This is a genomic window from Lentibacillus juripiscarius, from assembly GCF_042685205.1.
Taxonomy (GTDB): domain Bacteria; phylum Bacillota; class Bacilli; order Bacillales; family Amphibacillaceae; genus Lentibacillus; species Lentibacillus juripiscarius.
Genome location: NZ_JBHUNA010000009.1, coordinates 236,985 through 294,655, shown reverse-complemented (window position 1 = coordinate 294,655; position 57,671 = coordinate 236,985). Strand labels below are relative to the sequence as shown.

The following is a 57,671-nucleotide window of genomic DNA, read 5'->3' as shown; positions in this document are numbered from 1 at the left end:
TGATTGATCACATGATCTTTTTTCGTAAATCTGGCATAAAAAGCAAAGAAGCCAGCACCGAAGTCAATCGATGCTACAATCAGATATCCATAAAGAAAAATCCATAAAACAGTAATGCCGACCAGTTCATAGCTCATTCGTCATCACCCTTTTTTAAGCTCGGATAGTGTTTCTCCAGTTCCTCTTCGGCAGGGTTGTTCCGGAAAAGTTTCCGCAGTGTAATGACACATAACGTGCCAAGCACAATGTATAGCGCCAGGAAAAGGAAAAACATGTGTGTAACGTAAGGCGAAGATGTGGCAGCCTCTTCTACAGTCATATATCCCCGGATAATCCACGGCTGCCGTCCCTCTTCAGCATAAATCCAGCCGAATTCGATAGCCATCAATGCCAAAGGCCCACTTAGTGCGATAAGATACAACATTCCTTTATTGTGTTCATTCCATTTTTTTACCTTGGCTAAAACGAGATACAATAGTGCAATTACCGGAAGGAAAAAGCCGATAGTCACCATCAGATCGAACATGTAATGCACCCATAATGGCGGCTGTTCGTCCTCCGGAAATGCTTCTAGGCCCGTCACCTCAGCGTTAAAATCACCATGAGCCAGAAAGCTTAAAAACCCTGGAAGACGAATTTCGCCGGTTGGTTCATTATCCTCATTCAGCCATCCAAACAGGATCAGATCGGCATTTTGTTCCGTTTCGAAATGCCATTCTGCTGCGGCTAATTTCTCGGCCTGATGATCAGCAAGGAATTTAGCTGAGAAATCCCCGGCTAATGCCGTCAGGAGGGCGAACAGGAATGTCAGTGTCATTGTAAGCCGCAGCGCTTTTTTATGATAATCTGTCATTTTCCCTTTTAGAATCATAACAGCTGTTATCGCAGCCAAAATAGCCGCACACGTCACATACGCCGATGTCAGAACGTGGAACACTTTCGTTGGTGTTGCCGGGTTCAGCATTGCTGCCAGCGGATTGACTGCAGAAAAGGTCCCATCCTGTGTTTCAAACCCTTGCGGCGTGTTCATAAAAGCATTTACCGTGGTGATAAACACTGCAGAAAACCCGCCGCCGATAATAATTGGAAGCGAGAAGGACCAATGGATATACGGATTGTTGAATCGGTCCCACGTATATAAGTAGATTCCTAAAAAGATTGCCTCAAAGAAAAAGGCAAAGACTTCCATAAACAGCGGTAAACTGATAACGTTGCCGGCAACTTGCATAAAATTCGGCCATACCAGGGACAGCTGAAGTCCAATTGCGGTACCTGTCACAACACCAACGGCAACCGTAATAACGAATCCGCGCGTCCAACGTCTGGCTAGAAGCTGGTAGTGCGGATCATTTTTTTTGATGCCGATAAATTCAGCAATAGAAATCATCAGCGGTATCCCTACCCCAAGTGTAGCAAAAATAATATGAAACCCGAGCGTCATCGCGGTCAGCAATCTGCTCATTAGGACTGTATCCAGTTCCATTGTTGTACCTCCTTATGAAGCCATTTCTCCAGCTGCAGCCAAGAGAACGGGCATGGAATTTCCGGTTATCATAGCTGGTCCTCACGATTGACCAGTGTTTCAAAATGGGCATGAATAAGTTTTCCCTATACTCATAGTATAAACGATTGTGTCATACAGCGTGGGCTGTTGCTGTGACAGGAAAATGAAAACTTTGTAGCGAATTGATTACAAAGGCTGTTTTTAAAAGATTGTTGCTTTTGTGTCATTCCCTGTTAAATATTTTCTATAAACTACGACGTAAGTGCTACGTTGGGGTAGCCAAAAGTCGCGCGAAAATCAGGAAAGTCGCGCGAGCCGGGTCGAAAGTCGCGCGAAAATCAGGAAACTCTTCACCGAAAGACTTGCAACACGACGAGCAACCAAGTGTATTTCCGGAGCGGGGCGGGGGTCATAGCAAACTGCAACTAGCTGTCACCATGTCGCAGTTTAGATCAACTACGCTGGAAAAACAGCATAGTTTACGAAAAGGGCCGTTACAAAAGACGTTTCGTTCTTCGACATAAACCATATGTCATTTACACAACAGTGTGATAGACTATAGACCATGGGAAGTACATTGGATAATGGGGGGGCAGTGGAATGAAACGAGATTATGCCGTAATCGGTCTGGGGCGCTTTGGAGGCAGCATTTGCCAGGAACTAAATCAGGAAGGTATGCAGGTACTGGCCATTGATAAAGATGAGGACAAGGTAAACGAATTTAAGAATATTGCATCCCATGCAGTCATCGCCGATTCAACGGATGAGGCGACGTTAAGGGAACTGGGGATTAAAAATATTGATCATGTGATTGTGGCAATTGGCGACAATATTCAGGCAAGTATACTGACAACTGTTGTTCTGACTGATCTTGATATTAAGAAAATTACAGTGAAAGCACAAAATGACTATCACGAGAAAATTTTGAACCGGATTGGTGCCCACCAGGTTGTTCATCCTGAACGGGATATGGGAAAGCGAATTGCTCATAATATTATTTCCAATAACATTCTGGATTATCTGGAGCTTTCCGACGACCATAGCATTGTAGAAGTGAAAGCCGGTGAACGAATGCGCGGCAAGACGCTGGTGGATCTCGATATTCGTGCAAATTACGGCTGTAACGTTGTCGCCATTAAGCGTGATAAAGAAATCAATGTATCACCGGCAGCAGATGATGTCCTGAAAGAAGGGGATATTCTCATTATTATTGGAGCGGATAAGGATATTTCCAGATTTGAGAAACATCTTGTCATTGATCAAGGCTAGGTGACCAGGGGCGGAAAATAACCCTGTTATTAGAAAAACTTGGCTTTCACCAAGTCTTTATAGTGAAAGCCTTAGTTTTACTTATAAGGTCGTCCATAATTTATATTTTCTGACGTTACAAAAAAGTGCCGTGAACGTTATGTTCACGGCACTTTTGAAATTGCATCAGGATTCTGGAAAGGAGGGACACGAACCGTTCCTTTTTGTTCTTAAGAAATGCTGTGGATAACTGAAAAACAGAATTAACCACGTCCAGCTCCAGCGCCCAGCGACTAGCACGACTTCCTTCACTTCCGTGTGATAAGTCAGCATCGATTCGCTTACGCTCACCGTGCTTCCTTTATCTCCTTCGGCTCAGTCCAGTCTGTACGTCGCTAACCGGGCGCTTGCGCTTTTGTTAAACTTCCATAATGATCGGCAGTACCATCGGCCTGCGTTTTGTTTTTTCAAAGAGGAAAGGTGCGATGGTATCGGTTATTTCATTTTTGATTTCGGACCATTGACTTGTCCGGCGCTCCATCACTTTATCCAAGTGTTTTGCTACAAGTTTTTGCGCCTCATTGATTAAGTCTTCCGATTCACGCATGTAAACGAAACCGCGTGAAATGATATCAGGTCCGGATGCAATCTTGAATTCCTTCATATTGATGCTTACAACAACCATCACAAGGCCTTCCTCGGACAGAATACGGCGGTCACGCAATACAATATTGCCAATGTCACCAATGCCGCTTCCATCAACATAAATGGAGCCGGATGGGATTTTGCCTGCAATCATGGCGTTGTCTTTCCCAAGTGCCAGAACGTCACCGTTGTCCATAACAAAGGAATTGTTCGGATCGGTTCCGCAAGCTTCACCCAGCTTAAGATGCTCTTTCAGCATGCGGTATTCACCATGGATTGGCATGAAATATTTCGGCTGTATAAGCCTTAGCATTAGCTTCTGCTCATCCTGGCTTCCATGACCGGAAGTATGAATGTTGCTAAGTTTGCCGTGAATGACATCCGCACCTGCACGGTAAAGCTTGTTGATTGTCCTGCTCACACTGACCGTATTGCCCGGGATTGGGGAAGATGAGAACACGACTGTATCACCAGGGATAATTTGGATTTGCCGGTGAGTCCCATTTGCAATACGGGACAATGCGGCCATTGGTTCACCCTGGGACCCTGTGCATAGAATTGTCACCTTATGGGCGGGAAGACGGTTAATCTGATTTGGCTCAATAAAGGTATCTTTTGGAGCCTGAATATAGCCCAATTCCTGCCCGATACGAATAGATGATTCCATGCTTCGGCCGAACACGGCAATTTTCCGGTCGTGTTTGACTGCTGCTTCGACTACCTGCTGCAGGCGATAGATATTTGAAGCAAAGGTTGCAAATATTAATCGCCCGTCAACCCTATTGAAAATATCATTAATGTTTTCACCTACAACGCGTTCGGACATGGTAAAACCTGGCACTTCACTGTTGGTACTATCTGACAGAAGACACAGCACACCTTCTTTACCAATTTCAGCCATTTTTGCAATGTTTGCTGGCTCTCCAACAGGTGTGAAGTCAAATTTAAAGTCACCGGTATGGACGATATTTCCGGGTGGTGTTTTGACAACGATACCGAATGAATCAGGTATGCTATGGGTTGTTCGGAAAAAGGAAACAGACGTTTTACGGAATTTAATGACGTTATCTTCTTCAATGTTATGCAATTTTGTACTTCGCAACAGACCATGTTCTTCCAGTTTGTTGCGGATTAATCCGATCGCAAGTTTGCCGGCATAGATAGGCACATTTACTTCGCGCAAGAGGTATGGGATGCCCCCTATATGATCCTCATGCCCGTGTGTTATGAATAATCCTTTTATTTTATCTTTGTTTTGCACGAGATAGGTGTAGTCCGGAATCACATAATCAATACCAAGCAGTTCGTCTTCGGGGAATTTGATCCCGGCGTCAACTAAGATTATCTCATCCTGGAATTGGATGCCATATGTGTTCTTTCCGATTTCACCAAGTCCGCCTAATGCAAATACCGCTGTCTGGTCATTTTTGACAAATTTCATCGGCTAGACGGTCTCCAATTCAAATTGGTCAGATTGCTTTTCATAATTTAAATGTGCTTCCGTCAGCGGCTGGATATATTCAATATTGATTTCATAGTTGCGATCGTATAGTTTATCACGGACTTCCCTTTCGGATTCGGCCTCGACGTATAGACTTTCCGTTCGTTCACGTACGGGTATCTCATCGGGCAAATCCTGATAAAATACTTTATAAATCATGGTTATCTCTCCTCACTTCTGTTTCGTCTGTTTTTAATAATCAAATTCCGTCTCCTGTTCCTATGGCTGGTATAAAATATTATCCACGGCAGATGCAAGCCGCAATTCGCGCATTTCTTTAAGGCTGTCATCTGCGGAATGTTTTTCCAGTTGTCCATTATAACCCTATTAGTTTTTTTTACACTAAACCTGATTCGTCCGACTGTGACTTCAGCCTTTAGAGTGCCTGTGTCCGCATGAGAGTGCAAATCCATACATGCAGGGTAGGTTTCCATCGGCTGTTCTATTCAGGGTAGTCTTTGTTAAAAGTAGTTGGTACACGTCTTCTTCCCAGAAAATCTTTCCACCGTTTTTTCAGCTTTTCCCTTAGGCGTTTAAGCATGCGCGCTGCATCTCCTTTCCACAGTTAAGAAAAGCAATAAAAACGTTCTGCCGATCCAATCCCTCTTACTATATAGTATAATACGGTTACAGCAATTTTGAAATGAAAATAATGTATTTGTTTTAAAAAAGTTGTTTTTGCCGCAATTTGTATCTTTATTATTCGTTTCCAATTGGAATATTATGCAAAAGAAAAACAGGAACCCGGGAGATGTCGGATTCCTGTCAGTATCAGCCGATTGCTTTTGCATTATCAGGTACTGCGAATGGATTTTCCTGATTGATATGGTCGTAAAACATGACACCATCAAGGTGATCGATTTCATGCTGTACGACAATCGCAGCGAAGTCGCGCAGACGCAATTTCAGATCGTTTCCTTCCATATCTTTCGCTTTAACCGTGATGCGTGCATAGCGCGGGACATAGCCTTCTACGTCCCTGTCGACGGAAAGGCAGCCTTCTCCTGATGGTAAATAGGCCTTTTCAACGGAATGACTTACAATTTTAGGATTGATGAGCCCATAACTGTATAGTTTGCCTTTGGAATCCTCGAAATGAACTGCGCACATCCGCTTAGTGATGCCAAGCTGTGGCGCTGCGAGCCCGACACCTGGTCTTAATTGGTATCTGTCGGCCATTTCGTCGTCCTGACTGTTTTTAATAAACGTCAGTATGTCTTCCAGCAATTGTTTATCTTCTTCAGAAGGAGGAACAGGCACTTCCTGTGTTTTTTCGCGTAAAGCTGGATGGCCTTCACGTACGATATCGTCCATTGTTATCATATATGACACTCCCTAAACGTCAAAAATAGGTGGGTTATAAACGCACTTTTCCACCCCTGGATAAAGAAAGGGGCAGTTATCGAGATACGTATGGATAGTCATATTCTAACATAATTTCAATTCCCGTATCATAAAATTAACTTAGGACAAGCAATTTTTTATGGCACCAGGCAAGTACTGCTGACGGAATGAAATGAATTTGGTATGGTTCATAATATGTTATACTTGAAAAAAATGCTGCACCAGGAACGAAGGGGGCCTCATTAACGTGGTATCGAAAAAATCATTACTGATCAGTGCTGTTATCTTGTTTGTATTTCTGCCGGCGTGCAGCGGCACATCTGCTTCTGAACAGATTTACAATCACCTGGAAAAAGCGGTCGAACTGGAGGAAACGTTTGAGAAACAGCAGAATCCGATTGTGGAATTGGAACAGAAAGAGCAGGAAATATATAAGAAAATTATCGAATTGAGCATGGACGACTACGACAAGATTAAAGAACTGTCCGAGAAGGCACTGTCCAACATCGAAAAAAGAGAGAAAAAAATAGAACTGGAAAACGAAAGCATGCAGGCCTCGAAAGAAGAATTCATGAAAATGGAGGACAAGCTTGCTGACCTTGAGAAAGAGTCAGTACAGAAGAAGGCAGACGAGATGTTTGCTGCTATGACTGACCGCTACGATGCTTATGAGAAACTGCATGAAGCCTATTCTAAGTCATTGTCAATGGAAAAGGAATTATACACCATGCTTCAGGATAAGGAACTGGAACAGAAAAAATTGTCTGATCATATTTCCGGTTTAAATGACAGCTACCAGAAGGTGATCGACGCTAATAAGGAATTTAACGATCTTACGAATGAGTACAACGAACTGAAAAAGGAATTTTATAAAGCGGCCGATATTGATGTTTCGTACGAAAATACAGAAGAAAAGAAAGAAAAAAGCCCGGAGTCAGAGAAAAATGAATAAACTGCTGAATAAAGAATCGGGGAACCAGAAATGGTCCGGTTCTTTTTTATTCCTGGCAGGCCGGCTGCCCCAACGGGAGTCCAGTTTGACCTGGAAGCTTTCGGCAAAACAATTAAGTGATACAGTTATCGTGGAAATAGTATAACAGTTTGTCAGCCAACGGACGGCAAATCAATGAAAGCGGTGCCAACCTTGTAAAAAATGATTAATATAAAACAAAGTGATTGACCAAATGATTCGAAATGAGCTAAACTTTAACATGGATCAGTTATTGTACCAATTATTTTTGCTTTTATAATGTAACAGTTTCGGGGCATCAAAAAATGATTAACACTAAGCAATGCAGGGAACAAGAATAAAGGCAAATGGGTACAGATTTTTTCATATTTAGGGAAGGCTAGAAAAGACTATAAAACAGGTGATTAGAAAGGAAGAGGTGAACGATTTTGAAACAAGTTTTAGAAAGTATTGAAAATCAGTTCGAAATGTTCCAGGTTCTCGATGAAGATGGAGAAATCGTGAACAAAGAACATGCGCCTGATTTGTCAGATGATGACTTAAAGGAACTTATGCGCCGAATGGTTTATACAAGAGTTCTTGATCAGCGGTCCATTGCACTGAACCGTCAAGGACGTTTAGGGTTTTATGCACCAACTGCTGGGCAGGAAGCATCCCAGCTTGGAAGCCACTATGCCCTGGAGCAAGAAGACTTTTTGCTTCCGGCATACCGCGATGTGCCACAACTTATTTGGCAAGGACTTCCACTGTACCAGGCTTTCTTGTTCTCAAGAGGCCATTTCCACGGCAACCAATTCCCTGAAGGTGTACATGGACTGAGTCCGCAGATTATTATCGGTGCACAATATACCCAGACTGCCGGTGTTGCACTGGGAATAAAGAAGCGTGGTAAACAAGGCGTTGCAGTTACTTATACCGGTGATGGCGGAACCTCCCAGGGTGACTTTTATGAAGGTGTGAACTTTGCAGGTGCTTATAATGCTCCGGCTATTTTCTTTGTCCAGAATAACCAGTTTGCTATTTCAGTCCCGGTTGAAAAGCAGACCAATGCCAAAACATTGGCTCAAAAAGCTGTTGCTGCAGGTGTGGAAGGCTTTCAGGTTGACGGTATGGATGTACTTGCTGTTTATGCGGTTACGAAAAAAGCCCGTGAACGTGCACTGAACGGAGAAGGCCCGACGCTGATTGAAACACTGACCTATCGTTATGGTCCGCATACAATGGCCGGCGACGATCCGACACGGTACCGCACGGAAGACCTTAATGATGAATGGGAGAAACGCGACCCACTTATCCGCTTCCGCAAGTACTTGGAAGCAAAAAATCTCTGGTCTGAAGAGGATGAAAATAAAGTCATCGAGGAAGCGAAAGAAGAAATTAAAGCTGCCATCAAAAAAGCCGATGACCATCCAAAACAGAAAGTAACCGATCTGATTGATATCATGCATGAAGAACTTCCATCCAACCTGCAGGAGCAAATGGAAGAATATAGGGAAAAGGAGTCGAAGTAAAATGGCGCAGAAAACGATGATTCAGGCGATTACTGATGCAATGCATCATGAACTGAAAAATGATGAAGATGTCCTCGTATTTGGTGAGGACGTTGGTCAGAACGGCGGTGTCTTCCGTGCAACAGAAGGATTGCAGGATGAATTTGGGGAAGAACGTGTATTTGACACGCCACTGGCTGAATCTGGAATTGGCGGTCTTGCGCTTGGTCTGGCATTGCAGGGATTCCGCCCTGTTCCGGAAATCCAGTTTATCGGTTTTATTTATGAGGCCATGGACGCGCTGAATGGCCAGATTGCACGCATGCGTTATCGTTCTGGTGATAGTAAATCGGCACCGATCACTGTGCGCACACCGTTCGGCGGAGGTGTACATACACCGGAACTGCATGCTGACTCACTGGAAGGACTTATTGCGCAGCAGCCGGGCTTCAGGGTGGTAGTGCCATCCACACCATATGATGCGAAAGGACTCTTAATTTCCTCCATCCGTAATAACGACCCGGTATTCTACATGGAGCATATGAAATTGTACCGTTCTTTCCGCGGTGAAGTGCCAGATGAGGCCTACACGGTTGAACTCGATAAAGCAGACATCAAGCGTGATGGAAAGGATGTCACCCTTATCGCGTATGGCGCAATGGTCCATACGGCGCTGAAGGCTGCCGATGAACTCGAACAGGAAAATATCGACGCTGAAGTTGTTGACCTGCGCACGATATCGCCCATCGATACGGAAACAATCGTTGAATCCGTGAAGAAAACAAATCGTGTTGTCATGATTCAGGAAGCACAGCGTCAGGCAGGGATTGCCGCACACGTTATCTCTGAAATCCAGGAGCGCGCAATTCTGCATCTGGAAGCACCGATTATGCGCGTGACAGCACCTGACACTGTTTATCCATTCTCACAGGCTGAAGAAGTATGGCTTCCGAACCATAAGGATGTTATTAACAAAGTGCAAGAGGTCATGAACTTTTAATAAATGATTGGAGGCTGTCATAATGGCTTATAATTTTAAACTCCCAGACATTGGGGAAGGCATACATGAAGGTGAAATAGCCAAATGGTTCGTTAAAGAAGGCGACGAAGTAAAAGAAGATGACGTGCTGTGTGAGGTGCAGAACGATAAAGCCGTTGTCGAAATCCCTTCGCCAGTGGAAGGAACAGTAACCAAAGTCCACGTCGATGAAGGGGAAGTGGCGGTTGTCGGCAACACACTCATTACTTTTGACGCAGAAGGATATGAATCCGATGATGACGGTGAAGAAGAAGAGGCCGATCAGGACAAGAAAGAAGAAAAGGAAACAGCGGCTCCAGAAAAAACAGCCGATTCTTCCGATAAACAACCAGAACCTGAAAAAACCGATGATGACCGTCGTGTTATTGCCATGCCGTCTGTCCGTAAATATGCACGTGAAAATGATGTGAACATCCAGGACGTGCAAGGCTCCGGAAAGAATGGACGGATTCTGAAAGAGGATATTGATCAGTACTTAAGCGGTGATCAGAAAGCGGATGAGCCTGCTGAAACAAAAGACGATTCAGAACAGCCGGCAGCAGCGGCCAAGGCTCCTGAGGGTGAATACCCTGAGACACGCGAAAAAATGTCCGGCATCCGTAAATCCATCGCTAAAGCAATGGTCAATTCCAAAACAAAAGCACCACACGTCACACTGATGGATGAAGTGGATGTTACTGAGCTTGTAGCCCACCGTAAGAAATTCAAGTCAGTTGCAGCTGAGCAAGATATTAAACTAACCTATCTGCCGTACGTCGTTAAAGCATTGATTTCCGCATCGAAAAATCATCCAATTCTCAATGCTTCCGTCGATGACGAGACAGATGAGATTATTCACAAACATTATTACAATATCGGCATTGCAGCCGATACGGATAAAGGCCTGCTAGTGCCAGTAGTCAAAGATGCAGACCGCAAGTCGATTTTTACCATCTCACAGGAAATAAATGAATTGGCAGATAAAGCCCGCAGTGGTAAACTGTCATCAGAAGAGATGAAAGGTGCATCGAATACGATCACTAACATCGGTTCTGCCGGCGGACAGTGGTTCACTCCGGTTATCAATTATCCGGAAGCAGTTATTCTCGGCATTGGCCGCATCCAGGAAAAACCGATTGTCCGTGACGGCGAAATTGTAGCAGCTCCTGTACTGGCGGTGTCGTTGAGCTTTGACCACCGTATCGTTGACGGAGCAACTGCACAGCTGGCTCTGAACCAGATTAAGCGTTTATTGAACGATCCACAATTAATTATGATGGAGGCGTAAAGTATGGTAGTAGGGGATTTTCCAATTGAAACAGACACACTTGTTATCGGGGCAGGACCTGGCGGCTATGTAGCTGCCATTCGTGCTGCTCAAACTGGCCAAAATGTGACCATCGTGGAAAAAGGTGACCTTGGCGGTGTATGCCTGAATGTTGGCTGTATTCCATCCAAAGCACTGATTGAAGCAGGTCATAAGACGCAGAGTGCGCACGGAAATGAAGAAATGGGAATTACTGCAGAGAATGTTTCTGTAGACTTTTCAAAAGTACAGGAGTGGAAAGGACAAGTTGTTAATAAGCTGACTTCCGGTGTTGAAAGTCTGCTGAAAGGCAATAAAGTGGATATTGTTAAAGGGGAAGTTTATTTCGTCGATCAAAACACGGTAAAAGTAATGGACGAAAAAAATTCCCAGACATATACATTTAACAACTGCATTATCGCAACAGGCTCAACACCGATTGAAATCCCGAACTTCAAATTCTCTGATCGTGTACTGGATTCGACAGGCGCACTGAACCTCGATGAAATTCCAGAGAAAATGGTTGTCGTCGGCGGCGGCTATATCGGAATTGAACTTGGCACTGCATACGCCAATTTCGGAACCGAGGTAACCATCCTTGAGGGAACGAAAGAAATTTTGGGTGCATTTGAAAAACAAATGACGCAGCCGGTTAAGAAAAGCCTGAAGAAGAAAAACGTTAATATTGTCACGGAAGCAATGGCCAAAGGTGTCGAGGAATCCAATGACGGTGTGAGTGTGACATATGAAGTAAACGGCAAAGAAGAGACAGTTGAGGCAGACTATGTGCTGGTCACTGTCGGCCGCCGTCCAAACACACAAGAAATGGGACTTGAGCAAGTAGGCATTGATGTGGATGATAAAGGACTTATAAACATTGATAACCAATGCCGTACGAACAAGGAAAACATTTATGCAATCGGTGATATTGTCGAAGGACCGCCCCTTGCTCATAAAGCATCCTATGAAGGAAAAGTAGCTGCAGAGGCAATCAGCGGTGAGAAATCAGTGATTGATTATCTGGCTATTCCATCTGTTGTCTTCGCTGATCCGGAACTCGCCAGTGTCGGTTATACGGAGCAAGAAGCAAAAGATGCAGGCTACGAGGTGAAAGCCTCCAAATTCCCGTTTGCAGCTAATGGCCGTGCACTGTCCCTGAATAACACGGACGGGTTCATGAAAATGATTACAAGAAAAGATGATGGTCTGGTCATTGGTGCACAGGTAGCCGGCCCGAACGCCAGTGATGTCATCGCAGAACTGGGACTGGCAATCGAAGCAGGAATGACTGCTGAAGATATTGCACTTACCATTCATGCCCATCCAACGCTGGGTGAGGTAACAATGGAAGCTGCTGACGTGGCATTAGGCACGCCTATCCATACAATGTAAAGAACAATCGCAAAATGAATACGCTGGTTGAACGAAGAACTGAAAAATGAGCCACGTCCACATAAGCTGGACGTGGCTCATTTTTTGGTTTGATTAAGCGCTATAATCCTTATTTGGAATAAGAACTCCAGCCACATACACCCCAGATAGGACTAAAAAGGTCGTGACTTTCAGCCTTTTGAATAGGTGCTGGCATTCATGAAAAAGCTGTCCAGAATGGGGGATCCCATTTTGGACAGCTTTGTACATTAAGATTCTCTTTCATCTTCAGCATCAGGAAGTGTTTTCTTAAATCCTTCGCGCATTCTTCTGAGTTTTTTCCGCTGTTTTTCCCGGAATTTCGGATCATGTTCGCGCTGTTTGAGTTCCATCTGCAAGATATCATGTTCACTGTTCAGTGCTTTGAGGAGCGAAATACACATAAAAATCATCAAAATCGCAAACGGGAATGCAGCAATCAGCATGGCCATTTGGAGTGCTGACAGCCCGCCGGACCACAATAGAACCGCAGCAGTTGCAGCAAGGATAACTCCCCAGATAGCTTTAACACCTGTACTCGGATTTAACTTTCCTCCTGTTGTCAGCATGCCAAGCACAAATGTACCGGAATCGGCTGAGGTAACGAAGAAGGATGTAATCAAGAGCACTGCGATACCGATGACAACAGTTGCCGCGGGCGTTGACTCAAGAAATGCAAATAAGGCTACTTCATTTCCCATTTCATTCATCAACTGATGGATAATTCCTCCTTCAGCTGAATTCATTTCAAATCCGGCAGTACCGAAAACAGAGAACCAAAAGGCGCTGAATATGACTGGTACGGCGGTTACTCCGAGGACAAATTCACGAATAGTCCTTCCTCTGGAGACTCGGGCAATAAAGGTTCCAACAAATGGTGACCAGCCGATCCACCAAGCCCAGTAAAAGAGTGTCCATGCATTAAGAAAATCTCTGTCACCTGTAAATGCATTCATGCCGAATGTCATTGTTGGAAGGTTTTGCAAATAATTTCCCAATGTTGTTGTAAAGGACTCGATCATTTTTACAGAGGATCCGAGAATAAACACAAAGAGCATCAATGCGACGGCAAGAACAATATTTGTCCAGCTCAGATAGCGGATACCCCGGTTAATGCCTGTCGTAGCAGAAAGCATAAATAATATGGTGATTACTAAAATGACAATTAGATTGGTTATCAGTGTATTTGGAATTCCTTCAAAGGTGAAGCTTAAACCGGCTGTAATCTGTGTTGCGCCAAGCCCAAGAGATGTTGCAATACCAAATACGGTGGCAAAAACGGCCAGTGTATCAATAGCGATTCCCAAACCGCCTTTAGACCGGTCGCCAATCAGTGGCGAAAAAGCGGAACTGATTAATGCAGGAGCCCCGTGACGGAATTTAAAATAAGCCAGTGTCAATGCAAGCACCGCGTACGTAGCCCATGGATGGAATCCCCAATGGAATAAGGTGTACTGCATTGACTCTTCTGCAGCAGCTGTCGTTTCTGGTTCAGCAGAAGGTGGTGAATAAAAATGTGTTATAGGTTCCGTCACGCCGTAGAATACGAGGCCGACCCCCATACCAGCAGTAAACAAAAATGCAAACCAGGTAAAATAACTATACTCTGGCTCATCATCAGGCTTTCCAAGCTTAATTTTTCCATATGGCCCGAAGATCAAATACAATGCAAGGACAACAAATCCTGTTGTGACCACTAAATAAAACCAGCCAAATGTATCTGAAATAAAACTGTCAACTATGCCTAATACATATTCAACATTTGATGGAAAAAAAGCCCCCCATATGATAAATACAGATACTAATGCAATAGATACCCAAAAAACAGATGTCAATGTTTTGGATTTAATAGTAAGACCTCCCTATATCTTTTTTCGAAAATTTCGTCGTATAACAAACCGGCTTCTCGTCTTGTTTTCAACGTTTGATATACCGTGTTTTGAAAACATAAGACCGGATATAACCCCCATATAAATGAAAATAATGATGATCACGGAGGATTTTATAATTTTTCTATTTAATAAAAGATGCGTGTGATTTTTTCAAATTCTCCGCCCCTTTCTATGTAATTGTTCGAGTTATGTCGAATTGGCACCGTTAAGTATTTAAACATACTCACAGCAACAATTCAACCAAAAATGTAGTTCTATTCTCCCCCTTTATATCCAATTCATACTGTATACGTAAACCCATATCCGAAGTTAGTAAACAAAGGATGTAGTCAAGTTTCTATTTTATACTGTATAATAAGATCAGAGGAAAAGACAAGGAGGCACAGTTTGAAAAACATTATATGGCTTGTCCTTGCAATTATATTACTAATAACCGGATGTGCAGACATTACCTCAGATGCAGAAAGGGAAAGCAAACAGGGAGAAGACCAGGAAAAGACACAGGAATCGACAAAGAATGATGCTGAAACCAGCAAGAATGAGCCGGAAGAGGACGCAAATGAGGAAGAACAGACACAGGAAAACCGGATGGACAAGGACAAGGAAAAAACTACAGAACCCATTTATCAAATAGATGAGGAAACTTCTTCTGTGGTGCCTGTCAACGAAGAAGGAAATGAAAAAGTAGTATTGCTGACAATTGATGATGCACCTGATGGACATGCTTTGAAAATGGCAAATACGTTAAAAGACTTGGAGGCTAGCGCCATTTTTTTTGTAAATGGTCATTCTCTGGACTCTGAGGATAAGAAAACACTGCAGCAAGTTCATGATATGGGATTTGCAATAGGCAACCATACATATAATCACAAACTTCTGTCTGATTTGTCGACCGAGAAGCAAAAAGAAGAAATTGTCAGCCTGAATGATAGGATAGAAGGTATAATCGGGGAACGGCCGCAATTTTTCAGAGCGCCACACGGTGAAAACACGGATTTCTCGCGACAAATCGCTGCGGACGAAGGTATGGTGACGATGAATTGGACGTATGGCTATGATTATTTTGAACCATATATGGATGCCGAAAAGCTAACAGAAGCTATGGTCACGGGTAAAGGTCCAGAAGTTGATGTCCCTTATAGCTTGCTGAAACCAGGCGCCAATCTGCTGATGCATGATCGCGAATGGACTGCTGAAGCGCTGCCGGATATTATAGAAGGTCTACGAGCCAAAGGATATGAAATCGTTGACCCAGCCCTTATACAGACAAAGGAATAAACAATAAGCAGCCGGTTGCTCATAACTGGCTGTTTTTTTGCACAAAAACATAAACTTAATAATATGATATACTAATTTAAGGTTGATTTGTCGACTGTGTCATACTATAATAAAAATCACATTACAGTTTGATCAAAGGAGCTGGGAATAATGGGGACTATTATCTGTCAGGACTGCCAGGAAGTTATCGAACATTTTGATGATGAAAAAGTAACGACACTGTTTGGAACTTGCCCGGATTGTAATCAGAATTGAATACGTTTTCAGATTCGAAAAGCTGTATGTTATCGATACAGCTTTTTTTATAAACAAAACTACGGTAATCACTATAAAGTTTTGGTGAAAGCCGTAGTTTTTTCTAATGTTCGGTTAATAATTAGCCAGCATTGGGTATGAAATGCTATCATAAAAGAAAAATGGGGGGTATTCTATGAAGTGGGAGACGGAGGTAACGAAGCTGTTACATATTGATTATCCGATTATCCAGGGTGGTCTTGCTTACCTGGCATACGCCGACCTGGCGGCAGCTGTATCCAATGCCGGAGGATTGGGGCAAATTACAGCAATGAGTCTGGATGGCCCTGAAGCGCTTCGTGAGGAAATCCATAAGGTGAAAAAAATGACCGACAAACCATTTGGGGTGAATTTTGCCATCGGACAGCATCGCCGGCCTTTTGAGCATATGGTGCAGGTTGCAATCGATGAAGAAGTGCCGGCCATATCTGTGACCGGTGGTAATCCCAAGCCTGTTCTTGACATGGTTCACGCCCATCCAATTAAAAAGCTGGTTTTGACAGCTGCACGCAGGCAAGCCGAGAAGGCAGAAGAACTTGGGGCAGACGCGGTCATGGTAGTGGGCCATGAAGGGGGCGGCCATCTTGGTCGTGGTGATACCGGCACATTCGTGCTGGCCCCGCAAGTTGTGGATGCAGTGTCGATTCCTGTTATTGCTTCAGGCGGTATTGCTGATGGGCGGAGTATGATGGCTGCATTTGCACTCGGTGCGGAAGGAATTGAAATGGGTACCCGCTTCATTGCCGCAAAGGAATGTGTTGATGCGCATCCTGCTTATAAACAGGCACTGATGGATGCTAAAGAAGATGCGACGGTTGTCATCAAGCGTTCACTTGGAACACCAGCCCGGGCGTTAAAAAATTCCTGGACGGATGAAATATTGGAACTTGAAAAACAGCATGGAGACTACGAATCACTCAAGGGGCATATAAGTGGGGAAGCGAACAAACGCTATATTTACGCCGGCGATGATACGAAAGGATTTGGCTGGGCCGGTCAAAGTGCAGCAAGAATCCAGGATACACCCTCTGTCAGTGAGCTAATCGATACCATGCTGGAGGAAGCCAGTGCAATCAGACGAAAATGGAGTGAATGAGGTGACACACAAGCGATGAATTATCATTATCCGCTTGACGATGAATGGTCTAAGCAGGAAGTGATTGATGTTGTGAACTTTTTTTCTCTTGTGGAGCAGGCGTATGAGAAACAGGTCGCGCGGGAGGATGTGCTTGCTGCTTATCAGAAGTTCAAGCGTATTGTCCCTTCCAAAAGTGAGGAAAAAACGTATTTTCGAGAGTTTGAGCAAGCATCAGGCTATGCTGCTTTTCCAGTTGTAAAAAAAGCCAGAAACAGTGACCAGAAAAATATTCGTATGAAATGACGAAAAGACCTTTCATGATGAAAGGTCTTTTTTTTCGTTCACCGCGCTCTTACTGATCCATCGAGATGTTGAACAGGGGTGTGAGTGTGCTGAAAGTGGCCCGAGCTTCTTGTATAAAACGCTCCGGGTCTCTCAGGACAGGGTCACCTGGCTTGAAATGCCTGCCAATCAGAAATTCTGCCTTTTTAACGTTTTGAAGCCGTGCCAGCGCTTGTTCAAGATCAATGTTTTCCAATGTCTCTGCATCTTTTTTTGTATGATCGAGTGAAACAACATAATGGCCCGGAATCGATTGTTTGATATCAGCAGTGTGGTTTAAAAACGCTTTGGCAATATTCTCTTTACCAGGCAGCTCGTAAATATAGGCGAGCCACATGAACAAATGGTCATCAAACAGCCCGATCTGGAAATGCGGGTGCTTCTTATATCCTCTTTTATCATGACAGAATGCCATCCACGTATCGTTTGGCGGATTTTTCGTTCTTCTGGCATGTTTGGCAATATGTACATGCATCTCTTTGCCTGTCATTTCCGATAAGGGCCCGGAAAGCTCGTCCCCAATTGACTTGAATTTCGGCTGTATGCGTTCTCTGATGGCTTCCATCCGTTCATCCAAGCCGTCGATTGTGAAGGCATCAAAATCCTCTTCCATAAAACCTGTAAAATCCATAAGCTTCAATCCCCTCCTTGTCTTCATTCAATTGATGGTAGTCATATTATTAGTGAAAAAAGAGAAGCAAGTCAAGCAACAACACTTATCTGAATGTTTTGATAGCAGGTGAGAGGGAATGGATGAACAAACAAACGATGAACGAATCGAAATACAGCAGCATATACATAATAAAAGCGATTGAAAGGTTGTGGGTGACGTGAAATATGTGATGGAGGATCTAAGAAGAAAAGCTGACAAAAGCAAACTGCCCGTTATCCGCATTGAAATTGATTATGAACTGATGACGCTATATGATGCTATCCAGGCCAATGACAGCGTGCAAATCATCAAATCGAAAGAAAAACTGAAAGCGCTTCGTGCAAGGCTTTTGCAATTACAGGAATAAGACAGAGGAAGATGACCCCAAAATTACATATACTCTTTTTTATGGGTATGAATCAATTGGGGTCATTTTATTGTTCTAACGTCAACAAGTACGGGTTATGGTTGACCTTATCAGAAAATCGAGGCCTGGTGAAAACCAAGTTATTCTAAAGGTACATTCCTGCCTCCGGAAATGACCCTAAGTGTGATTATTGTCCGTTTATTTGGTATGATGGCAGCAGATTGAAAAAACTGGAGGCATACAAATGAATAGGCAAGATCGAGATGCAATTTACGGGCTAGCAAGAGAGTGGGTCCTGGAAGCGGGAAAAGCAATCAGGGAGCGTATTAATGATCCACTGACTATTGATACAAAATCGGATGCCAATGACCTCGTGACCACTATGGATAAAGACACGGAGTATTTTTTTATGAACAGGATAAAAAGCGTCTACCCGGATCATTCCATTATCGGTGAGGAGGGGTACGGCGATGAGGTGACCTCCCTTGATGGAACTGTCTGGATTATTGATCCGATTGACGGTACGATGAATTTCGTTCATCAAAAAAGAAACTTCGCCATTTCCGTCGGTATTTATCATGATGGTGTTGGGGAAATTGGGCTGATTTATGATGTCATGGCTGATAATCTATACAGCGCCCAAAAAGGGGAAGGGGCATTTAAAAATGAGATAGAACTGCCCCCGCTTTCCCTAAAGAAAAACTTTCATGAATCCATTCTTGGTGTAAATCATTTTTGGCTCTGTGAAAACCACCTTGTTGATGAAGAAAAGATGCAGGAGATGGTAAGAACAGTCAGAGGTACAAGGTCATATGGATCAGCAGCGATTGAATTTGCCTTTGTGGCAGAAGGTGCCTTGGATGGTTACATGACAATGGGACTTTCTGCGTGGGATATTGCAGCAGGGATTATCATCGTGAATGAAGTGGGTGGCGTGACAACAACTTCATTCGGCGAGCCCATCAACCTGCTCAAAAAATCGTCTGTATTAACCTGCAACCCGGCTATACAAGAGCAAATTCTTCATGATTATTTGCGGAAAGGAAGAAAGTGACTTCCATCGGGAGGTCACTTTCTTTTTCGTTTCAGGGACAGTCCAAAACCCATGAACAAAGACCCGAGCAACAGGAATAATAAGATGAGCCAAATATTCCGGAAAGCAATGGCAATTCCGACAAGAATAAACATAGATATGACAAGGGAAGCCAGTAACAGCATTGGTATGTCAATTTTTTGCATCGAATCACTCCATTTTCCAAAAGTTTATGCCAAATCAATCGTTGTATATGTAGTTGTCGATTTTTCTGGCATGCCAGCATAAGATTTAGTATGATAGAAAAGGAGATTGATTGCAATAGTGGATGGAGGATTTAAATGGACACAAATTTCAGCTTTGTTTTTGATTTGGTTGTAAGCTATCAGGATAGCATTAATGTTTTTTGGACTTTTTACATCGTTAATCTGATTTTCTCAGCCATTGCATATAAGCTTGGCTTTGCCCGCAAGCTGCCAATCCTGAAGTCGGTGCTGGTTTATATCATGCTCGCATTTGGTATGCTCATACTGAATTTCTTCAGTCTTGTCGGTTATCCGGTGACAGACAGCCTGATTGTTATATGTCTAATTCTGGGCATTTACCGGTATCGTCTTCATTTACAGCGGAAAACGCAAAATGAAACACCAGTTAATTAAAAAACTCCCATATAGATGGGAGTTTTTTATATAAGGTCTTTCTTTTTTTTGTGTCCGTCGTATAGATGGAAGTTGCCAGTTTTGTGACGTTTTTGTGTTCGGTCATAAATCCGTCCGTCACATTCTTCACACAAATACATGGTGATTCTGCGGTTGCGCAGACGCTTGGCCTTTAGTGAATTATCTTCTATATCATGAACAGTATCACATAGTACACATTTCACTTTCATTATTTCACCTCCGACGCACAGGTTCAGGGTATATGGAAATTGTTTTTAGGTAAATGAATTTCATAAATACTTTTTTTGCTTAATATACGAACTTATAATTGAAAATACACTTAATCATTCGTACTCCACCTTAGAAGATTGGAACGGAAGGCGGACGACTCCTGCGGGATAAGAGGCCTAGATGAGACCCCGCAAGGCGTTAGCCTGAGGAGGCTCATCAGCCGCCCGCGGAAAGCGTCCGCCTGAAGTGGAAATCAAACGCAATAACCTAATTCTTTGTATTTCAAAGGTAGATATTGAATTATGAAATTCACTCAGGTAAATATAAAAAGCAACTTTCTTTAACTTTTAGAAGCATCTTTCTTATTAACTATACCACGACTGGGCGCTGTATAAAAGTGTATGTTTCAAATTAAACCAGACGGGAACAGGGATGGAAAAGAATCATTTGAGAGAGAGAGAGGGGGATTGGATGAAAAAGAGGTTTATCGCTTCGGCGGCGGGAGTTCTTGGTGCCGGCGTTACAAGTTATATGCTAATTAACCGCCAAAACAGAAAGAACCGTTCTGATAACCGGGAAAGCCAGTTTGATTCAACACTCAAGGATGCTGGAATGCCTGATCAAGTGGATGTAAGAGATGTGGCACAGATGAAAAACGCGAAAATGGTTTCTGAAGGCTCCCAGTTTGGCGTGGACTATTACAACACGGTGAAAGAAGAAAATATACAGGAATAAGTAAACACGAAAAGGTGCACTCCCCATCTATTCCGGGGGAGTGCACCCTTGTTATTCTTCGTTCTTGTGATTGGATTGTTCTTCTTCCACATCGTCCAATTGCTCTTTATCTTCTTTCGGTATGGACTTTTTGTTCTGATCTCGTTCCTTAGGCCGATCCTCATTGATTGGGAAGTCAGGCATGTATCTCCCTACAATTGCTGACAGTTCATCAACAAACCCTTGAACGGGGTAGCCTTGGCCGGCTTTATCACTCATCGAGCGTATACGTTCAACCACGTCACCATCTGCAACGACAACGGCTGTCTTTCCATAAGGGTCCTTTTGCAGTGCTTCCAGTACGGCGTATTTGATGGAACCAACTCGCGAACGGTCCAAATCTTTATCCACGTCAATTCCTACGACGGCATATGGTCCAGCCACAACAGACGTGGCACCCTCGACATTTGGCACATCCCCGGCGATATTGGACAGATGGGCGGCTATTTCATTGTTGGAAAGGTTTTTTTGTTCAGTTGGATTTGAATCTTCCACTTGGATATAGCGATTATTGTCTGTCTCCTCAGGCAGTGATCGTTCTTGTTCATTTTGCTGACAACCGAAAAGCAGAACGGAAAGACTCAGTATAGACAGTATTCCTGAGCGTAATGGCATGTATACTCCTCCTTTATGTTAAAAAAGCGCGGAATTACTGTCTTACTAGTTTGGTTCATCACCGGTAAAATATACAAAAAAGGCTGGCTGCAATCCATGTGCAGCCAGCCTTTACCTTCAATCAATGATAATTTTTTCAACACCTTTAATCGGATTCTCACGGTTAGAACCATCACGGTATAGAAAGTGAACAGGACCGTCATCCTTCAGTGGCTTTCCATCTACCGCAAACAGCAAGAAACACTCTTTAAGTGCCTGAAGTGGGACCTGCTGTTCAGCCCCGTTAGCCGTCACTAGTGTTGCACTCGTGGCATTTTCATTTATTTCTGCATGGTTCAGAAATTCCAGAATCGGCATGACATACGAATTTTCCAGGAATTTTTGCCCTTCCAGACGGGAGATGCTTTTATTAACAGGCGGGTTGATTTTCTGCTGGTATACTTCCTGGTTAAACCGTCTGGACGCTTTTTCCAGTTCGTCTTCCTGGATGTTGTCTTCTTTTTTATCCGAAAAAGCCTCATCCAATAGTATTTTCCGGTCATCGAAAATCCATACGGTTGGGTCTAATGTAATCGTATATGTAACATTTCCGGTAATGGGCACTATCATGTTTTAACCACCTTTTCTTAGTATATGTTGTTCAAAAAGTCCGGTAAAATTTAGCCTGCCGGTCCTTTGTATCCTCCTTTTTGAACACGCACTAGTATGTAGATTCCGTATCAAGAATAGCAGACATACTGATTTTTTTCATTAGAAAAAGGTTTTCCGATTAATAAATTTTATTTGCATTTTCAAGGCATAAACGATAATATAAAGTACAAGGAAGTCTTTTGGATGGAGGGATATATTTGATTCCAGAGGTGACGGAAACGCATCGTGAAAAAGCATATGCCCTTCTGAAGGCTGATGCTGCAAAAATACACAAGCTTATTGAAGTGCAAATAGAAAATTTGACAATGCCGCAATGCCCTCTGTATGAAGAGGTACTTGATACACAAATGTTCGGTCTTTCGCGCGAAATCGATTTTGCCGTACGTCTAAATTTAATCAGCGAAAATGAAGGTAAAGCGCTTCTTGAAAATTTGGAATGGCAGCTCAATATATTGCATGAAAAAGCACAGAAATCCGTCTAGGATGTGCCAGCGCTGTAAAACTTTGCCTGAATGGGTCGTGGCAAGGTTTTTTTATTTTATAGTGTAGCAGAGAAACGTAAAATATGATATACTATTCAAAATTTACGCTACACTCTTTGGGATTTTGCTTCATCTCCGTTTTAATACATATTCTGAGGAGACGTATGATGATAAAGAGAATAAAGAACTATGATTTCACATTGATGATCACACCAGTGCTGCTGACGGCATTTGGAGCTGTCATGATTTACAGTGCAAGTATGGTTCTCGCAGTAGTGGAGGGACATGAAAGCACCCACTATCTGGTGAAACAGGTTCAATGGTTTATTTTGGCTATGGGAGCGTTTGCTGTTACAAGCATGATTCCGTACAGGAAATATCAGAGGCTAATAAAGCTTATTGTGCTTCTCGTCGTTGCCCTGCTTGCAGGTGTGCTTGTTTTTGGCAGCACCGTCAATAACGCCCGGTCATGGTTTGACTTTGGGCTGATTAGCCTGCAGCCTGCAGAATTTGCCAAACTTGGACTGATTATCTACCTTGCATCTGTTTATTCCAAAAAACAGTCCTATATCAATGAACTTTATCGGGGAGTGCTGCCGCCGCTAGTCTTAACCGCTGTTATACTCGGGCTGATTGTAATGCAGCCTGATATCGGCACAGCAGCAATCATTTTTTTGATTGCCTGCTCGGTCATATTCAGTTCAGGTATTCATTTTAAGCATCTATTGCTGCTTGGATTACTTGGCGTTCTCCTTGTTCTATTCACAATGCCGAGCATGATTACGGATGAACGGATTAGCAGGTTTGCTGGTGCCTACCAGCCTTTTGAAGATCCGGCAGATGATGGCTACCACCTGATTCAGTCTTATCTTGCGATTGGTTCCGGCGGGCTGATTGGGGAAGGGCTGGGGCAAAGTGTCCAGAAACTTGGTTATCTGCTGGAGCCACATACGGATTTTATCATGGCGGTCGTTGCCGAGGAGCTGGGGTTTGCCGGTGTGGTGATTGTCGTCGGCATGCTGGCAATTATTGTACTGCGAGGTCTGTTTATTGCAAGGAAATGCTCGGATAGTTTTGGATCGCTCTTGGCAATCGGTATATCGGCAATGGTTGGAATCCAAGCCTTCATAAACCTTGGTGCCATCAGCGGAATGCTCCCGATTACTGGTGTCCCGCTTCCATTTGTCAGCTATGGCGGTTCATCGCTTCTTGTTATGATGATAGGCATGGGTATTCTGAACAACATTGCAAGATCAGTCAGGAAAGAAGAACAAGAACCTGTCCCTGTCCATAAAAATAAAGAGTCTGAAAGCAATCATTTTCAAACCGGAGGAGGAAAAACATGGGTGAGATAAAACAAATTAATAAAGTTTTAGTCGCAAACCGTGGGGAAATTGCCATACGTGTTTTCCGTGCTTGCACAGAACTGAATATTCGGACAGTTGCAATATATTCAAAAGAAGATATGAGTTCTTATCATCGCTATAAAGCTGATGAAGCGTATCTGATAGGAGAAGGAAAAAAACCGATTGAAGCTTATCTCGATATTGAGGGGATCATTGACCTTGCGAAAGAAGTAGGGGTCGATGCAATTCATCCCGGATATGGTCTTCTTTCAGAGAATATTGAATTTGCCAGGCGCTGTGAAGAAGAGGGCATCATTTTTATTGGTCCGACCAGCGAGCACTTGAATATGTTTGGTGACAAGGTGAAAGCGAGAACACAGGCGGTCAAAGCTGGTTTACCGGTCATTCCCGGCAGTGATGGTCCTGTTACATCATTGAAGGAAGCCGAAACATTTGGAAGGGAAAATGGCTACCCTATTATTATTAAAGCATCACTAGGTGGCGGTGGCCGCGGTATGCGGATTGTAAGAAGCGAACAGGCCTTATCAGAAGCATTTGATCGTGCCAGATCAGAAGCACGAGCATCATTTGGCAGTGATGAAGTATACTTGGAAAAATTGATTGAAAATCCCAAACATATTGAAGTACAAATTATCGGTGACACTCATCAGAATATAGTCCATTTGTTCGAACGTGACTGTTCCGTCCAGCGCCGGCATCAGAAAGTAGTGGAGGCTGCACCGAGTGTTTCTCTGCCTGAGGGGCTTCGGGAAGAAATATGTGAAGCGGCAGTCCGCCTAATGCAGAATGTTGGTTATATCAATGCCGGGACCGTCGAGTTTCTAGTCACGGGTAATACATTTTACTTTATTGAAGTCAATCCACGTGTACAAGTGGAACACACGATAACCGAAATGATTACCGGTGTGGATATCGTTCAGACGCAGATTAAGGTGGCGGAAGGGAAAAACATTCACGGCACATCAATCGGCATCCCGGAACAAGACGGTATTTCGACATTGGGATATGCCATTCAATCCCGAGTGACAACAGAGGATCCGCTGAACAACTTTATGCCGGACACCGGAAAAATTATGGCATACCGGACTGGCGGAGGCTTCGGTGTCCGTCTGGATGCTGGAAATGGATTTCAGGGTGCAGTCATTTCCCCGCACTACGATTCATTACTTGTGAAGGTATCAACATGGGCACTGTCGTTTGAGCAGGCTGCGCAAAAAATGGTCAGAAATTTAAAAGAGTTCCGGATACGCGGGATCAAAACAAACATTCCGTTTCTGGAAAACGTGATCTCCCATGAGCAGTTTTTGTCCGGTGAATACACAACAACTTTTATTGATCAGACACCGGAACTGTTTGTGTTCCCGAAACGGAAGGACCGCGGCACGAAAATGCTGACCTATATCGGGAATACGACGGTGAACGGGTTTGAGGGTGTACCTAAGAAAGAGAAACCGGACCTCATAAAGCCAGTAATACCGGAAGTGAACAGACAGGAAAAAATACCGGATGGGACGAAACAGATCCTGGACAAATATGGACCGGAATATTTGGCAAAATGGCTGAAAGAGCAGGATAACGTCAAGCTGACTGATACTACGTTCCGTGATGCCCACCAGTCATTGCTTGCAACAAGGATACGGACAAAGGATTTAGAGCAAATTGCTGAACCGACGGCGAGAATGCTTCCGGAGTTGTTTTCGGTTGAAATGTGGGGTGGCGCAACTTTTGATGTTGCCTACCGGTTCTTAAAAGAAGACCCTTGGCAGCGACTCTTGAAACTACGCGAAAGAATGCCGAATGTATTGATGCAAATGCTGCTGCGGGCGAGCAATGCAGTCGGTTACAAAAACTATCCGGACAATTTGATTCATGAGTTTGTTGAAAACAGTGCCACAGCCGGCATCGATGTGTTCCGGATTTTTGACAGTCTGAATTGGGTCGAAGGGATGCGCCCGGCTATCGAATCTGTTCGCGATAACGGTAAAATTGCTGAAGCAGCTATGTGTTATACCGGAGACATCCTTGATTCCGGCCGGCCGAAATACGACTTGGATTATTACAAAAAACTGGCCAGGGAACTGGAACAGTCCGGGGCACATATTCTCGGCATTAAAGATATGGCTGGTCTTCTCAAGCCGGAAGCGGCGTATCAGCTGGTTGCTTCATTGAAGGAAGCGGTTGATTTGCCAGTCCATTTGCACACGCATGACACAAGCGGAAATGGCATTCATATGTATGCGCGCGCAATTGATGCAGGGGTGGATGCCGTCGATGTTGCCAATGCGCCGATGGCCGGACTGACATCACAGCCAAGCGCCCAGTCTCTGTACCATGCACTGGAAGGAACGGACCGGCAACCCGGTATTAATATTGATTCTTACGAGAAACTGTCCCATTACTGGGAAGGGATCCGCAATCATTATCAGGACTTTGAAAGCGGCCTGAAAGCCCCGCATACGGAAATTTATTTTCATGAAATGCCGGGTGGCCAGTACAGTAATCTCAGGCAGCAGGCAAGGGCGGTTGGACTGGAAGAGCGCTGGAATGAAGTGAAGGCGATGTTCCGGCGTGTCAATGACATGTTTGGGGATATTGTAAAAGTAACCCCGTCGTCAAAAATTGTGGGGGACATGGCATTGTTCATGGTACAAAACAATTTGACGGAAGATGATATTTATGAACGTGGTGAGTCCATCGACTTTCCGGAATCGGTTATTGAATTCATGGAGGGATATATCGGCCAGCCGTATCAAGGTTTTCCAAAAGAGCTGCAGCGCATTATCCTGAAAGGGAAACAGCCCATTAAAGAGCGGCCCGGTGAATTGCTCGATCCAATTGATTTCACACAGCTGCGGGATTCATTGTTTCAAACACTTGATCGGCAGGTAACTGATTTTGACCTGATTTCTTATGCGCTTTATCCGAAAGTGTTTATGGATTACCACCGGTTTTATGAAACATATGGGGATATATCTGTTCTTGACACACTCACCTTCTTCTATGGAATGAAGTTGGATGAAGAGATTGAAGTGGAGATTGAACAGGGCAAAACGCTGTTTGTCAAATTGGTTTCCATTTCCGAACCGCGTTCAGATGGAACAAGGGTTATTTACTTCGAACTGAATGGACAATCAAGGCAAGTAGTTGTTAAAGATGAAAATGTGAAATCCAAGGTTGAAACCAGACCAAAAGTGGATCAGACAGATGAAAAGCAAATAGGTGCCACTATGCCAGGAACAGTCGTTAAGGTCGTTTGTGAAGAAGGTGATAAGGTCCAGAAAGGCGATCATCTGCTCATTAACGAAGCCATGAAAATGGAAACAACCGTCCAGGCCCCATTCAGTGGTGTGATTAAACGCATTTGCGTGAAGAACGGAGATACAATCGCGGTAAATGATTTGTTAATTGAATTTGAATGAAAGAAAGGGTAATGGAGGAATTCCATTACCCTTTCTTATAACTTGCGCTTCTTGATGATAGCAGTACAAAGTAGCTGAGCATGGCGAAATAGCAGGACACCACAAATGCATGCATTAGTGCGATGCTGAGGTTAAGCATGGAAAAAATAATCATTGCACCGAAAAATACCTGCAAAGCTATCAGAAGAATGGTAATTAATCCGCCCCAGTACATGACACGGTTTTTTCGATAATTTGTCATAACTTTGATAAATAATGTAATCGTCCATATGAATAATATACCAGCAGAGAGTCTGTGACCCATCTGAATCCACTGATCGAAACTGTAAGCGCCAAACGCAAATGGTGCGCTATTTGTACAGAATGGCCAGCCTCCACACACCATGCTCGCTTCAGCGTGCCGGACGAGTGCACCTGTATAGACAACCGCTATGGTATAAAGGCTTATCGAATAAAGTTCAATTCGGTGTTTTTTCTGGATAACTAGTGACTTTGCGTCAAATTTCTGATCAACTTCAAATATTAAGAGCATCAGTAAAAACACTGCTGTAAACGAAATGAGTGAAATCCCAAAGTGCGTGGCCATAATGAAATCGGATTGATTCCATATAACGGCTGCCGCACCGATTAAAGCTTGCAGCAGCAGAAAAAACGATGACATGAAAGCCAGAAATTTAACTTCACGAATATGCCCGATAATAATCCAGGAGAGAACAGACAGGGCCAGGACAACAATACCCATAATACCGGAGACTAGCCGGTGACTCAGTTCAATCACCAGTTCAGGAGTAATGTTGGACGGAAGCAGCTGACCGTTACAGAGGGGCCAGCTTTCACCACAGCCCATGCCCGAGCCGGTTTTGGTAACAAGAGCACCACCAACGAGCACAAAGACCATTCCCAGGGTGGAAACAACGGAAAGTAGTTTAAGAGTTCTGATCATATTACTGCCTCACTTCATATATAGTTATTTCTATCATAATAGCATAACTTAGATTACGGCAACTGAAAGTAATTCATAGCTCTCAGAAGCACAATTGACATATTACCATGATTTATAACTGTTTTCACTATAAAAACATAAAAAACCCTTGCATTGTTTGGCGTTGTTTGCTAGAAATAATATAGGGGATATTCAGTGGGCTTCACACCTTCATGCCCGTCGTCATGGGAAAAGTACATATATAGGATGATGGGATTAAAGGCTGTTAAAGCCTTTCATTTTATTTTAGGCACTTATTTCACAAATTTGTCACACTTTTGCACGGAACTAAAGCAAAGTGGGTGGAATTAGATATGCCTAGATAGATTGTATTTTAATTCCATGATACAATTGGGATAATTCGAAGGATAGTTTTGGGAATACTTAGGTATGATAATACTATGCCTGTCTTTAATTAGTGCCTTTTGTTGGAATGTAAAGGGGGGATAAATGGAATGGATAAAGTGGAGACAACTTCTTCACCGCTCATTGGCAGCTCATCTGTCACAAAGGAAAAAAACCCGACATTTTTTGCAGACTTTAAAGCTTTGGTTAAAGTGGGGATTGTGAATTCCAACCTGATAACGACATTCGCCGGCTTTTGGCTGGCCGTTCATTTCACAGGTGCCGCGTTCACTGCTTATTGGGATATTTTTCTGCTGACAATGGCGGGGAGTGCACTGGTAATTGCAGGCGGGTGTATTATGAACAACTGGTATGACGCTGACATCGACCCTGTGATGTCAAGGACAAAAACCCGTCCGTCCGTGACAGGAAGCATACCACGTAACCGTATTCTCATGATGGGTATTGCTTCATCTGCCTTAGGCCATATCCTTCTTTTGTTTACATCGTTACAAGCAGCCTTTATTGCATTTTTGGGCTGGTTTACGTATGTAGTCCTTTACACAGTATGGTCGAAACGCAGATACACCCTTAATACTGCAATTGGCAGCTTTTCTGGGGCGGTGCCGCCGCTGATTGGGTGGGCAGCTGTTGATCCTGGACTCCATACGACAGCTATTGTGTTGTTCCTTATCATGTTCATTTGGCAAACGCCGCATTTTCTGGCGCTGGCAATGAAAAAAACAAAGGAATATAAGGCTGCTGGTGTTCCGATGCTGCCGGCTGTGCACGGCTTTGAGATGACCAAACGTCAGATTGCCGTGTATATTGCGTGCCTTTTACCCTTGCCGTTTTATATGGGCGAAATGGGCTCTGTTTTCATTGTGATTGCGACCCTGTTGAATATTGGCTGGCTGGTAATGGGCATCAGTGGATTCTTTATGAAAAATGATTTAAAATGGGCGAATATGATTTTCATCTATTCCCTGAATTATTTAACGATCTTATTTTTATTGATGGTTGTCGTAACAATTGAATTCCCCTTTAGTTAAGCTTGTTTCTGTCACATAAACAAATATAAGCTAGTTACAAGAAGAAAGAGAGGTATGAACATATGAAAGGTTGGATGGGAAGAATCCGTGCAGTTTTTCTATTGGGACTGACGGCACTGGTGCTTTCGGCATGCGGTAAAGAAAATCTTACCGCTCTTGACCCAAAAGGCTATGGAGCGGATAAATCACTTGACTTGATTATTCTTTCAACCGTTGTGATGCTGTTTGTGCTGGTCGTTGTAATGCTTGTCTATACCTTTGTACTTATTAAGTACAGGAAGAAAAAAGGTCAGGAAAATTACATTCCGAAACAGGTAGAAGGCAATAAAACTTTGGAGACGGTCTGGACTATCATTCCGATCATCCTGTTGCTCATTATCGCGGTTCCTACTGTCACTGCGACATTTGACCTCGCAGATGAATCTGGAGCTAATGACCATCTGAATATCCAGGTGACCGGGAACCAGTACTGGTGGCATTTCAATTACGAAGGACAGGAAATCCAGACAAGTCAGGATATGTACATTCCAGTTGGCGAAAAAGTTTACCTGAACATGAAGTCCTCTGACGTTATTCACTCGTTCTGGGTACCTACCATTACAGGGAAAATGGATGTGAACCCGGAAAACGAAAACACGATGTACATTGAAGCGCATGAAGAAGGTGTTTACTGGGGTAAGTGTGCTGAGTTCTGTGGTCCATCCCACTCACTCATGGACTTTAAAGTCATTGCTGTGAGCCAGGATGAATTTGACCAATGGGTTCAGGATATGCAGAATGTTAACCCTGATGCCGAACCGGAAAGTGCTGTGGCACAAGAAGGAAAGGCCCTCTTTCAAGAGAACAATTGCATGGGCTGTCATGCCATTGGGTCATCTCCGGTGCAAGTCGGTCCGAACCTGTCAGACTTCGGCAGCCGGTCCAAGCTGGCTGGTGTGGAAGAGCTGAACAAAGAAAACCTTGTTCAATGGATTATGGATCCGGAATCAATCAAACCCGGCAACAAAATGACCGGCAATTATCCGGATGTGTCAAAAGATGATGCAGGTAAAATTGCAGAATATCTACTGCAGTTAAAACCATCCGAAATAACACCTGAAAGTGCAAAAGACTAACAAAACATATTAGTTCAGGGATGGAAAATGTGAAAGGGAGGTTAATAATTTGAGTATAGCAGCTGCTCAAAACCGAAGCTTCGGTGCTGTGCTGTGGGATTACTTAACTACTGTCGACCATAAAAAGATTGCACATTTATACTTGTTTGGCGGTGGTTTCTTCTTCCTGCTCGGCGGACTGGAAGCGATGATTATTCGTATACAACTGATTAAACCTGAGAATGACTTTGTCAGTGCGGGTTTTTATAACGAAGTTCTCACCATGCATGGAACAACAATGATTTTCCTTGCTGCCATGCCGTTATTACTTGGGCTGATGAATGCGGCAGTGCCCCTACAGATCGGGGCGCGTGACGTTGCGTTTCCGTTTTTGAATTCATTGGGATTCTGGCTGTTTCTGTTTGGCGGTCTAATGCTGAACTGCAGCTGGTTCCTCGGCGGTGCTCCGGATGCCGGCTGGACAGCTTACACACCGCTGTCGACAACATCCCCGGGGCATGGTGTGGATTTCTATGTCATTGGATTGCAGATAGCCGGTGCGGGGACACTAATTGGAGGTATTAACTTTCTTGTAACGATTGTCAATATGCGTGCACCAGGCATGACATTCATGCGTATGCCACTATTTTCGTGGACGACATTTATTACAAGTATACTGATCCTGTTTGCGTTTCCGGCACTGACAATCGGATTGTTTCTTCTTATGTTTGACCGCATGTTTGGTTCAGCATTTTTCGATGTCGGCCTTGGTGGAAACACCATTATTTGGCAGCATTTATTCTGGATTTTCGGGCACCCGGAAGTGTACATTCTGATTCTGCCTGCCTTTGGAATATTCAGTGATGTATTTTCAACTTTTTCTAAAAAACGTTTGTTTGGCTACACAGCAATGGTATTTGCGACCATTTTGATTGCTTTCCTTGGCTTCATGGTCTGGGCACACCACATGTTCGCAGTTGGTCTGGGCCCTGTGGCAAACTCGATTTTCGCGATTGCGACAATGGCAATTGCGGTACCGACAGGAATTAAAATATTTAACTGGCTTGCAACGATGTGGGGAGGAAGTATTACCATCAACACAACAATGCTCTGGGCATTAGGTTTTATCCCTACATTTACAATCGGTGGTATGACTGGTGTTATGGTTGCGTCGGTTGTTGCTGACTATCAGTATCACGATACGTATTTCGTTGTAGCTCACTTCCACTACGTTATTGTCGGTGGTACTGTGTTTGGAATTATGGCAGGTCTGCATCACTGGTGGCCGAAAATGTTTGGGCGCATTTTAAACGAAACAATGGGTAAATTGACTTTCTGGACATTCTTTATCGGATTCCATTTAACATTCTTTATCCAGCACTTCCTTGGATTAATGGGAATGCCACGCCGTTACTGGGTGTTCCTGGAAGATCAGGGACTTGATCTCGGTAACCTAATAAGTACCATTGGCGCGTTCTTTATGGCGTTCGGTGTCATTGTATTCCTGATTAATATTGTCTATACGGCAGTTAAGGGAGAGCAGGCCCCTGCTGATCCTTGGGATGGCCGGACATTGGAATGGACGATTCCTTCGCCGCCTCCTTTCTATAACTTTAAACAGACACCGCTTAGCCGCGGACTTGATCCATTATGGATTGAGAAGACAGAAGGTAAAGGTGAAATGACACCTGCAGAACCATTGGGTGATATTCATATGCCGAATTCATCGTTCTTGCCGTTTATGATATCACTTGGACTGTTCATTGCCGGCTTTGGTTTTATTTACCAGGTGAATCATGATTGGGCATATGCCCTGTTATTCGGTGGTATGGCAGTTACCTTGGTCTCCATGTTGATCCGTTCACTGAAAGATGACCATGGTTACCATATTCCGAAAGAAGAACTAGAAGGGGAGGCTGACTAATATGAGTCATGATCAGTCTTTGAATCCGGAAACAATGCCAAACGAACCGGAAAAAGCCACCCTTGAAGGAAAGAATAAATTTCTCGGATTTTGGTTCTTTCTTGGTGGTGAAACCGTACTGTTTGCCTGTCTGTTTGGTACATTTATTGCTTTGCGCAACTCGACAGCTGGTGGTCCAACGGCTGATGAACTATTCGGCCTGGAACTTGTCTTTATCATGACAATGCTTCTCTTGACAAGTTCACTTACGAGTGTATATGCCGTGTATCATATGCGGAACAACAACTTTAAAAAAATGCAATTGTGGTTCGGCATTACGGCACTTTTGGGTTTTGGGTTCCTGGCATGTGAAATATATGAGTTTACTCACTATATTACCGAGTATGGTTTCACATTCCGTTCATCTGCATTTGGTTCTGCGTTCTATACACTTGTCGGCTTCCACGGCGGCCACGTGACATTTGGTCTGGCATGGCTGATTGGGCTGATGTTCCGGAACGCAAAACGCGGACTGAATTTGTATAACGCACCTAAATATTATACATTCAGCCTTTACTGGCACTTTATTGATGTTATTTGGGTGTTTATTTTCACAGTAGTTTATTTGATGGGAAAGGTGGGATAATCAATGGCAGAGAACACCAATTCCAAGGAAACGAATCCGTTCCAGAAGCAAAAGAACAGAGACGAGATGCAAAAGCAGGTCATTTCTTTTGCGATGATGATCCTGTTTACGATTATTGCCTTTGTCATCGTTGCAACGGATATGATGCAAGAAATGTTTGTCGTTCCTGTACTACTTATATTGGCTATCGTACAGGTCGCTTTCCAGTTATACTATTTCATGCATTTGAAAGACAAGGGGCATGCATTCGCCGCCGTCATGTTTTACGGCGGTGTCTGGGCCGCGGCGCTGACACTGGCTGCACTTGGGGTTATCACTTGGTGGTAAGTCATTAAAGACCGGGTACTGTCCCGGTCTTTTTTATAATGTCAGAAACTATAGACCATAGATAACCTTTAAGAAAGACCTGGTAACTTGCTGGAGACTGGCCTATCCTTTCGTTTTTCTTATGCTGTCTATAAATTGTCATATTCCATGTGTGTGTGCTGTTGTAAAATGCGTTATAATAATATATATAAATATCCATTTCTGGAGTGAGATTTTATGTGGCTTGATATACAGATATTCGGTTTTCGCGCACTATGGAGTCCCTACTATTTCCTTTTTGTTTTAGGAATGGCCATCATATATTATCTGATGACAGGACCCTATCGCCATAAATTCGGGGGAGGGAACGAATCCCGCCCATCAAGGAAACAACAGGCATTTTTCTATTCCGGTATGGTCCTTCTATATGCTGTAAAGGGTGCACCAGTTGATTTGCTGAGCCATATGATGCTGACAGCTCATATGATTCAGATGGCTATTTATTATCTGATTGTCCCTATCTTCATAATAAAAGGTATACCTGCATGGCTCTGGAGAAAAGTTGTCTGCAGACCGAAAATAAAACCGATTTTAATGTTTCTGTCGAAGCCTCTTATATCGATTTTGTTGTTTAACATATTATTTTCCTTTTACCATTTGCCGGCAATTTTTGATTTTGCAAAGTCATCACAGGTTGCTCACACTTCCATTTCATTGGTAATATTAATCGCGGCATTCATTGTTTGGTGGCCGGTCCTGACACCGATTAAAGAATTCGACCGGATGCCGCCGCTGGGAAAAATTTTCTATATTTTTGCCAACGGTGTGCTGATTACACCGGCATGTGTGCTGATTATCTTTGCAAATGCACCGGTCTATGCCGCTTATACAGAAAATGGCGCATGGATGCAGGCATTGGCTTTGTGTGTGCCGAGTGGGGTTCTTGAGGGTATCAGTTATTCTATATCCGGACCCGAAATGTTCTCACCAATGTCGACGATGGAGGACCAGCAGCTCGGTGGCATTATTATGAAACTGATGCAGGAGATAACATATGGAACTGTCCTGGCAAGGGTGTTTTTTGGATGGTTTACGAGGGAAAGTCTCCAAGTGGATCCGCTTCCGGCGGGTGAAAAATGAAGAACTATAGAATGATCGGATAAGCACCGGACTCCGGATGTTGGGGTTCATGTTTTTTCCATCAGTGTGAAAGGAATGAAATTGCAGCAGTATGCCATTTTTACCGACGATAAGCACTTTCTTTATTGTAACCAGTGCTGTTTTAGTTGCAATTGGATGGGGGTTTATCCTTAAAGGGAAACCGAAAGCACATAAAAGGACGATGCTGTCGGCAGCAGTCAGTGCTTTGTTATTCTTTATTATCTATGTTTCGAGAACAGCTTTCATTGGGAATACCAGTTTTGGAGGCCCGGATGATATAAAAATTTACTATACAATCTTCCTTATTTTTCATATCATACTGGCCACTACAGGCGCGTTATTTGGGTTGGTAACCATTACCCTAGCCCTGAAAAGAAAAATAAACATACACCGAAAAATTGGCCCGATTACAAGCATTATTTGGTTTTGCAGTGCTGCTACCGGCGTGGCTGTCTATTTGCTTCTGTATATCATTTACGACGGGGGACAGACAACCAGCATGCTGAAGGCCATCCTTGGAGGGTAAAAAACGTGTGCGGACAAAAGCTGTCCGCACACGTTATATTTTTGTATTCCATTTGATAATACCGGCTTCTTTGGCCGAATTGAATGCAATCAGAAACAATGGGCCGAGAATGAACCCGAGAAGCCCAAGCAGCTTAATACCTAAAAACATAGCAATTAATGTTGCCAATGGGGAAAGGCCAATATGCTGTCCCATTACTTTTGGTTCGACGGTCCTGCGTATCGCAAGCAATATAATGGCCAGAACTGCCAGTTGCACGCCGAGGAAAGTATTGCCGCTTATGAATGCAAACACGGACCATGGGCCAAGAATGGCGATTGAGCCGATAATGGGGATGAAATCAACCAACCAAATGATGAGCGACATAATAACGGCTACTTGCGGCATAATCAGAAGCAGTCCAATCAAGGTAACAACGAAAATTATAATGCTGACAAGAAACTGTGCTTTGAAGAAACCAAGGACAACACTGGAGAGCCTTCTGTTCATAAAAGAAACTTTTTCTGCCGTCTCTTTTGTCATAATACTGTACAGTTTTGACTGTAGCAGCGGCAATTCAAGCATGAACAAAAAGAGAGCAATCAAATACACAAGAAAGCTGATTAAGTATTGAGGAACCTGGGCAACGACCTGGGCAATTCGCTCGATCGTAATGGTTTCCTTTAATGTTGCACTCATAGAAGTTAACTGGGACTCGATTGTGTTGGTGACCTGTTCATAAAATTCATCCGGAAGATTCTCGGTATATTTTTTAAAACCTGATTCCCAGCTTGCATAGGCACTGTTCAACTGGGTCACGTGGGAGGGAATCTCTTCAACAAACGTGACAACTTGTGTCACTGCCTTTGTCACAATAAATGCCCCACCAAGACTCAGGAAAATCAGAAACAGCAGAAAGACAATAATGACCGATGTTTTCCTGCTTATCTTCGCCTTCCGTTGCATGAATCGGATGACAGGATTGAGCGTCAGTGCTGTAACAAGTGCCAGAACCAATGGAATCGATACCGGCAAAATGAACAAAATAAACAGTAAAAGTATCAGCATTAAAAAAATCAGTGACCATTGGCGCTTTGTAATTGAACGAAACAATGTAAACGGGAGTCCCCTTTCTTCCAAGAATTACCTATAGGAACGTTTAAAATCAAAGATGTACAAGCACGGAAGTCGGTTCACGTTGAAAAAACAACTGCTCGTGAATACGACGAGCAGTTGTAATACTCCTATTTTTTGTACTGATCAATGTCATCTTTTATTTTGGAAACAAGATTTGTTGCACGATCAACGAGATTATCCGGGAAATTCTCATCTTCTCCGTATTCAACGCCATGCGGGTAGTAATGTTTACCTATCAGTGGCGTCTTTAGCTGTATGACGGCATTGCCCAAATCAACATCACCTTCGACGGCATATCCTTGAATGCGGATATAATATGTAATGTTCTTTTCCTTGGAAGCAATTTTATAATCGTATGTTACACGTTCATAATCCCACTGCCCTGCCCGGATAAAGGCATGTTTACCCATTAGCCGATCTAATGGTTCTACATCAATAATGGTTTCGTCAATTCCTGTATTTTCCAGTTGCATTTTATCCACCTCACAAAATTATCCTCTGTTAATAATGATAATCGAAAAAAGATTAAGTTTCAATTGAAAAGGAAGCCGAATTTATGAAAGATATACCCGTTTTTGGGAATAAATAAAATGTAGTGCCAAATTTTCATAAGGAGGATACACCATGAAATCGTTAAAGGATGTTATGTCCACCGATATTGCAGTTTGCCGCAAAGAGGACACATTATACGATGCAGCCGTGAAGATGAAGGAACGAAATGTTGGGGTAATCCCGGTATGTTCGGAAAACAAAGAGCTCCATGGAGTCATAACGGACCGTGATCTGGTATTGCGCGGATATGCAGAAAAAAAGTCCGATTCCGCAACTGTTAATGAAGTGATGAGTGGGGAGCTGCACTATGAAGCACCGGACACGACCGTGCAGGAAGCTGCTAATACAATGGCACAAAAGCAAATTCGCCGTCTGCCAGTGGTGGAAAACGGTAAACTGACAGGTATTGTTTCCCTTGGAGATCTATCACTCGAAGAAAAATCGAATGAAGCTGCCGGAAGTGCACTGGGAGATATTTCGGAGCGGCCAGAATTTCATTAATATAGTATAATATAAACAACCGTATGGAACAGCATACGGTTGTTTTTTCATTTCAGAAGGTAATCAGAAAATGGTATTTAACAGCCTGGCCATAACGATAAAGGTTCATTTTTTCCTGTGAAGAAATGTAAAGGAGCATGTATCTGCTAAATGCGGCATATAGTTAATTGAAAAAGACTTAATAGAAGGGGAAGCAATTATGCGGCTAATTCGTATCGTAATACTGGTATTATTGGTTATTTCAGGGGTCTATTATTTACTCGATGAGTATAAGCTGCTTCCGGATGGGACGGTTGAGGATCTTAACCATACACTGAAACAAAAGGACAGCAAGCTGGAGACGAAAGAAATCCCTACAGAACGATCTGCAATGCCATATGCAGGTGATATTTTTCAATGGGTCGGAAAAGAAGCAGATGCGCTGACAGAAAAATTTGGCAAGCCGAAGCGAAAAGATCTAAGTACGTATGGCTATGAGTGGTGGGTGTATACGGATGGCAAGGAAAATTACATCCAATTTGGTATTGATAATAATACCGTTAAGACACTATATGCGGCTGGAAGCGGGTTGTCCCTTGACCCCATTCAGATGGGACAAAATTATGACTCGGTGAAAGAGAAGCTGTCTTTCTCAAAAGAAGTGACCTATAGCAAGGATTTTTCATCTTTTTCATTCCAGCTAAGTGATGAAGAACGTGCTGCCCGTCCGTTAGTGAAAGTCACGGATAATATTTTTATGCAGCTTTATTTCGACACGTACACAAATAAACTGACCGGCGTCCGTGTTCTGACGGGGGATATACTGCTATTGCACCGCCCATATAAAATGAAATATCGGGGGGATTTGCCGGAAAAACCAGCGGCTACGGAATCAGAACAAGAACAAATTGATACAGGAATGGAACAGCAGATATTCCATCTGACCAACGTATTCCGTAACCAGCATGGAAAACAGAAATTAAAATGGGATGATACCGTTCGGGATGTAGCTTATATCCATAGTAAAGACATGGCGGAGAACAATTATTTTTCCCATTATGGCAAAGACGGAAATGGGCTGAAAGAGCGTTTGGCTTCTAAAGAAGTGGCGTACATGTCGGCCGGCGAAAATATCGCAGCTCAATATCCTGATGCACAGGCAGCCATGCACGGTTGGCTAAACAGTGAGGGGCACCGGGAGGCGCTGCTGAAAAACGATTATACACACCTTGGCACAGGGGTCTATAAGTCCTATTACACACAAAACTTTGTGAAGAAACAATGATTATTGCCTTAGGCACAGTATTCGCCCTGTTTTCATAAACTAGTCAGTAACAGGATATTAGTTGCTGAGGTGAGTAGATATGAGTGATAAACTCCATCCTAGCGTAAGAGAATTTAAGGATTTCCTGCAGCGGCATCCAAAACTGGTGGAAGAAGTGCGGCGCAGTGGAAGAGGATGGCAGGAATACTATGAGAAATGGGCGTTGCTTGGGGAAGACGATTCAATGTGGGAGAAGTACCGGAGCAAGGAAAATTCCAAAGCCGGGAAAAAAGAGACCCGAGGAAAAAAAGAAATGATGGAAAAGCTTGTGGAAATGTCAGAGAATATTGACATGGATAAAATTCAATCGCAAGTGGGTAACATCAATAGTGCGATCTCCACTGTACAGGAACTGCTGCAACAATTTCAGCCATCTGATAAGTCGTCACAGCATCCATTTGATCCATCATACAACGATCGGCCATTTGGCGGATTCCGGGATTGAGGTGGAAATATGCAGACGTCAGTTCAGCAATTTTTGCAGGAGAATCCAAAACTTGCGCATTTCGTCCGTTTTAATCCCGTCTGGTACCGCCACCTGACAAGGAATCCGGAGAGAGTGCTGGAACTGGAGAAGGCATCAAAAGCCTTTTATGGAAAAACATTGCCCCAGAAAGCAGATAAGCTTAAAAGTCATATGCAAATGGTCAATATGCTGATGCAATTCACCGATTTGATGAAGGACTGATAAGGGTGGTGGTTTAATTTGCAGCGATTCCATGATAAGATACAAGTGGAGGTGAAAGAATGATAGGAACAATGGAGTATGCGGAAATAATGGATCATTCTGAGCTGCTCAGTGAGATGATTTTACAGTCTGATGTGATGGAATCCTATGAACAGGCGCGTAAATCAATGGATGAGGACAAGGAAGCGCAGCACTTAATACATGCGTTTAATGATATAAAAGAACAATACGATGAGGTCCAGCGTTTTGGAAGGTACCACCCGGATTACAACGAAATAATGAGAAAGGTTCGTTCTTCCAAACGGGAAATGGACATGAATGATAAAGTGGCAGCTTTCAAAGTTGCAGAACGCAATTTGCAGAAAATGCTTGATGAAGTGAGCGAGTATATTGCGTTCAGCGTCAGTGACCAGATTAAAGCACCGAAAGATGGTGCTGCTCTGACGGATACTGGATGTGGCCACGGGGGAGCATGCGGCTGCAGCGCATAGATAGATTGAAGCCCCGGCCGTATTCTGGTACACTTATCTGTAAATGAGAGGTTAGTGAGGATGCCATATGAGAACGAAACGCCAGGGACTGATTGTCTGGTTCAAGCATATGAAAAACATCCGGCATATTAAACGGTATGGACATTTGGTTTACTCGTCAAAGAAACTGAAATATGCCGTGCTGTATACCGATCAGGATACGCTTGAACGAACGGAGGCCAAATTACGGAAGCTGCCATTTGTTTCAAAGGTGGAACGGTCGCAAAAGCCGTTTATACGGACGGACTATGAAAATGCGAAGCCTGATAAAGCAAAACAATATGATTATAAAATGGGTATTTAAAACCTTTGCGGGTCATACATAACCTTTCCCGCAAAGGTTTTTTGTGTAGTGAATGCTCTTTTTGTAACGTTTGTTGGTTTTCCAGTGCAGTTGATATAAAGAGCGACACAGTGAACAATTTGTGTGCTATGACACCGCTACAGAAATACATTTGGTGCTCGTCGTGTTGCAAGTTCTTCAGTGGAGCTGCACTCCTCGCAGAAGGGGGAATTTTCATCCAACGATTTGGTGAAAAGTCTCTCATTTTTTCTTTGAATTAATCATCATTTGAAAAAAGGGGCACCTTTTCAGTGGCCTCGATTTTTTGCCTTGAGAAGCCTTCTCTCGGACATTTCGGTTGCTTTCGGGCGGACTTTTGGCCTTGAGAAGCCTTCTCTCGGACATTTTGGCTGCTTTCGGACGGGCTTTTGGCCTTGAGAAGCCTTCTCTCGGACATTTTGGCTGCTTTCGGGCGGACTTTTGGCCTTGAGAAGCCTTCTCTCGGACATTTTGGCTGCTTTCGGGCGGACTTTTGGCCTTGAGAAGCCTTCTCTCGGACATTTCGGCTGCTTTCGGACGGGCTTTTGGCCTTGAGAAGCCTTCTCTCGGACATTTCGGCTGCTTTCGGACGGATTTTTGGCCTTGAGGAGCCTTCTCTCGGACATTTTGGCTGCTTTCGGACGGATTTTTGGCCTTGAGAAGCCTTCTCTTGGACTTTTCAGCGGCTTTTTCGCTTTCCCGCGAAGAGGCTGAAGCGTTCCCCGCGGCAAAGAAGACACTGCGAATGCGACCAAAGGAAGCTTGAGCAGATGTCGCGCTTGTACCCGGAGTGGTGAAAGCGAGTATTTTTCCGCAGCGACGAACTAGCACTCTTCGATAAAATTGGAGAAAGACATACAAAAAGTTACGTCGCAGTTTATAGAATATATTAAGTAGGGTTTCATTTTCTGTAGTGATGCGAAAGGCTACGGTTTTCTAAATAAGCATAAAAAGAAAAAACCTGCAGATATAACTCTGCAGGTCCTTTTGTTTTCACACTGGAAAACAAAAAGGCAAAGGGAGAGGAGAAACCGGAGGAAGAACTTATGGGGAAGTGTAAGTCTTCTCCGAGTTTTTGAAACAGCCAAGCAATGTTGTTTAGCTGTTTCATTACGCTAGTATGACCATCGTACATTTTTATATACGTGGTAGAGCAAATTTTTTTCGGATAGAAAATTATAAGCTTTTATGTCTTGCGCTTTTATCTCGTTACACTTATTATGATTTATTGAGGTGGTTGCATGCGAGTTGTAGCAGGTGCTCATAAAGGGCGGCAATTGAAGGCGGTTCCGGGAAAAACAGCCAGGCCCACAACAGATAAAGTGAAGGAAGCAATTTTTCAGATACTGGGGCCATACTTTCAGAACGGTGTCTGTCTTGATCTGTTTGCCGGAAGTGGGGCATTGGGTATTGAAGCGCTAAGCAGAGGCATGGAGAAAGGGATATTTGTTGATAAACATCCGAAAGCGATACATACTATTCATGAAAATATCCGGTTGCTGCATTTGGAAGATAATGTCGAAATATTCAGGACGGAGGCTTTCCGAGCCATGAACGCCAGTGTTAAAAGAGGACTCCGGTTTGATTTGATATTGCTCGATCCCCCATACTACAAGATAAATTATATGAAATTGCTCAATGAAGTGGTTAAATTGGACTTGCTTCAAACCAACGGCCTCATTTTTTGTGAGCATGATGCCGATGAACATCTGACAATGGCCGATAACCGCTATGATATCCTTAAAACAGGGGTGTACGGAGAAACAACAGGTATAACCATCTATAAAAAGAAGCAGGAATAGAAGGGAGTATTACCATTGAACCGACTAGCGATCTGCCCAGGCAGTTTTGACCCGGTAACTTATGGGCATCTTGACATTATTGAACGGGGAGCCAAGATTTTTGATCAAGTAATTATTGTTGTTTTTAATAACCAGTCTAAGGATCCATTGTTTTCGGTTGATGAAAGGGTCTCACTATTGACAGAGTCAACCAGCTACCTGCCAAATGTGTCCGTTGACTGGAGTGATGAATTGCTCATCGATTATGCAAGGGAACATAAAGCCGACGCTATTTTGCGCGGGCTGCGTGCGGTCAGTGATTTTGAATATGAAATGCAGATTACGGCGATGAACAGGAAGCTGGATGAAAATATTGAGACCTTTTTTATGATGACGAATAATCAATATTCATTCCTTAGTTCGAGCATTGTCAAAGAGGTTGCCAAGTATAAGGCCGATGTCACTGATCTGGTTCCGGAGGCTGTCCACGAGGCGTTACAGAAAAAATATAGGTGAAATGAACGCAAAAAAGATGTTGCTATGGGCAACATCTTTCTAATTTTTGTACTGGCGCTTCAGCAGGATGAGAACAGCAATAAACAGGAAAGAGAATGTGATAAGGGGTCCCATTTCGCTAAGCATGTACAACAAATCCATCCATGGTTCTTCTGGTGCATCGTTAGAAACCGGAACCCCCTTAAAATCAAATGACGTTCGATTCAGATACAATGGTGTATAAAAAACAGCTGTCAGAACCGCCGCAAATAGTCCGTGTAGGATCCTTGCAAAAAAATACGGAGCGAACCGGATATCGGATGTAGCGATAATACTTGCGACTTGTGCCTGGACGGATAGGCCATTGAAGCCTAAGATAAAACTGACGACAATGATTTTTTCCAGCAGATTAGCAGCGTCGTTTTGAGAAATTAGGTTTGTACCGAGCGTTATTTCGAATAGCCCGGTAAACATTGGAACCGCCAGTTCAGCCGGTATTGCAGCGAATTTCAGCAAGTACTGGAACACGACAGCGATTGCCTGGGAAATGCCTGCAATATACAGCAGTTTGGTGAAGACGGAAAACAGGATAATAAAACCGCCAACCATGACTAAGGTTTGAATTGAGTTCAGCACGGCATCCCCAAGTATTTTTCCGAATGGGCGCGGGTCATTGATTCTTGTACGGTGCATTTCCTTAAAAGCCCTAATAATGGAGACCTTCTGCTTGTCTGTTTCTGCAGCGTGATCCTGTTGTTCTTTTTTTCGTCCATAGAAACGCATGCATACACCGACAAGTGCATTTCCAATATAGTGGGAAGCCCCAAGAACGACACCTAGCTTTACATCATAAAAAAACCCGACTGATACAGCGCCGAAGATGAACAGCGGACTGGAAGCATTGGTGAATGATACGAGCCGTTCAGCTTGAATTCGTGTCAGCTGTTTTTCTTCCCGGAGCCGTGTTGCTATTTTTGCACCGGTAGGATACCCGCTAGCCATTCCCATTGCCCAGGCAAAGCTTCCGACACCAGGGACATTGAATAAAGGGCGCATGATCGGTTCGCAAAGCACGCCGATAAATTTCACAAATCCGAATCCAATTAGCAGTTCAGCCGTAATAAAAAAAGGCAGTAATGACGGAAATACGACTTCCCACCACATGTTCAGTCCACGTATACTTGCTTCAAGGGACTGATCTGGAAATTTTATCAGGGAAATGGCAACAAAAGCGGTTATACCTGAAAATGCAATTGTCTTTATTTGCTGTTTCAATGTCCGGCCTCCTAATAAAAAGCTGATCCTGTACTTCTTTTTCTGATAGTAGTAGAATAATTCTAGCCTGCTTTAGCTGTTAAGAAAGTATAAGAGGTTGTTCAAAAAGTCCGGTATTTACCCTCCTTTTGAACACGCACTATAAATACTATCTTATTGCATAAGTGCAACTAGGGCTTCCGCCAGTAAGCCCTGGCGATAAGCCAAGTATGGTAATAGTACATCTGTTTCGGGTCACCGAATGAATCGTACAAGTCTATATCAATATACGCTCATACATCCTATTTTTATGACATACACTTTTGAATACGTTGCTAAAACGGTGCGGGCAGAAGGTGAAAGGAGTTTTACGGTGCAATTCACAAAAAAACATATTATTTTTCTGATCGTCGTAATTGGCATTGCTTCATTTATTTCCATTTACAAACTGCCATATTACATATATAAGCCTGGCGGTGCTGATGCACTTAATCCAATTGTGGAAGTCGAGAGCGGCCACAAAAGTGAAGGAGATATGCACCTGGTCACTATTCGCGGCGGGCAGGCCACACCGGTTCAATATTTGTTGGCAAAAATTCTGCCCCATCAGGAAGTGCATCCACTTGATAAAGTCAGGCCGGAGGGAGTATCTGAAGATGAATACTTCCATGCACAGCTGCAGATGATGGAAAGCTCACAGGAAGCATCAACTGTCGTAGCTTATCAGGCAGCGAATGAGGAAATTGATATAACGTATAATGGGGTGTATGTTGTTTCAGTCGTAGAAGGGATGCCGGCTGATAATATTCTCAAACCGGGGGACCGTATTACTGGGATTGATGGTGAATCCATTCAGGAATCCAGTGATCTGATCGAACTCGTTGAAACCAAAGAAGCAGGTGAAACGATAAAGGTGCGTGTTGAACGGGATGGCAATAAACGGACGGAAGAAGTCAAATTAAAAAGATTTCCGGAAAATGAAAATAAAGCCGGAATCGGGATCAGACTGGTGACGGACAGGCAAGTTCATGTTAATCCGGACGTCAGCTTTTCGAGTGGCAACATTGGCGGCCCAAGCGCCGGACTGATGTTCTCTTTGGAAATATACGATCAATTGACAGAGTCTGATTTTACAAAGGGTCTTCAGATAGCAGGTACCGGTGAAATTGATTACCAGGGCAATGTGTTGCCGATTGGCGGTATTCGGAAAAAAGTCATTGCAGCCGATGATGAGGGATGCGACATTTTCTTTGCACCGAATGAGGGTGGCGCGGAAGATTCCAATTATGAAGCAGCCGCAGATGTTGCCGAAGAGATTGATTCCGACATGGAAATCGTTCCGGTTGATACATTCTCAGATGCATTGGAATACCTGGAGCAGCTAAATCCAGGAGAGAAATGAAAAAAAAGGGGGGCGGAATGGTCGGCCCCCCTTTGTCCAGAGTGTTTACTCCACCATGATTGGCGGCTGTAATTCCTGCCGATGGAATTGCTCCCGTTTGTCAGCAGGAAGTACACTGTAGTACGTGTTGCTTGCCTTTTCTTCCACCGCCAGCATTGGATCCACATCCTGGCTTAGTTTGGAAATAAGCGGTACGCTCATTTCTTTTTTCTGTCCATTCAAGTAAGCCTGTCCGGTTTTTGTCATTCCGAGCAGTCTGACGTATGGGACCGTTTTTGTATGTTCCAGTCGTTGCATATCGGCTTTGGTTGTGTTGGTTAGGATATGGGCAAACATTCGCTGCAGCCTCGTCCATGTATAGCGTTTTGTTTTAATCCGCTGAATCCATTGATGGAATGAAGCGGCGCCATGGGCTGTTTTTTTGATACGGTATTCCAGCCCTTCATCAACACCATGAATCGTAGCCAGTTCTCTTGTTGACATCGTCATGACACGATAGTGGACAAGGTTGAAATAGTCTTCCCAGGAATGCCAAATACTGCTGTCCCGTTTATAATGATGAAGTTGGCGGGCCGTTTCTTCTGGAAGGGTCTCCGTTATCTCTTCAGACAGGCCTTCACCTAACAACAGTTTCCTGCGTATACTTGTTGCGCTGGCAATTGAACCAGTCATTGTCTGATCATGATAATGGCTTTTTTTTCGTTTGATGGCCATCGGGGTGATGGGCAGATGATGATCCATGATTGTCCGGACATAACTAAATCCAAGAATATTGTTTGGCTGGGCCAGATCCATTTTTTCTGTGGTCAGACCGATGGCTTCGTACGCACGTCTGCTGGCCTCCGGAAAAGCCATCCCCTCATCAAGATAGTTTTGGAGCAGCTTGCGGTATACGGTCTCATTTTTCCTGTAGACGCTATAACCTTCTGTGAAATGATCTGCATCACCGGACTCACTACCAAAGCAAATACTGGACACACCGCTTTCATGCAATGTACGGACAGCACCTTCTGCGAACAGATTACTGCTCTGGACGGCATATAAATAAGGCAGTTCCAGGACAATGTCGACACCTTCTGCTAAAGCAGCCTTTGTCCGGTGGAATTTATCAATGATTGCCGGTTCACCGCGCTGGAGGAAGGAACCGCTCATTACAGCAATCAGACAATCAGCACCAGATTCCTTTTTTGATTGCCGGATGTGATAGACATGACCATTGTGAAACGGATTATATTCAACAATCAGTCCGCAAGCTTTCATAAACGCTCAGCTCCTATGTATAGACTGCTTCTCATTGTATCAAAAAATAAAGACTACCGCATCGCCGGTTAGTGAGTTGGATGGGACAAATCGGGGAATACTGTATTAAAAGGTGTAAAGAAAAAATGTTGACAAAATAGCTTTTTCCTTTTAAAATAACTCTTGTTGCCTTGAGGTGATAATAATGAAAATTCCAATAGGGCATATAAAGAAAAATGCTGGCAATGCCCCTTTCAGGTTTGATGAACAGGTGGATGTTTCCGAACTGGAAACGATGAATAATGATATACGCGAAATCGGTCCCGTTCATGTCCATGGTAGAGCGGATGAACAGGGGAATGATATTGTGTTCACTTTCAGCATTGAAGGGAACATGGTACTTCCGTGTGCCCGTACGCTTGTAAATGTGCCTTATCCGTTCGCGATTGATGCACTTGAGATATTTTCAGAATCACCATATAATGATGAGGATGCTGAAAATGAAATCCATCCAATCGAGGGGGAAGTGCTTGACTTAACCCCGCTGATAAAGGAAAATATTCTATTAGAAGTGCCTTACCGGGTCTTCTCGGATGATGAAGAAGTTATCAGTCAAGCTCCATTTGAAGGGGAAGGCTGGGAATTTATCTCCGAAGATAATCAGGAGAAAAAAACGGACCCGCGCATGAAAAAATTGGAATCGTTACTTAAGGATGAAGAAGAGTAGGACGACCTTCTATATCCATTTAGCAATCGAAGGAGGTGTAAGTCATGGCAGTACCGAAGCGCAGAACTTCCAAAAAGGTAAAAAACCAACGCCGCACGCATAAAAAATTGCATGTGCCTGGCATGGTGGAATGCTCCAATTGTGGTGAGCTGACAAAGCCGCATCATGTGTGCAAATCATGTGGGCATTATGACGGCAAAGAAGTAGTAGCGAATGATTAATTGGAACTGATAGGTTATACGACAGATCACTGAAAGATAGTGATCTGTTTTTATATACATAGATAGCATTTGCCAAACCTTATGTTCCGGACGTATGCAAATAAGAAAAGAAGGGGAATGTCATGACAGAGGCAATTCAATACAGAATAGATGATGATAAAGGCTATGGGGAAATCCGTTTGAACCGGCCGGATAAACATAATGCCGTATCAATAGATATGACACATGCCTTGAAATCAGCCCTAGAGGCAGCAAAGGAACAGCCTATTAAATTTTTGACGATTACTGGTACCGGTGATCGGACTTTTTGTGCCGGTGGCGATTTACATGATCTCCATGGGGAGATGAGCCCTGATGAGGCCTTTTCCCTTTTATACCCAATGAAAGAGGTGCTTTATGAAATTGCATCCTTTCCGGTTCCGGTCATTTGTCTGCTGAACGGGGATGCCGTCGGTGGCGGCTGTGAAATTGCCACTGCCTGTGATCTTCGGATTTCCCGGGGGGAACGTCGCTTTGGGTTCATTCAGTCCACACTCGGTATTACCCCGGGATGGGGTGGCGGCGTCTTATTGTATGAAAAAGTTCATCCGAGTTTTGCCCTTCAATGGATTATGGAAGGGGCCCATTTCCAGGCGGATGAATTAAGACACCAAGGCTGGATTCACCGGATTATTGCTGAAAAGGATTGGCAGGACCAAGAATATGTGCTGCAGCCATATCTTTCAAAATCGGAAGAGCAAATGAAAACATTGAAATCGCAATACAAGAAAAAACTATCTATTTTGCCATTATCAGCACAAATGGATGATGAGGTCCGCAACTGCGCAACATTGTGGGATTCACCAGAACATAAGAACGCTGTCAGCAAATTTATGTCCCGTAAATAACGGTTATAGTGCATAAATAAAATTGATTCGAACGATTCTATCACTCCTACTTTTTGCATACATTGATAGCAAACGGTAAGGAGGGGTGTTATGAACGCTGCACGTCAGGATGCGTGGACTGAAGATGAGGATATACTGCTTGCAGAAACGGTCCTTCGTTATATAAAAGACGGCAAGACACAGCTTGAGGCTTTTAAGGATGTTGCTGAACAATTATCACGGACACCAGCGGCCTGCGGTTTTCGATGGAATGCATCCATCCGTAAACAGTACAGCAAAGAAGTCGAGCTGGCCAAAGAAGACCGTAAGAAACATAACAGGCCAAAAGTCAACAAGGGCCAAGGGGAAAGGGGAGGATTGGAACTGGGGGCGGATCCAATTGATAATGCTATAATTGTACTTGAAAAAATGCGCACCAGTCATCTTGATGATAATGCCTTTTCCCTTTATGAAAAAGAAGCAGCCATTAAACGGCTGGAAAATGAGAATGAAGTGCTCAAACAGCAACTGGATCGATATGAGCAGGCATGGCAGGAAATGGGTAAACTATGGAGCTGGGTGAGTGAATCGAAGAACTGATGTGGAAAGACATGAATGTCCGCATGATGCCATTCATGTCTTTATTTTTATCTGCAAAGACAGCAGTCTTTAGGTCAGACGTCTTTTTCTGATACTCCTTCAGGCATCCAGATAAGTGGATTTTCACCGAGATCCCGTTCCATTTCATATTTTGCTTTTTGGAAGCCCGTCTTTTCCCAGAAACCGTGCGAGTTGATTCGCGGGTTTGTTTTGATCGGCAGTTCGAAGCTTTTGGCAAAGTCAACCATCCTTTTGCCGTATCCATTTCCCCGGTAATCAGGTAAGACTTCCAGCTTCCACAGTTCCAAGTAATCCTGGGGTGGCTTAAAATATTCGTCATATTTTTGCTTTACTTTGTACAGACTCATGCGGGCAATCAGGTTATGTCCAAGATAGATTCCATAAAACGGTGATTCGCTGTTGTTTTCAACAATATTGTTCTGCAGATCTTCCATCATGGAAAGCTCCTGGTTCCCATACTCTTTAAAACGCTTGAATTGCTCCAGTGTTTTATAATTAATTAAAAGCTTTTCGACTTTCATATCGGTGATCATTTTCCCTTTCCCCCTTTGAAAGAAAGTATTTAGAATTCCTATATAATTTATTATAATATAAAAAGGCAAGGAAGGGAATGGGAGAAGCTCAATTGTACATATGTAACATCCATGAAATTCCATTATTGTGTGTGTTGTTTAAATGAGGGGGGAGACGATGGTGGTGGATGTGTTTGCTTATCTGATTGGCATCATCATTACCGCACCGATGCTGGCGACGTGGGGTGTTTATTACGCTGCTGCGGGTGCCGGGCGGAACAAATGGAAAGCGGTTCATACCGCAGTGAACTGGACAACCTTCCTGTATATACTGGCTGTGACAGCAATGCTTTATACAATATACGGTTCCGGCTATGCTGGCATCACATCCGTTCTGCTTATGACGCTATTTACTGTTATTATCGTCGTCCGATGGAAAATGTTTACGGAAGTCGTGTTCCATAAAGCCTTTAAAATCTTCTGGCGTATTTGTTTCTTACTATTTGCTGGTTTGTATTGTTTGCTGGCTATAACGGGGATTATTCGGAATTTCTTATAGCACCACAAAACAGATTGGGTGCAATTGGTCTGTTTTTTATATACAATACGTATTGGGTATATTCACTATAGTAAAAGGAGCATGCGATCTATGCGGATCAGTCCAATTAAACTACAAAAACAGAATGCACTTATAAACGATTACCGCGATCAAAAGTCAGGCATCATGCAGTACTTTGATTATGATCCATACATCGAACAAACTTATGAACAGCGAATGCAGGCATTGCAGCAAAAAAATATTGACCGTGATAAGCTGACAGAAGCACTGACTGAAATGAATAAAGAATGGGATGCTCCTGAATCAACGTACAAAGCAATTGAGCGACTTAAAGAAGAAAACAGTGCTGTCGTAATTGGGGGGCAGCAGGCAGGTTTGCTGACAGGCCCGTTATATACCATCAATAAGGTCCTATCTGTTATACAATTTGCGAAACAGCAGGAGTCTAAATTAAATGTACCGATCATACCAGTGTTTTGGATAGCCGGTGAAGATCACGATTTTGATGAAATTAATCATGTTTTTTTGCCCAATAAGACCGGGATGAAAAAATACACACTGTCGCAGGAGGCGAGCGGGAAGCAGTCTGTTTCCGATATTAAGATTAATAAAACGGCGCTTTTATCCTGGATTGACCAGCTGTTTGATCAACTTCCCGAAACCGATCACACGAAAAAGCTCTATCAGACTATACTGGACTGTCAGGAACGTTCGGTTACGTATGTCGACTTTTTTGCCCGGTTCCTTTATCAGATGCTTGACGGGGAGGAAATCATCCTTGCTGATTCCGGGCATCGGGCCATGCGCGGTCTCGAACGCGAGCATTTTGTCCGGCTGATTGAAAAGCAGGAAGAAATTAGCGAGGGTGTACATACAGCAGTTCAGCAGCTGAAGAAACAGGGGTACGCTATATCACTCGATGTTGAAGCGAACGATGCCCACCTTTTTTATCATCATAACAATGAACGGATTTTGCTTGAACGTGATCATGAAGGTAACTGGGCGGGCAAGCAGAATGAAGTTGTGATGACGAGTCAGCAGATGCTGGAGACAGCCAGACATAATCCGGCAGGTCTAAGCAATAACGTCGTTACCAGACCGGTCATGCAGGAGTGTTTGTTCCCAACACTAGCATTTATCGGTGGTCCTGGTGAGGTCAGTTACTGGGCAGCGTTAAAACCGGCTTTTCATGCGGCAGGTATAAAAATGCCGCCGGTCCTGCCGCGTCTGTCATTCACATTTATTGACCGGAATGTGGAAAAAACATTGTCCAGATTTGGAATTGATGTGGCACACGCGGTTAATCACGGACTGGAAGATGCAAAAGTGCAATGGCTGGCTGCACAAAATGACCCGCCGGTTGGACAGGTTGCCGCTGAAGTGAAACAAGCTATTCGCAGGGTCCATTACCCGCTGCGCGAAATTGCCAGTGATATTGGTGCCGATTTAGGCGAACTTGCCGATAAAAACCTTTATTACCTAAATGGCAATATTGATTTTATCGAAAAACGCATTAACAAGGCCCTAGAGGCAAAATATGAAAAAGAAATAGGTGCTTTCGATCAGACGCATCATGTACTTCGCCCGGAAAATGGACTTCAGGAACGGATCTGGAACCCGTTGTCACTGATGAATACGTACGGTCCCTGTTTTATCCGTCAGCTGGCAAGAGAACCGCTTTCATTTACAAGCGAACACCATATTATCTATCTATAAGAGATTGTTCAAAAATTCCGGTAAAAATGACACATCGAAATTCTTCGTTGGCTTGTTTCTCCGCTACTCATGTATCTAAATACATACATTCCGTTGCTCGAAACTACGCCGCCTCGAATTTCTCGGTCCTTTTTATCCTCCTTTTTGAACACGTATTATAAGGCAAATTGCCCCACTTTCTCCCACGCTTACACGAAGCGTAGCGAGAAAGTGGGGCTTTTCTTTTTTAGTACCTGCCATTGCAGGGATATGGCGGTCTTAGCGTGTGATTTTCCTGCAGGTATTGATAGAGCATTGGTCCTAATTTAACCAATCACATGAAAAAAGTTTTAAAATAGAGTGGTGATTTGTGGGGGAATGTGGTAACATGTGATTAAGAAAGTGGGGCGAGCTCTATGTTCATGGGTGAATTCCAGCACAATATCGATACAAAAGGACGTATTATTGTGCCGGCCAAGTTTCGGGAAGGACTTGGAGACAATTTTGTTGTTACCCGTGGACTTGATAAATGTCTGTTCGCTTACCCGATGGATGAGTGGAAACTGCTTGAAGAGAAATTAAAGAAACTGCCGCTTACCAAAAAAGATGCACGTGCTTTTACACGCTTTTTCTTCTCTGGCGCAGTTGAATGTGAAGTGGACAAACAGGGGAGGATAAACATCCCACAGCCTCTGCGGAACTATGCGGGGCTGGATAAAGAATGCGTTGTAATCGGTGTCTCCAACCGGGTTGAATTCTGGGCAAGTGACAATTGGGAGGATTACTTCAGTGAATCAGAGGAATCTTTCGGTGAAATTGCGGAGAATTTAATGGACTTTGACATTTAGTGGGAACGAATCCACACTAATTTCATTCCCCGGCTGCAGTGCCGGATTAAGGGGAGTGGGATGCCGGCCGAGAATTGAAGGAGCAGGTGTAACTATGTTCGAACATTACAGTGTATTAAGAGATGAAGTGTTGAAAGGGCTGGCTATTAAACCAGATGGGGTTTATGTCGATTGTACCGTCGGCGGCGGCGGACACTCAGAGCAGATCGCTGCTCTTCTAGGTGAAGAAGGCACGCTGGTTGCATTTGATCAGGATATGGATGCGCTTGATGCTGCCAAGAACCGGCTTAAGGAATATGATGACCAAATGATCTACGTTCATGCAAACTTTCGCGAGCTTGAAGAACAGATTGTACTGCACCAGGTGGGAAAGGTTGATGGAATTTTATTTGACCTTGGTGTTTCCTCTCCGCAGCTTGATCGTGGTGAGCGCGGGTTCAGCTACCAGCATGATGCCGAACTTGATATGCGCATGAACCAGGATCAGAAACTGGATGCCCGGGAGATTGTCAATGAGTGGTCCTATCAGCAGCTTGTTAAACTATTTTTTAATTATGGTGAAGAGAAATTTTCCAAACAAATAGCCAGAAAAATCGAAGCCGAACGAAAGAAACAGCCGATTGAAACAACCCATCAATTGGTTGACATCATTAAAGAGGCAATTCCGGCTCCTGCCCGCAGAAAGGGTGGTCATCCGGCGAAGCGCATTTTCCAGGCACTACGGATTGCTGTTAATGATGAACTGGCTGCTTTTAATGATGCGCTGCACCAAGCGGCCCGCCTGATTGGCATTAATGGCAAAATTGCCGTCATCACGTTTCATTCGCTGGAGGACAGGCTGTGTAAACAGGCTTTCAAAAAATGGAGTACTGCCAAGCCGGTTCCGAGAAACTTGCCTGTCATACCTGAGGACCACAAGCCGCCATTCCAGTTAGTAAATAAAAAACCGATATTGCCAGGAAATCTGGAACTTGAAGACAATCGACGGTCACGATCGGCCAAACTGCGCATTGCGGAAAAAGTGCGTGAATGGGATGAAACGTTTACCTATGAAGAAGGGTGGAATTAATATGGATGGAAATACAGCGCGCAAATGGGAACAGTCATATGCCTCACACATACCCGAGCAAGAAAAACAGTCGGCTTCAGTCGCCATTCAGAAAAAACGCTGGATTACAACAGGAGAAAAAGTCCTTTATTCTGCTGTCGGTTTACTATTGATTGCAGTAAGCATCTATGTCGTTTCATTTGCCTCATCTACCGATACCCTCAACAGGAAAGTCGAATCACTGGAACAAACAGTAAAGCAGCAAGAAGTTACGAATGAAGGGCTGCTGTACGAAAAGAAACAGTTAAGCAGGCCGGAGCGCATTACAAGAATCGCTAAAGAAAATGGTTTGAAGATTCAGGATGCCCAAGTAAAACAAGCTAGTGTCTATAACACCAACTAAGGCGGATACGTATGAAAAAGAATACACGAACCCATTTCATGTCCAGTATCATGATTGTTTTGTTTTCCGCATTGTTTTTACTGATTGCCGGACGATTTTTATACATCCAGGCTACAGGGGAAGTAGATGATATTTCACTGGAAAAATGGGCCGAAGAAAAGCGTACGGCATCTTACACCCTTGATGCCAAACGTGGAAAAATATACGGAAGGAATGGCATGACACTGGCGTATGATCGGCCCGCTTACCGTATACAGGCTATTGTTCGTGAATCATTTACAACAGATCCTGAAGACCCGAAACATGTAAAAAACCCGGAAAAAACGGCGGAAAAGCTCGCACCTTTGTTGGATGCGGAGAAAAGCTATTTATTGGAACGCTTGAACCAAGGAATAGAGCAAGACCGGTTCCAGGTAGAGTTCGGAAGTGCCGGCAAAGAACTATCCCAGCAAACAAAAGAGAAGATTGAGCAGCTTGATCTTCCTGGTATTCGTTTTAAGGAACAAGCGACTCGTTATTACCCTAATGGCAATTTCGCAGCACATGTAATCGGATATGCCCGGAAACAGGACAAAGCCTTAACAGGTATGACAGGTATTGAGCAGGAAATGAATAAGAAGCTCAGTGGAGAGAATGGCCATATTTCGTATGAACGGGATCAATATGGCACAAAGCTTCTAGATCCCAATGAGGTGGTAGAAGAACCTGAAGATGGGCAGGATGTGCATCTGACGATTGATCAAAAAATCCAGACTCTTCTGGAAGATGTCATGGCCCAGGTAGAAAGTGAGTACAGTCCTGAACGCATTTCAGCTGCTGTCTTGGACCCCAAAACCGGTGAAGTACTGGCGATGAGCAGTAGGCCAAGTTTTAACCCGAATAAACTGGAAGATGTGGATAATTGGAATAACAATGTCATTTCCACCCCGTTTGAACCAGGCTCAACCATGAAAATGTTCACCTGGGCAGCTGCTATCGAAGAAGGGGTTTACAATGGGAACGAATGGTTTGAATCGGGTACATACAAGGTCAGTGACCGTGTGAGAAGGGTAAGCGACCACAACGGCGGAGAAGGCTGGGGGTCCATCACATTTGATGAAGGATTCGCCAGGTCGTCGAATGTGGCTGCTGCCAAACTCGTCTGGGAAAAAATCGGAACGGAAAAGTACCTAAACTACCTAAAGGCATTTGACTTTGACGAAAAAACAGGTATCGATTTGCCTCGTGAACGGAAGGGGAAACTCGTCTATAATTATCCGCGTGACAAAATCACGACGGCATTCGGCCAAGCCAGCACGGTCACCCCAATCCAGCAGATGAAGGCTGCAACTGCCATTGCGAATGATGGCAAAATGATGAAGCCTTATGTCATTTCGAAAATTGTTGATCCAGATACCGGCAATGTAACCAGGGAGAAAGCACCTGAAGTGGTGAGTGAACCCATCTCAAAAGATACTTCCGATCAAGTCCTTGACTTACTTGGATCGGTAGTCTCTTCGAAGCACGGGACAGGAAAGGAATACAAACTGGAAGACTATTCTGTCGCCGGTAAAACCGGAACAGCTCAAATCTATGAAAATGGCAGCTATTTAACCGGGTATGGTAACTATATCTATTCATTCCTCGGCATGGCACCAAAAGAAGATCCAAAGCTGATGATGTATGTATCGGTCAAAGAGCCGGATATCGAAGTCGGGGAGAGTGGATCAGCACCGGTAGCATTTATTTTCAAAAATGTAATGCAGAAGAGTCTGCACTATTTAGATATCGATCCGGATAAAGAAAGTTCCGGCCAAGTGAAGTCAATTGAACTGCCGAAACTGGCAGGCAAATCTGTTTCATCCATCAAGCAAAACCTTACAGAAAAAGGACTGTCTGTATCATTGATTGGTTCGGGTGATACGATCAAAGCAGCAAGTGCTGAACAGGGGGATAAACTTCTGGAAGGGGATCGGATTATTCTCCTGACCAGTGAACCGGCTATGCCGGATATAATAGGGTGGTCGATGCGAGATGTATTGCAGCTGGCCGGTCTAATGGATTTAAAAGTGGAGACGATGGGGAACGGCTATGTAACGAAACAAAGTATTGCTAAGGGGACTCCTCTTAAAGAAAACGATTATCTGGGTGTGGAATTGGAACCACCTGGATTTATTGAGGAGCAGCAAGAAGAAAGTGATGAAGCGGCTCCGGAAAACAGTAATGAAGAACAGCAATAAAACAGTTAAACGCCACGTCATGCGCAAGAGTGGGTGACGTGGCTGCTTTTTTTGGCAGTTAAGAAAGTATAAAGATTCTTACCGCATAAGTGCAACTAGGTCTTTCGCCATTAAAGCTTGGCGATAAGCCAAGTTTTCTAATGTGGACCTGCCCGTTTTTTGTGAACATACCGTGTTCTATTCTGTTTTTAAACAACATATAGTGGATACAAGCCAGCCTATGAAAAGGGGATGGAGAATGAAACGTGTATCTGCTGTTACTGTAAAAAAACGGATCATTGTTGTGTTTTTATGCGGTTTGTTATTTTTCACAATTATTGATGCCAGGTTAGGCTATGTTCAGTTTTGGATTGGGGACGAATTGATGAAACTGGCCAATGAATCATGGAGCAGGGACATTACATTTGAACCGGAGCGCGGACAAATAGTGGACAGGCATGGGGAAGTTCTAGCGGAAAATGTCTCTGCACCTTCCGTGATTGTGGTACCAAGACAAATTAAAAATCCTCAGGAGACGGCCTCGGAAATGGCTGATATATTGGACATTTCGGAAAAGAAGGCTTATGGGTATGTAACAAGGGATGCGGTGTACACGCGCGTTCACCCGGAAGGCAGGAAGATTTCGGATGAACAGGAGGAGGCATTCCGGACACTCAACCTGGATGGTGTTTACCTTGCGAAGGATTCCAAACGTCATTATCCATTCGGCGACTATCTGTCACATGTGCTCGGGTTTGCAGGTATTGACAATCAGGGGCTAATGGGACTTGAACTCTACTACAATGATAAATTGGACGGTGAAGAGGGAAGTCTGTCTTTCTTTTCGGATGCAAAGGGAAGAAAACTGGAGCAGATAGCTGATGAATATAAGCCACCTAAGGACGGGCTGAATTTAAAAACAACGATTGATTCTAAAGTACAAACCATTATGGAACGGGAACTGGATCTGGCCGAATCGAAATATAATCCGGATGGTGCGCTTGCCATTGCGGTTGATCCAGACAATGGCGGCATTCTTGGCATGGCAACCAGACCAAATTTCAACCCCGAAAACTACCAGCAGGTCGACCCAGAGATCTACAACCGTAACCTGCCAATATGGAGTACTTTCGAGCCAGGGTCTACTTTCAAGATCATTACGCTTGCGTCAGCCCTTGAGGAAGATGTTGTAGACCTGAAAGAGG

General features: G+C 43.7%; 62 protein-coding genes (2 of these 62 cut by a window edge). 45 read left to right on the top strand and 17 right to left on the bottom strand.

Translation table 11 applies throughout. The features are described from left to right. Both ACFSUO_RS06440 and ACFSUO_RS06435 read right to left on the bottom strand, forming a co-directional pair. A protein-coding gene (locus tag ACFSUO_RS06440) for a cytochrome d ubiquinol oxidase subunit II (protein WP_382392229.1) crosses the window boundary here: on the bottom strand, positions 1-137 show its beginning. The gene continues 877 nt to the left of window position 1, outside the view; only the first 137 of its 1,014 coding nucleotides appear in the window; its start codon is at positions 135-137; the stop codon falls past the left edge of the window. After that, on the bottom strand, positions 134-1,483 hold the full coding sequence (locus tag ACFSUO_RS06435) for a cytochrome ubiquinol oxidase subunit I (protein WP_382392227.1): 1,350 nt from the start codon (positions 1,481-1,483) through the stop codon (positions 134-136). The genes ACFSUO_RS06440 and ACFSUO_RS06435 overlap by 4 nt, the downstream gene beginning before the upstream one ends. A gap of 621 nt (positions 1,484-2,104) precedes the next feature. Here ACFSUO_RS06435 and ACFSUO_RS06430 point away from each other — a divergent pair. Then, on the top strand, positions 2,105-2,773 hold the full coding sequence (locus ACFSUO_RS06430) for a potassium channel family protein (RefSeq protein WP_382392225.1): 669 nt from the start codon (positions 2,105-2,107) through the stop codon (positions 2,771-2,773). Between the two features lie 397 nt (positions 2,774-3,170). Here ACFSUO_RS06430 and rnjA read toward each other — a convergent pair whose 3' ends face one another. The 3 genes from rnjA to def form a co-directional block, all read right to left on the bottom strand. Further along, on the bottom strand, positions 3,171-4,838 hold the full coding sequence (gene rnjA, locus ACFSUO_RS06425; protein ID WP_382392223.1) for a ribonuclease J1: 1,668 nt from the start codon (positions 4,836-4,838) through the stop codon (positions 3,171-3,173). 3 nt (positions 4,839-4,841) lie between these two features. Further along, on the bottom strand, positions 4,842-5,057 hold the full coding sequence (locus tag ACFSUO_RS06420) for a DNA-dependent RNA polymerase subunit epsilon (protein ID WP_382392221.1): 216 nt from the start codon (positions 5,055-5,057) through the stop codon (positions 4,842-4,844). Between the two features lie 612 nt (positions 5,058-5,669). After that, positions 5,670-6,221 (bottom strand): peptide deformylase, encoded by a 552-nt coding sequence (def, locus tag ACFSUO_RS06415; protein ID WP_382392219.1) that lies wholly within the window; start codon positions 6,219-6,221, stop codon positions 5,670-5,672. Positions 6,222-6,489: 268 nt separating this feature from the next. Between def and ACFSUO_RS06410 the strand changes: the two genes are divergently transcribed. The 6 genes from ACFSUO_RS06410 to lpdA all read left to right on the top strand — a co-directional run bounded on the left by ACFSUO_RS06410 (position 6,490) and on the right by lpdA (position 12,418). Continuing rightward, positions 6,490-7,194: a YkyA family protein gene (locus ACFSUO_RS06410; protein ID WP_382392217.1), complete on the top strand. Its 705-nt coding sequence runs from the start codon at positions 6,490-6,492 to the stop codon at positions 7,192-7,194. Then, on the top strand, positions 7,187-7,339 hold the full coding sequence (locus ACFSUO_RS06405) for a hypothetical protein (RefSeq protein WP_382392215.1): 153 nt from the start codon (positions 7,187-7,189) through the stop codon (positions 7,337-7,339). The genes ACFSUO_RS06410 and ACFSUO_RS06405 overlap by 8 nt, the downstream gene beginning before the upstream one ends. A gap of 301 nt (positions 7,340-7,640) precedes the next feature. Next, on the top strand, positions 7,641-8,723 hold the full coding sequence (gene pdhA / locus ACFSUO_RS06400; RefSeq protein ID WP_382392213.1) for a pyruvate dehydrogenase (acetyl-transferring) E1 component subunit alpha: 1,083 nt from the start codon (positions 7,641-7,643) through the stop codon (positions 8,721-8,723). A gap of 1 nt (position 8,724) precedes the next feature. Further along, the gene (locus ACFSUO_RS06395; protein WP_382392211.1) at positions 8,725-9,702 is read left to right on the top strand and encodes an alpha-ketoacid dehydrogenase subunit beta; all 978 of its coding nucleotides are present in this window, start codon (positions 8,725-8,727) and stop codon (positions 9,700-9,702) included. Positions 9,703-9,724: 22 nt separating this feature from the next. Continuing rightward, positions 9,725-11,008 (top strand): dihydrolipoamide acetyltransferase family protein, encoded by a 1,284-nt coding sequence (locus tag ACFSUO_RS06390; protein WP_382392209.1) that lies wholly within the window; start codon positions 9,725-9,727, stop codon positions 11,006-11,008. Between the two features lie 3 nt (positions 11,009-11,011). Beyond that, on the top strand, positions 11,012-12,418 hold the full coding sequence (gene lpdA, locus ACFSUO_RS06385) for a dihydrolipoyl dehydrogenase (RefSeq protein ID WP_382392207.1): 1,407 nt from the start codon (positions 11,012-11,014) through the stop codon (positions 12,416-12,418). A 248-nt stretch (positions 12,419-12,666) separates the two neighbouring features. Here the strand turns inward: lpdA and ACFSUO_RS06380 are convergent, their stop codons facing one another. Further along, positions 12,667-14,271: a BCCT family transporter gene (locus ACFSUO_RS06380; RefSeq protein WP_382392205.1), complete on the bottom strand. Its 1,605-nt coding sequence runs from the start codon at positions 14,269-14,271 to the stop codon at positions 12,667-12,669. A gap of 444 nt (positions 14,272-14,715) precedes the next feature. On the opposite strand from ACFSUO_RS06380, the gene ACFSUO_RS06375 reads away from it, so the two are divergent. The 4 genes from ACFSUO_RS06375 (at position 14,716) to ACFSUO_RS06360 (ending at position 17,281) form a co-directional block, all read left to right on the top strand. Next, positions 14,716-15,606 (top strand): polysaccharide deacetylase family protein, encoded by an 891-nt coding sequence (locus tag ACFSUO_RS06375; RefSeq protein WP_382392202.1) that lies wholly within the window; start codon positions 14,716-14,718, stop codon positions 15,604-15,606. Positions 15,607-15,756: 150 nt separating this feature from the next. Further along, positions 15,757-15,861 carry a GapA-binding peptide SR1P gene (locus tag ACFSUO_RS06370; protein WP_382392200.1) on the top strand — a complete coding sequence of 35 codons (105 nt, stop codon included), beginning with the start codon at positions 15,757-15,759 and terminating at the stop codon, positions 15,859-15,861. 175 nt (positions 15,862-16,036) lie between these two features. After that, entirely contained in the window at positions 16,037-16,996 is a 960-nt protein-coding gene (locus tag ACFSUO_RS06365; protein WP_382392198.1) for an NAD(P)H-dependent flavin oxidoreductase, read from the top strand. A gap of 15 nt (positions 16,997-17,011) precedes the next feature. After that, positions 17,012-17,281, top strand: coding sequence for a UPF0223 family protein (locus ACFSUO_RS06360; RefSeq protein WP_382392196.1), 270 nt, complete (start codon positions 17,012-17,014; stop codon positions 17,279-17,281). Between the two features lie 49 nt (positions 17,282-17,330). Here the strand turns inward: ACFSUO_RS06360 and ACFSUO_RS06355 are convergent, their stop codons facing one another. After that, on the bottom strand, positions 17,331-17,951 hold the full coding sequence (locus ACFSUO_RS06355; RefSeq protein WP_382392194.1) for a YktB family protein: 621 nt from the start codon (positions 17,949-17,951) through the stop codon (positions 17,331-17,333). A 199-nt stretch (positions 17,952-18,150) separates the two neighbouring features. Here ACFSUO_RS06355 and ACFSUO_RS06350 point away from each other — a divergent pair, with 199 nt between their 5' ends. Together ACFSUO_RS06350 and ACFSUO_RS06345 are read left to right on the top strand one after the other, a co-directional pair. Continuing rightward, on the top strand, positions 18,151-18,339 hold the full coding sequence (locus ACFSUO_RS06350) for a hypothetical protein (protein ID WP_382392272.1): 189 nt from the start codon (positions 18,151-18,153) through the stop codon (positions 18,337-18,339). 244 nt (positions 18,340-18,583) lie between these two features. Next, entirely contained in the window at positions 18,584-19,393 is an 810-nt protein-coding gene (locus ACFSUO_RS06345; protein ID WP_382392192.1) for an inositol monophosphatase family protein, read from the top strand. Positions 19,394-19,407: 14 nt separating this feature from the next. Here the strand turns inward: ACFSUO_RS06345 and ACFSUO_RS06340 are convergent, their stop codons facing one another. Further along, positions 19,408-19,578 carry a DUF5325 family protein gene (locus ACFSUO_RS06340; protein WP_382392190.1) on the bottom strand — a complete coding sequence of 57 codons (171 nt, stop codon included), beginning with the start codon at positions 19,576-19,578 and terminating at the stop codon, positions 19,408-19,410. A 135-nt stretch (positions 19,579-19,713) separates the two neighbouring features. Between ACFSUO_RS06340 and ACFSUO_RS06335 the strand changes: the two genes are divergently transcribed. Further along, on the top strand, positions 19,714-20,031 hold the full coding sequence (locus ACFSUO_RS06335) for a YlaH-like family protein (protein WP_382392188.1): 318 nt from the start codon (positions 19,714-19,716) through the stop codon (positions 20,029-20,031). A gap of 26 nt (positions 20,032-20,057) precedes the next feature. Here the strand turns inward: ACFSUO_RS06335 and ACFSUO_RS06330 are convergent, their stop codons facing one another. Continuing rightward, entirely contained in the window at positions 20,058-20,261 is a 204-nt protein-coding gene (locus ACFSUO_RS06330) for a YlaI family protein (protein ID WP_382392186.1), read from the bottom strand. 472 nt (positions 20,262-20,733) lie between these two features. On the opposite strand from ACFSUO_RS06330, the gene ACFSUO_RS06325 reads away from it, so the two are divergent. Then, complete coding sequence (locus tag ACFSUO_RS06325) at positions 20,734-20,997, top strand: hypothetical protein (RefSeq protein ID WP_382392184.1); 264 nt, start codon at positions 20,734-20,736, stop codon at positions 20,995-20,997. A 51-nt stretch (positions 20,998-21,048) separates the two neighbouring features. Here ACFSUO_RS06325 and ACFSUO_RS06320 read toward each other — a convergent pair whose 3' ends face one another. Together ACFSUO_RS06320 and ACFSUO_RS06315 are read right to left on the bottom strand one after the other, a co-directional pair. Beyond that, complete coding sequence (locus ACFSUO_RS06320; protein WP_382392182.1) at positions 21,049-21,651, bottom strand: YhcN/YlaJ family sporulation lipoprotein; 603 nt, start codon at positions 21,649-21,651, stop codon at positions 21,049-21,051. 117 nt (positions 21,652-21,768) lie between these two features. Further along, complete coding sequence (locus ACFSUO_RS06315; RefSeq protein ID WP_382392180.1) at positions 21,769-22,260, bottom strand: hypothetical protein; 492 nt, start codon at positions 22,258-22,260, stop codon at positions 21,769-21,771. A gap of 242 nt (positions 22,261-22,502) precedes the next feature. On the opposite strand from ACFSUO_RS06315, the gene ACFSUO_RS06310 reads away from it, so the two are divergent. From ACFSUO_RS06310 to pyc, 3 genes are all read left to right on the top strand, one after another. After that, positions 22,503-22,784: a YlaN family protein gene (locus ACFSUO_RS06310; RefSeq protein WP_382392270.1), complete on the top strand. Its 282-nt coding sequence runs from the start codon at positions 22,503-22,505 to the stop codon at positions 22,782-22,784. Between the two features lie 167 nt (positions 22,785-22,951). Then, positions 22,952-24,139 carry a putative lipid II flippase FtsW gene (ftsW, locus tag ACFSUO_RS06305; protein WP_382392178.1) on the top strand — a complete coding sequence of 396 codons (1,188 nt, stop codon included), beginning with the start codon at positions 22,952-22,954 and terminating at the stop codon, positions 24,137-24,139. After that, on the top strand, positions 24,127-27,570 hold the full coding sequence (gene pyc, locus ACFSUO_RS06300) for a pyruvate carboxylase (RefSeq protein WP_382392176.1): 3,444 nt from the start codon (positions 24,127-24,129) through the stop codon (positions 27,568-27,570). The genes ftsW and pyc overlap by 13 nt, the downstream gene beginning before the upstream one ends. A 25-nt stretch (positions 27,571-27,595) precedes the next feature. Here the strand turns inward: pyc and ACFSUO_RS06295 are convergent, their stop codons facing one another. Next, positions 27,596-28,513, bottom strand: coding sequence for a COX15/CtaA family protein (locus ACFSUO_RS06295; protein ID WP_382392174.1), 918 nt, complete (start codon positions 28,511-28,513; stop codon positions 27,596-27,598). Positions 28,514-29,007: 494 nt separating this feature from the next. On the opposite strand from ACFSUO_RS06295, the gene cyoE reads away from it, so the two are divergent. From cyoE to ACFSUO_RS06260, 7 genes are all read left to right on the top strand, one after another. After that, the gene (cyoE, locus tag ACFSUO_RS06290; protein ID WP_382392172.1) at positions 29,008-29,949 is read left to right on the top strand and encodes a heme o synthase; all 942 of its coding nucleotides are present in this window, start codon (positions 29,008-29,010) and stop codon (positions 29,947-29,949) included. Positions 29,950-30,011: 62 nt separating this feature from the next. Beyond that, on the top strand, positions 30,012-31,064 hold the full coding sequence (coxB, locus tag ACFSUO_RS06285) for a cytochrome c oxidase subunit II (RefSeq protein WP_382392170.1): 1,053 nt from the start codon (positions 30,012-30,014) through the stop codon (positions 31,062-31,064). A gap of 49 nt (positions 31,065-31,113) precedes the next feature. Further along, a complete protein-coding gene (ctaD, locus tag ACFSUO_RS06280; RefSeq protein WP_382392168.1) occupies positions 31,114-32,967 on the top strand; it encodes a cytochrome c oxidase subunit I in 1,854 nt (617 codons plus the stop codon). 1 nt (position 32,968) lies between these two features. Further along, complete coding sequence (locus ACFSUO_RS06275; RefSeq protein ID WP_382392166.1) at positions 32,969-33,592, top strand: cytochrome (ubi)quinol oxidase subunit III; 624 nt, start codon at positions 32,969-32,971, stop codon at positions 33,590-33,592. Positions 33,593-33,595: 3 nt separating this feature from the next. Further along, complete coding sequence (ctaF, locus tag ACFSUO_RS06270; protein ID WP_382392164.1) at positions 33,596-33,919, top strand: cytochrome c oxidase subunit IVB; 324 nt, start codon at positions 33,596-33,598, stop codon at positions 33,917-33,919. 216 nt (positions 33,920-34,135) lie between these two features. Beyond that, entirely contained in the window at positions 34,136-35,038 is a 903-nt protein-coding gene (gene ctaG / locus ACFSUO_RS06265; RefSeq protein WP_382392162.1) for a cytochrome c oxidase assembly factor CtaG, read from the top strand. A gap of 91 nt (positions 35,039-35,129) precedes the next feature. Next, on the top strand, positions 35,130-35,585 hold the full coding sequence (locus tag ACFSUO_RS06260) for a DUF420 domain-containing protein (RefSeq protein ID WP_382392160.1): 456 nt from the start codon (positions 35,130-35,132) through the stop codon (positions 35,583-35,585). 33 nt (positions 35,586-35,618) lie between these two features. Here the strand turns inward: ACFSUO_RS06260 and ytvI are convergent, their stop codons facing one another. Both ytvI and ACFSUO_RS06250 read right to left on the bottom strand, forming a co-directional pair. Further along, entirely contained in the window at positions 35,619-36,677 is a 1,059-nt protein-coding gene (gene ytvI / locus ACFSUO_RS06255; RefSeq protein WP_382392158.1) for a sporulation integral membrane protein YtvI, read from the bottom strand. A 131-nt stretch (positions 36,678-36,808) separates the two neighbouring features. Continuing rightward, complete coding sequence (locus ACFSUO_RS06250; RefSeq protein ID WP_382392156.1) at positions 36,809-37,174, bottom strand: YugN family protein; 366 nt, start codon at positions 37,172-37,174, stop codon at positions 36,809-36,811. Positions 37,175-37,325: 151 nt separating this feature from the next. On the opposite strand from ACFSUO_RS06250, the gene ACFSUO_RS06245 reads away from it, so the two are divergent. From ACFSUO_RS06245 to coaD, 8 genes are all read left to right on the top strand, one after another. Then, positions 37,326-37,754, top strand: coding sequence for a CBS domain-containing protein (locus ACFSUO_RS06245; protein ID WP_382392154.1), 429 nt, complete (start codon positions 37,326-37,328; stop codon positions 37,752-37,754). A gap of 199 nt (positions 37,755-37,953) precedes the next feature. Then, on the top strand, positions 37,954-39,018 hold the full coding sequence (locus ACFSUO_RS06240; protein ID WP_382392152.1) for a CAP domain-containing protein: 1,065 nt from the start codon (positions 37,954-37,956) through the stop codon (positions 39,016-39,018). Between the two features lie 79 nt (positions 39,019-39,097). Then, positions 39,098-39,502: a YlbD family protein gene (gene ylbD, locus ACFSUO_RS06235; protein ID WP_382392150.1), complete on the top strand. Its 405-nt coding sequence runs from the start codon at positions 39,098-39,100 to the stop codon at positions 39,500-39,502. A 9-nt stretch (positions 39,503-39,511) separates the two neighbouring features. Next, the gene (locus tag ACFSUO_RS06230) at positions 39,512-39,745 is read left to right on the top strand and encodes a YlbE-like family protein (protein WP_382392148.1); all 234 of its coding nucleotides are present in this window, start codon (positions 39,512-39,514) and stop codon (positions 39,743-39,745) included. Positions 39,746-39,804: 59 nt separating this feature from the next. Continuing rightward, a complete protein-coding gene (locus ACFSUO_RS06225; RefSeq protein WP_382392146.1) occupies positions 39,805-40,236 on the top strand; it encodes a YlbF family regulator in 432 nt (143 codons plus the stop codon). Between the two features lie 67 nt (positions 40,237-40,303). Next, positions 40,304-40,579, top strand: coding sequence for a YlbG family protein (locus ACFSUO_RS06220; RefSeq protein WP_382392144.1), 276 nt, complete (start codon positions 40,304-40,306; stop codon positions 40,577-40,579). Positions 40,580-41,838: 1,259 nt separating this feature from the next. Then, positions 41,839-42,399 (top strand): 16S rRNA (guanine(966)-N(2))-methyltransferase RsmD, encoded by a 561-nt coding sequence (rsmD, locus tag ACFSUO_RS06215; RefSeq protein WP_382392142.1) that lies wholly within the window; start codon positions 41,839-41,841, stop codon positions 42,397-42,399. 15 nt (positions 42,400-42,414) lie between these two features. Beyond that, on the top strand, positions 42,415-42,894 hold the full coding sequence (coaD, locus tag ACFSUO_RS06210) for a pantetheine-phosphate adenylyltransferase (RefSeq protein ID WP_382392140.1): 480 nt from the start codon (positions 42,415-42,417) through the stop codon (positions 42,892-42,894). Positions 42,895-42,933: 39 nt separating this feature from the next. Here the strand turns inward: coaD and ylbJ are convergent, their stop codons facing one another. Then, a complete protein-coding gene (gene ylbJ / locus ACFSUO_RS06205) occupies positions 42,934-44,148 on the bottom strand; it encodes a sporulation integral membrane protein YlbJ (RefSeq protein ID WP_382392138.1) in 1,215 nt (404 codons plus the stop codon). A 352-nt stretch (positions 44,149-44,500) separates the two neighbouring features. On the opposite strand from ylbJ, the gene ACFSUO_RS06200 reads away from it, so the two are divergent. Further along, complete coding sequence (locus ACFSUO_RS06200) at positions 44,501-45,529, top strand: SepM family pheromone-processing serine protease (protein WP_382392136.1); 1,029 nt, start codon at positions 44,501-44,503, stop codon at positions 45,527-45,529. Positions 45,530-45,574: 45 nt separating this feature from the next. On the opposite strand, the gene ACFSUO_RS06195 is transcribed toward ACFSUO_RS06200, so the two are convergent. Further along, positions 45,575-46,789: a nucleotidyltransferase gene (locus ACFSUO_RS06195; RefSeq protein ID WP_382392134.1), complete on the bottom strand. Its 1,215-nt coding sequence runs from the start codon at positions 46,787-46,789 to the stop codon at positions 45,575-45,577. A gap of 184 nt (positions 46,790-46,973) precedes the next feature. Here ACFSUO_RS06195 and ACFSUO_RS06190 point away from each other — a divergent pair, with 184 nt between their 5' ends. From ACFSUO_RS06190 to ACFSUO_RS06175, 4 genes are all read left to right on the top strand, one after another. After that, positions 46,974-47,495, top strand: a complete 522-nt coding sequence (locus ACFSUO_RS06190) for a YceD family protein (protein WP_382392132.1) — start codon at positions 46,974-46,976, stop codon at positions 47,493-47,495. A gap of 44 nt (positions 47,496-47,539) precedes the next feature. Continuing rightward, on the top strand, positions 47,540-47,716 hold the full coding sequence (gene rpmF / locus ACFSUO_RS06185) for a 50S ribosomal protein L32 (protein WP_382392130.1): 177 nt from the start codon (positions 47,540-47,542) through the stop codon (positions 47,714-47,716). 122 nt (positions 47,717-47,838) lie between these two features. Further along, positions 47,839-48,603: an enoyl-CoA hydratase/isomerase family protein gene (locus ACFSUO_RS06180; protein WP_382392128.1), complete on the top strand. Its 765-nt coding sequence runs from the start codon at positions 47,839-47,841 to the stop codon at positions 48,601-48,603. 90 nt (positions 48,604-48,693) lie between these two features. Beyond that, entirely contained in the window at positions 48,694-49,182 is a 489-nt protein-coding gene (locus tag ACFSUO_RS06175; RefSeq protein WP_382392126.1) for an RsfA family transcriptional regulator, read from the top strand. A gap of 74 nt (positions 49,183-49,256) precedes the next feature. Here the strand turns inward: ACFSUO_RS06175 and ACFSUO_RS06170 are convergent, their stop codons facing one another. Continuing rightward, positions 49,257-49,736: an N-acetyltransferase gene (locus ACFSUO_RS06170; protein WP_382392124.1), complete on the bottom strand. Its 480-nt coding sequence runs from the start codon at positions 49,734-49,736 to the stop codon at positions 49,257-49,259. Between the two features lie 157 nt (positions 49,737-49,893). On the opposite strand from ACFSUO_RS06170, the gene ACFSUO_RS06165 reads away from it, so the two are divergent. The 7 genes from ACFSUO_RS06165 to ACFSUO_RS06135 form a co-directional block, all read left to right on the top strand. Further along, complete coding sequence (locus ACFSUO_RS06165; protein WP_382392122.1) at positions 49,894-50,274, top strand: DUF3397 domain-containing protein; 381 nt, start codon at positions 49,894-49,896, stop codon at positions 50,272-50,274. Between the two features lie 90 nt (positions 50,275-50,364). Continuing rightward, on the top strand, positions 50,365-51,990 hold the full coding sequence (bshC, locus tag ACFSUO_RS06160) for a bacillithiol biosynthesis cysteine-adding enzyme BshC (RefSeq protein WP_382392120.1): 1,626 nt from the start codon (positions 50,365-50,367) through the stop codon (positions 51,988-51,990). 395 nt (positions 51,991-52,385) lie between these two features. Then, a complete protein-coding gene (gene mraZ, locus ACFSUO_RS06155) occupies positions 52,386-52,817 on the top strand; it encodes a division/cell wall cluster transcriptional repressor MraZ (RefSeq protein WP_382392118.1) in 432 nt (143 codons plus the stop codon). A 94-nt stretch (positions 52,818-52,911) separates the two neighbouring features. After that, positions 52,912-53,886: a 16S rRNA (cytosine(1402)-N(4))-methyltransferase RsmH gene (gene rsmH, locus ACFSUO_RS06150; RefSeq protein WP_382392116.1), complete on the top strand. Its 975-nt coding sequence runs from the start codon at positions 52,912-52,914 to the stop codon at positions 53,884-53,886. A 1-nt stretch (position 53,887) separates the two neighbouring features. Next, entirely contained in the window at positions 53,888-54,268 is a 381-nt protein-coding gene (gene ftsL, locus ACFSUO_RS06145) for a cell division protein FtsL (RefSeq protein ID WP_382392114.1), read from the top strand. 11 nt (positions 54,269-54,279) lie between these two features. Then, positions 54,280-56,487, top strand: a complete 2,208-nt coding sequence (locus ACFSUO_RS06140) for a penicillin-binding protein (RefSeq protein ID WP_382392112.1) — start codon at positions 54,280-54,282, stop codon at positions 56,485-56,487. Positions 56,488-56,725: 238 nt separating this feature from the next. Continuing rightward, positions 56,726-57,671: the start of a stage V sporulation protein D gene (locus tag ACFSUO_RS06135; protein ID WP_382392110.1), read on the top strand. It continues 989 nt past the right edge of the window; 946 of the gene's 1,935 nt are visible here — the first part of the coding sequence; the start codon lies at positions 56,726-56,728; its stop codon lies off the right edge, out of view.

Coding starts and splice junctions, on each gene's coding strand:
- ftsL (WP_382392114.1), top strand. CDS start 53,888: ATGGATGGAAATACAGCGCGCAAATGGGAACAGTCATATGCCTCACAC.
- ACFSUO_RS06405 (WP_382392215.1), top strand. CDS start 7,187: ATGAATAAACTGCTGAATAAAGAATCGGGGAACCAGAAATGGTCCGGT.
- ACFSUO_RS06390 (WP_382392209.1), top strand. CDS start 9,725: ATGGCTTATAATTTTAAACTCCCAGACATTGGGGAAGGCATACATGAA.
- mraZ (WP_382392118.1), top strand. CDS start 52,386: ATGTTCATGGGTGAATTCCAGCACAATATCGATACAAAAGGACGTATT.
- ACFSUO_RS06260 (WP_382392160.1), top strand. CDS start 35,130: ATGCCATTTTTACCGACGATAAGCACTTTCTTTATTGTAACCAGTGCT.
- ACFSUO_RS06140 (WP_382392112.1), top strand. CDS start 54,280: ATGAAAAAGAATACACGAACCCATTTCATGTCCAGTATCATGATTGTT.
- rsmH (WP_382392116.1), top strand. CDS start 52,912: ATGTTCGAACATTACAGTGTATTAAGAGATGAAGTGTTGAAAGGGCTG.
- ACFSUO_RS06250 (WP_382392156.1), bottom strand. CDS start 37,174: ATGCAACTGGAAAATACAGGAATTGACGAAACCATTATTGATGTAGAA.
- lpdA (WP_382392207.1), top strand. CDS start 11,012: ATGGTAGTAGGGGATTTTCCAATTGAAACAGACACACTTGTTATCGGG.
- ACFSUO_RS06435 (WP_382392227.1), bottom strand. CDS start 1,483: ATGGAACTGGATACAGTCCTAATGAGCAGATTGCTGACCGCGATGACG.
- pyc (WP_382392176.1), top strand. CDS start 24,127: ATGGGTGAGATAAAACAAATTAATAAAGTTTTAGTCGCAAACCGTGGG.
- ACFSUO_RS06175 (WP_382392126.1), top strand. CDS start 48,694: ATGAACGCTGCACGTCAGGATGCGTGGACTGAAGATGAGGATATACTG.
- ACFSUO_RS06275 (WP_382392166.1), top strand. CDS start 32,969: ATGAGTCATGATCAGTCTTTGAATCCGGAAACAATGCCAAACGAACCG.
- ACFSUO_RS06170 (WP_382392124.1), bottom strand. CDS start 49,736: ATGATCACCGATATGAAAGTCGAAAAGCTTTTAATTAATTATAAAACA.
- cyoE (WP_382392172.1), top strand. CDS start 29,008: ATGGATAAAGTGGAGACAACTTCTTCACCGCTCATTGGCAGCTCATCT.
- ctaG (WP_382392162.1), top strand. CDS start 34,136: ATGTGGCTTGATATACAGATATTCGGTTTTCGCGCACTATGGAGTCCC.
- ACFSUO_RS06335 (WP_382392188.1), top strand. CDS start 19,714: ATGGACACAAATTTCAGCTTTGTTTTTGATTTGGTTGTAAGCTATCAG.
- rsmD (WP_382392142.1), top strand. CDS start 41,839: ATGCGAGTTGTAGCAGGTGCTCATAAAGGGCGGCAATTGAAGGCGGTT.
- coxB (WP_382392170.1), top strand. CDS start 30,012: ATGAAAGGTTGGATGGGAAGAATCCGTGCAGTTTTTCTATTGGGACTG.
- ACFSUO_RS06360 (WP_382392196.1), top strand. CDS start 17,012: ATGAATTATCATTATCCGCTTGACGATGAATGGTCTAAGCAGGAAGTG.
- rpmF (WP_382392130.1), top strand. CDS start 47,540: ATGGCAGTACCGAAGCGCAGAACTTCCAAAAAGGTAAAAAACCAACGC.
- ctaF (WP_382392164.1), top strand. CDS start 33,596: ATGGCAGAGAACACCAATTCCAAGGAAACGAATCCGTTCCAGAAGCAA.
- ACFSUO_RS06345 (WP_382392192.1), top strand. CDS start 18,584: ATGAATAGGCAAGATCGAGATGCAATTTACGGGCTAGCAAGAGAGTGG.
- rnjA (WP_382392223.1), bottom strand. CDS start 4,838: ATGAAATTTGTCAAAAATGACCAGACAGCGGTATTTGCATTAGGCGGA.
- ACFSUO_RS06230 (WP_382392148.1), top strand. CDS start 39,512: ATGCAGACGTCAGTTCAGCAATTTTTGCAGGAGAATCCAAAACTTGCG.
- ACFSUO_RS06365 (WP_382392198.1), top strand. CDS start 16,037: ATGAAGTGGGAGACGGAGGTAACGAAGCTGTTACATATTGATTATCCG.
- ACFSUO_RS06330 (WP_382392186.1), bottom strand. CDS start 20,261: ATGAAAGTGAAATGTGTACTATGTGATACTGTTCATGATATAGAAGAT.
- ACFSUO_RS06420 (WP_382392221.1), bottom strand. CDS start 5,057: ATGATTTATAAAGTATTTTATCAGGATTTGCCCGATGAGATACCCGTA.
- ACFSUO_RS06180 (WP_382392128.1), top strand. CDS start 47,839: ATGACAGAGGCAATTCAATACAGAATAGATGATGATAAAGGCTATGGG.
- ACFSUO_RS06395 (WP_382392211.1), top strand. CDS start 8,725: ATGGCGCAGAAAACGATGATTCAGGCGATTACTGATGCAATGCATCAT.
- ACFSUO_RS06320 (WP_382392182.1), bottom strand. CDS start 21,651: ATGCCATTACGCTCAGGAATACTGTCTATACTGAGTCTTTCCGTTCTG.
- ACFSUO_RS06240 (WP_382392152.1), top strand. CDS start 37,954: ATGCGGCTAATTCGTATCGTAATACTGGTATTATTGGTTATTTCAGGG.
- ACFSUO_RS06195 (WP_382392134.1), bottom strand. CDS start 46,789: ATGAAAGCTTGCGGACTGATTGTTGAATATAATCCGTTTCACAATGGT.
- ACFSUO_RS06165 (WP_382392122.1), top strand. CDS start 49,894: ATGGTGGTGGATGTGTTTGCTTATCTGATTGGCATCATCATTACCGCA.
- ACFSUO_RS06245 (WP_382392154.1), top strand. CDS start 37,326: ATGAAATCGTTAAAGGATGTTATGTCCACCGATATTGCAGTTTGCCGC.
- ACFSUO_RS06315 (WP_382392180.1), bottom strand. CDS start 22,260: ATGATAGTGCCCATTACCGGAAATGTTACATATACGATTACATTAGAC.
- ACFSUO_RS06220 (WP_382392144.1), top strand. CDS start 40,304: ATGAGAACGAAACGCCAGGGACTGATTGTCTGGTTCAAGCATATGAAA.
- ylbD (WP_382392150.1), top strand. CDS start 39,098: ATGAGTGATAAACTCCATCCTAGCGTAAGAGAATTTAAGGATTTCCTG.
- ACFSUO_RS06325 (WP_382392184.1), top strand. CDS start 20,734: ATGAAAAAGAGGTTTATCGCTTCGGCGGCGGGAGTTCTTGGTGCCGGC.
- ACFSUO_RS06370 (WP_382392200.1), top strand. CDS start 15,757: ATGGGGACTATTATCTGTCAGGACTGCCAGGAAGTTATCGAACATTTT.
- ACFSUO_RS06430 (WP_382392225.1), top strand. CDS start 2,105: ATGAAACGAGATTATGCCGTAATCGGTCTGGGGCGCTTTGGAGGCAGC.
- ACFSUO_RS06355 (WP_382392194.1), bottom strand. CDS start 17,951: ATGGATTTTACAGGTTTTATGGAAGAGGATTTTGATGCCTTCACAATC.
- ACFSUO_RS06225 (WP_382392146.1), top strand. CDS start 39,805: ATGATAGGAACAATGGAGTATGCGGAAATAATGGATCATTCTGAGCTG.
- ftsW (WP_382392178.1), top strand. CDS start 22,952: ATGATAAAGAGAATAAAGAACTATGATTTCACATTGATGATCACACCA.
- ACFSUO_RS06295 (WP_382392174.1), bottom strand. CDS start 28,513: ATGATCAGAACTCTTAAACTACTTTCCGTTGTTTCCACCCTGGGAATG.
- ACFSUO_RS06190 (WP_382392132.1), top strand. CDS start 46,974: ATGAAAATTCCAATAGGGCATATAAAGAAAAATGCTGGCAATGCCCCT.
- def (WP_382392219.1), bottom strand. CDS start 6,221: ATGATAACAATGGACGATATCGTACGTGAAGGCCATCCAGCTTTACGC.
- ACFSUO_RS06340 (WP_382392190.1), bottom strand. CDS start 19,578: ATGCAAAAAATTGACATACCAATGCTGTTACTGGCTTCCCTTGTCATA.
- bshC (WP_382392120.1), top strand. CDS start 50,365: ATGCGGATCAGTCCAATTAAACTACAAAAACAGAATGCACTTATAAAC.